Source organism: Streptomyces sp. NPDC002309 (assembly GCF_053593375.1).
In genome coordinates this window covers 1-45,128 of sequence record NZ_JBSFCI010000049.1, presented here as the reverse complement: position 1 = coordinate 45,128, position 45,128 = coordinate 1, and the positions used below count along the sequence as shown (strand labels likewise).

Below are 45,128 nucleotides of genomic sequence, written 5' to 3'. Positions count from 1 at the left end.
GTAGTCGTCGGTGCAGCAGAAGGAGTCGTCCTCTCCGACTACGACGAACACGTTTACGCCGCAGTACGGGCAGTCGACCTCGTACTCCCCGCTCCACAGGCCGTCAAGGCAGCGGTCCCAGATCTCAACGCCCTCGAAGGAGAGCAGGGCTTGCAGCAGGTTCACGTATTCCTCGGACTCGACCGTCTGACTCAAGCGCCGATCAGTGAGGTCGTGCAGAACCGCAATCGGAGCCGAGAAGACCGTCAGAGGGCTGTCGGCCTCGGACGGCCCAGGCGAACATGCAGCGATTGCTCCCGCTGCCAGCAGCACCCAGCCCACAGTCTCCGGGCTGCCCGCCGTCGCGATCTCAGCCAAGCGCGGAATCGCTGCGAAGCCGGCGGTGAAGGCGGTGTCCAGCTGCGGACACAGGTGGTCCATTAGCTCGGACCACACACCGTTCGGATCGGCCTCGAACCGGTCCAAGAGACCGGGCACGTGTTCCGCGGAACCACACGCGTCAGTGAGTGTCGACCAATCCGTCATGCAGTCATCCAACCAGGCAGCTCCGGGCGGACCATACCGGGCCGAGCGACTCCAAGATCCTTCACGGATCGCGGCCAGAGCCTTGAATCTCCCCACTCTGTGCTCGGGGTGGGGTCAGACCTGCTCGGCTTGATTCCCCACCCACAGGGCGCTGACCTGCGGACGGACGCCACAAGGGAGGGGCCGCCCGATAGCCAGCCAGGTCTAGGGGCGGGACGGACTGTCCAGGGTGGGCGAAGCCCATCGCGAAAGGACGCCGACGGCGCCCTTGACCGGCCGGCACGGCCCGCACACTCAACGAGCGGGCGGCCCCGGCCCCCGTTGCCCACAGCAACCGAGCGGGGAACGAAGAGCAGGCGTGGGGGATCAAGGCACAGGGCTACCCGGACGGCTACGGCAACGTCCGCGCCTACGCCAGCCGGAACCTACGCGGCAAGCCCCAGCCGATCAGCCCCCGGCCGCCAACCGCCCGCGCCGTCACCCGCTGGATCCTCACCCACCCCGACGCCCTGGCCGAGAACGACCGACTTCAGCTCAAGGCCGTATTGGCCGGCTGCCCCGAACTGGACGCACTAGCCGAGCATATGCGCTCCTTCGCCCACATGCTCACTCAGCTGCAAGGACACCAACTGCCCGCATGGATCGAAGCGGCAACCGCCACCGACCTGCCCAGCCTCCAGCGATTCGCCCGGCACCTGGAACGCGACCTCGACGCCGTCACTGCCGGACTCTCGCAGCCGTGGAACTCCGGAGTCGTCGAAGGCCATGTCAACCGGATCAAGATGCTCAAGCGCCAGATGTTCGGCCGAGCCGGCTTCGAACTCCTCCGCAAGCGCGTCCTGCTCTACTCCTGAGCCTGCCGGTTACCCTTCGGCGTCTGGCGAAGGCGGTTCGTCTTCGGCGGCGAGGGTGACTTGGGCGGTCCATGACCAGGGCTCCTGGGGCGGATCCCAGCTCACCTCGACGTCGGTGTCGTGGAAGTCGCGCGCGAGTTCCGTCACCATCACCGCTGCCGCAGCCCGCGCGTCTTGCGGGTTGGTGTTGATCGGCACGTCCAGCCGTCCGCAGAGCATTCCGCTTTCGGTGAGGACGCTAGTGCGCCAGCCCTCCGGCGTCGCCAACAGAACGATCCCCTTCGGAACGCCCCAGGCGGGCCGCTTCTTCTTCTCCTTCTTGCGTCTCACCATGCTGCTATCCAACATCGTCGAGTTCATGGTGATGAGTCTGGGTGGAGGATCAACCCTCGCGGCTCGGTTCGGTACCTGCCCTGCGCGGCAAGCTGAAGTCCTTCAGGACAGCTCGTCGATGAGTCCGAAGCCCTCCGGAAACTCCTCCAGGAATTCACGGCGGCCGGGGTGGGTCTCGGCAGCTGCCATCTCCCCGAGCAGGGCGATCAGCTCCTGCTGCTGATCACTCGACAGCGTGCTCACCACGTGCGCGACGCCCTCCATCACCTTGACCGCGTCGTCCTGATCCATCTGCTCGTCTTCGCTGCCGTCGATGAACCACAGGACATCGACCAAAGCCTCGGCCAAGGCACGAGTCAGGGACGGATACGAAGACGTCACAACGGTCTCCCGACAGATCAACAGCAGAGTCCGGCCATCCCACCACACACCACTGACATCACGATCCGTGAGCCTCCACAGAAAGTGGACCAGAGACCGTTCTCGTGGACAAAGCCAGGTCGGCACGTCAACGGGTCGCGAAGAACTTCAAGGCCGTGTCGACGTCCCGCTGCTGCTGTGGCCACTGGGCAGCCGGGCCGGCCGCCAGAACCGCGTACAGCTTGCCGTTGTCGGCGGTGAAGGCGTACTCCACCACTTGTCGGCGTTCCCCCTGCTTCTCGCTGTCGTAGGCGTAGACCAGCCGGGCCACGTCATCGCCCACCGCGCCGGACGCGCCCCCCGAGTCGGGGGCCCGGTCCAGGCTCACCTCCTCGTACCCAGGCTGCTGGCCCGCAAGATTCTCGGAGGACTTGCTGACCGCGTCGTAGGCCGACATCCCGGCCTCCGTGACGACGAAGACCTGGAGGAGCCTGCGGTCGCCGTCCGTTGCGTAGAAGATGCCGCTCGAGCGGTCACTGCGCTGCCAGCCCTCCGGTACGGCCATGGAGAAGCCGTTGGGGTCGTCCACGCTGCGATAGCCCTCGGGCGGGACGGACGCTTCCGCCGATGCGGAGGCCGAATCGCCGGGGCTCGAACCGCCCGTGGCCGGGTTCGAGGACGCCGAGCCGCTCGCGGTGGGCGAGGGGCTCGCCGTCGCACGGGCCGTTACCGGACCGTCGCCGCCGGTCAGCTTCACCACGGTGAAGGCCGCGCCGACGCCGACCACCGCGACGCCCGCCGCGACCTTCCACCACAGGGCACGCCGGTTGCCGAACAGCTGCGGGGCCTGCGGCGCGAGCACTGTGGCATCCTGCCACCCCGCGTCGGGTCTCCCCGCCTGCCCGGCGGAGTCCATCGGTGTCCCCGGGGGCGCCGCAGGCACCGGGGGCGGGCTCTCCGGGCGGGCGGGCACCGCGGGCTCGGGGGGCGGGGAAGGGCGCGTCGTGTCGTACTCCCAACGCTGGGAGCCCTCGTTCCAGTACCGCTGGCCCCGGCTCATCGTGGGCTCACTGGGTCAGCAGCCCAGCCACCGCACCCGCGGAAGCAAGGATGCTCAGCAGGGACTGGGAGTCATCCAGCAGCCGGCGTAGGCGCTCGCGCCGGGTCGGGTCGGCCTGGCCCGTGCTGGTGATCTCTTCCTCGGTGTCGGCGAGTTCGGCGTCCAACGCGGCGGTCTGCTCGGTGCCACGCACCCGGGTCAGGTCGGCGCGCAGCTCGCGCACGGCGGCCAGCAGCTTCTCGGTCTCATCGTCGGTCTGCAGCCCCGCACCGTGGTGGCTGACGGCGCTGGCGTGGCTACCGATGGCGAAAGTGCTGCCGGACACGTCGCCGATGGACACGTTCGGCTCACGCGGGTCGGTCATCGCTGCCTGTTCCCCTCTGCGGCTCGGTGCCGCTGCTGGCGGTGGCGTGGGTGCCGACGGCGAAGGTGGAGTCCTGCACCGAGTCGATGTTCACGCCGCCGTTGCTGATGTTGACGATCTTCTGGACGAACTCGCCGGTCTGATAACCAGCTTCCGCCAGGGCGGTGCGCACGCCCTGCGCGATCCGGTCCTGGATCGTGCGCAGGTAGCGGTCGACGTCCATCTTCTGGAACAGCGACCCCTCCGGCGCCGAGCCCAGCTCGCGCACCGACACAGCCGGGCCCTCTGGCAACGCGCCGGAGTTGCCCGCGGTCAGCAAGCGCCAGCCGAAGCCGCCCAGTCGGAACAGGTGCCCGACAGCGACACCAGCGGAGCGCACAATCCGGGGCGCGGCGTAAACGGCCTTGCCGAAACGGTTGTTGTGGGCGTAGCGGTGGGCGACCCGGTCGGCGTTCTTGAAGTCCTCCCGGACCGGGGCGAGGACGTGCGGGGCGATCTCCAGCATGAGCATCCGGCCCTGGGTGTGGACGCGGACGAAGACGCTGACGACGACTTCCTCCTCCCATCCGCCTACCCGCACGCGCAGGAAGTGCCGCCGCTTCTCCGCCCCCTCCTCGACCGCCTTGGCCCGGAACGCCTTGAACTCCTCGGCGTTGTAGGTGACGTCCTCCCGGTGCATCAGCCCCTCGATGGGCAGGAAGACACACTCGTCAATCTCCAGCTGGCGCAGCCGGTCGCGCACCATGTGCCGGGCGGTGTCGGGGGACTCGCGCAGCTGTTCCAGCAGCAGCCACACCGTGTCCAGAACGGCTCGGTTGCTCAGCGGGCGCTGCTTGCGCATCCCGTCGGGCCGCAGTTCCACGGCGAGCACCCAGGGGTCGTACGCGCTGCCCGCGCCGCAGAACGGATGCGCCTCGTGGTACATGATCAGCGCCTGGTGCTGTTCGGTGCGGATGCGCTGGAGCATCCGCCGGAACCGCGTGCCCTCCGCGCCGAAGGCCGGGTCGGCTGCGGCGTCCGGGAAGCGCGTGGGGTGCAGCTCCTGCGTCAGTGAGCGGGTGACCTGCGCGCGCTGAATAACGATGCAGAACCCGATGAACACGAGCACGGCCAGCGCCAGCCACGCCTGCAGGGCACCGAGACCGAGGCCTCTCGCGGACTGGCTGAGGACGTCGGTCCAGGAGGCGGATTCGGACGGGCCGTAGTCGTCTCCGCTCGATGAGGAGCCGGAGCCGGAGCCGGAGCCGCCGCCGAGGGCCAGGAACACCGTGAGGAACAGGGCAAAGGCTACGCTGAGCAGCCCATTCCAGCGCAGCAGCCAGGCCAGGAAGCGCCGATACAGCGGCGGGTTCTCACTCCTGCCCCGCACCCACGACGCGATGGCAAGGCTTACCCCGCCGTGAAGGACAGATAACAGCAGGTTTCTACTGAGCGTGATACCGACCACCCATAGCAGAAGGATGCCCATGTCCCAGCTCAGCTCCAGGCGGCGGGCGCGCAGTGCGTGGGCAAGGACGCGGCCGGCGTCGAAGCCGACTGAAGGGGCCACTATGCGCTGCTCGTTGAGATACAGCTCGTCGATGACCCGGTCGCGGAAGTCGGAATCCAGGTAGGTGCCCGCGCACAGCAGCCGAGTGGGCTCACTCGCAAACAAGGCGGCGGCCGCCGTCGGCCTCGAGGCAGGCACGGGCGGTTGTGACTGGTTCGGCACGTAGACGGTACTCACGCCCATCCCCCGATGGTCGAACACGCTGGCGCCACGGCCCGTCTGCCCGGCGCTCTGTTTGATGAGCAAGCAGCATAGGACAACATGCAGACGACCGGAATCCGATCGTCAACCGTCAGATGAAGCGTTCCCTTGATCGTGGACACCTGGAGACTGGGATCTTGAGGTTCCAGAGGAAGTAGCACCAGGTGGGAAGCAAGTACACGAAGCGGTACACCGAGGAGTTCAAGCGGGACGCGATCGCGCTCGTCGATTCCTCGGGCAAGACGGTCACCGCCGTCGCCCGGGAGCTGGGTGTCAGCTCGGAGTCCCTGCGCGGCTGGTACCGCCGGGCCAAGGCGGACTGGGGCGAGAGCGAGTCCGGTGAGCTGACCAGCGCCGAGCGCGAGGAGCTCAAGCGGCTGCGCAAGGAGGTTCGCGAACAGCAGCAGACGATCGAGATCCTGAAAAAGGCGACTGCCTTCTTCGTGAAGGAGAACGACCGGTGAGCGAGCTGTACCGGTTGATCCATGCGGAGAAGGCGACCTATTCGATCGTCCTGCTGTGCCGGGTGCTGAAGGTCGCCCGCTCCTCCTATTACGCCTGGCGCGAGGGCGAGGCCGCCCGCCGTGCTCGTCAGGCCGCCGACGATGCGCTCGCGCACGAGATCACCGTGGTGCACATCGCCTCCCGCCACACCTACGGTGTCCCGCGCATCCACGCCGAACTGCGCCGCCTGGGCCGGCGGGTGAACCGCAAGCGCGTTGCCCGCGTGATGCGTGAGCGCGACATCCGCGGCGTCAGCCGGCGCAAGAGGCGTTCGCTGACCCGGCCGGATGTGAAGGCGAAGCCGGCCCCGGACCTGATCGGCCGTGACTTCCATGCCGAGCGTCCCGGGACCAAGCTGGTGGGCGACATCACTTACCTGCCCACCGCCGAGGGCTGGCTGGACCTGGCCACCCGCGAGGTTGTCGGCTACGCGATGGCCGACCACCACCGCGCCGAGCTCGTCGTCGACGCTCTCGACATGGCCCACGGCAGGGGCGGACTGGAGCCCGGGTGCGTGATCCACAGCGATCGCGGCAGCGAATATACGTCGACCCAGTTCCAGGACCGAATAGGGAAGTTGGGGCTGCGGCAGAGCTGCGGACGCACCGGATCATGCTTCGACAACGCCGCAGCGGAGAGCTTCTGGGCCCTGCTCAAAGAAGAGATCGGCTCCCGCACCTGGCCCGACCGGGCCGCCGCCCGCGCGGAGGTCTTCAACTTCATCGAGACCTTCTACAACCGCCGCCGCCTGCGCAAGCACAAGACCTTCGGCTATCTCACACCGGCCGAGACCAGGCAGCGGCATCAGCACGCCCTCGCGGCATAACGATCACGTGTCCGAGATCACGGGGAAACTTCCAAGGCCGGGTAGTTAGTGTTTTCGCAGGTCACGCAAGGGAGTTGAGAAAGTCCTGACATGCAGCAACGGAGCTCGTTGGTACAGGCAGTCGTCCAAGACAGCTTGTTCCCGAAGGAGCTCCGTTGCCCGAGCATTGTGTCCTGCCACCGCCGCTGGCGACCATCACCCGCACGGTCATAGTGGCCGCGGGTCGGTTCGCGCCGGGCCATCTGGGAGAGCTGACGCCGATCATGCCGTTCGAGCTGGTCGATGCGGTCTTGTCGGAGACGCGGACCGTGCAGCGCCGGCTGCGGGATCTTCCCTCCCGAGTCGGCGTCTACTTCCTGCTGGCGATGTGTCTCTTCCCCGAGGTCGGCTATCGGCTCGTGTGGGCCAAGCTGACGGCCGGCCTGCCGGGGATGCCTGTTGTCCGCCCGAGCACGAAGGCGCTCCGTGACCTGCGCCGAAGGCTCGGCAGCACACCGGTGCGGGCGTTGTTCGAGGTGCTGGCCGGGCCGTTGGCCCGCCCGACCACGTCGGGGGTGCGGTTCGGCCCGTACCGGACGGTGTCGTTCGACGGCTGCAGCTCGATCAAGGTGCCGGACAGCGAACGCAACCGGGGCTGGTTGGGGCGGTGCCCGCACGGCGGGTATCCCCAGGTCGAGCTGATGACACTGGTCGAGACCGGCACTCGGGCCGTCATCGCAGCGGTCTTCGGCCCCACCCGGGAAGGCGAAACCTCCTACGCCACCAGGCTGTTACACCACCTGAGCCCCGAGATGCTGGTGCTGTGGGACCGGGGATTCGACAGCAACGACTTCCTCACCGCCGCGCACGCCACCGGCGCACATGTCCTGGGCCGCATTCGCCAGCGCCGCCGCCCACCAGTCCTTCAAACTCTCGCCGACTCCTCCTACCTCTCGGTCATCGGCGGCGTCCCGGTGCGCATCATCGAAGCCCAGGTGACCATCACCTGCACCGACGGCAGCACCTTCGAGGGCTCCTACCGCCTGGCCACCACGCTCCTGGACGCCCGCCGCTACCCCGCCGACCGCCTCGTGCACCTCTATCACGAGCGCTGGGAACACGAGAGCGCCTACTACGCCCTGCGCCACACCATCCTGCACGGACGCGTCCTGCGCTCGCACGACCCGGCGGGCGTCGAGCAGGAGATGTGGGCCCTGCTCACCCTCTACCAGCTCCTGCGCCGCACCATGGTCCAGGCGGCAGAGTCCCAGCCGGGCACCGATCCCGACCGTTGCGGTTTCACCATTGCCCTCCAAACAGCCCGTGACCTACTCGTAGGTGCGGAAGGCATCTTCGAGCAGGGCATCGGAGAGATCGGCCGACGGCTCCTGTCGGCGCTGTCGCCCGCACGGCGGGCCCGCGTCAGCACCCGCAAGGTGAAGTCCCCCATCTCCCGCTACGCGGAACGGAAACTGGACGGCCGCCCCGACGCCAGCAAAGCCGTTACTTCAACGGCGATCACGCTTCTGCCGCCGCCGGTGCCGGAGGCCGCACTGCCCACGACCACAGTCCCCCAGTACGCCGGCCCCGGCAGGACCAGCACCCGCATGACACGTGTGCTGGCCATCCTGCAGGCAGAACCCGAACGGCTATGGCGCTCAAGGGAGATCGCCGAACTCCTCGGCGACGTCACTCTCGTTGCCACCTACCGACAACTCGCCCGCTGGACCGAGAAGGGAATGATCAAGAGGGTCCGCACGGGGCGCTACACGGCCATCACACAGGAAACGGCACCTCTTGCGTGACCTGCGAAAACGCTAACTACCCGGCCTTGGGGAAACTTCACCCGCCTCATGGCGGACACATCACCGTGCGGCCGACCCAACCGGCTGGCTGATGCAGCACCGCCGGCTCGCGCGGGACTACGAAGCCCTGCCCCAGCGATCCCGCACGATGATCCACTGGGCCGTGGCTAACAAAATGTCCCGCAAACTGACGGGAGAATCCGCACCAACCTGGCGAATCGAACCGGACATCCCGCTCGCATCAGCACGAACGGTGATCAGATGCTCTCTAACTGGCCCTAACAAAGCCTCTGGACGTGCCGGTGGGTGATCAGGCAGACGGCGAGTCCGAGGAAGGCTTCATGGATGTCGTCGCGTCGTTCCCACCGGATGCGCAGGCGGCGGAAGCCGTGCAGCCAGGCGAACGTGCGCTCGACGACCCAGCGGAAGGTGCCCAGGCCGGTGCCGTGGGGCTGGCCGCCCGTTCGGCGATCACCGGGCCGGATGCCGCGCTGCCGCAGGAGCCGGCTCCGAGCAGAGCAATGAGTTTCCGAACGGCACACTCCGCCGAGCCGCTCGACATCGTGCTGCCCGAGAACGACTGGGCCCAGCGCGGGTTCGTCGTGCTGTCTTCCGATGCCGCCCACGGTGTGGGAACGCCGCTGGCCGCGGGGCGGCCGATCCCGGTCGGCGCGCGCATCCTCGAGGTGATGCAGTCCTACTGACGCGTCCCACCGCGTTGTTCTGGCGGATCGGCGCACGGGGCCGGCCCGGTTGGAGTCTGGGCCGGCCCCGTGTGGTGGGGTGGGTGTGCGTTACGGCGCGGGGACCTCGTCGAGGATGCCCACCGCGTCGGTGCCCGGGGTGACGACGAGCTTGCGGGTGAGGGTGTAGGAGCCGCCCGCCGGCACGTCGACGTTGAACCGGCTCATCGCCCAGTTACCCGCGGCGTAGACGTCGAAGGCGCTGGCCGGCGTGCCGTAGACGAGACCGAAGACCTGCGGGTCGGTCCCGGTCATGCCGATGTACGGCTTGGTCGGGGTGTACGCCGTGGTCGCACCCGGTGCCACGATGCCGGTGCCCGGGATGACACTGGCCTGGCCTGCCGCGTCGTGGTCCATCGCGTCACCGGTCCACACGCTGAGCGGGGCCGTGCCGGAGTTGCTCAGCTCCGTCGATACCGTGGCGAAGTTGTCGCCCGGCTTCAGCGTGTACGTCGTCGTCGCTCTCAGACCCGTGAAGCCGTTGACCGGCCCGGACACCTGGACGACGGCCTTTTCGCCGGTCGCCTGGACGATCTTGACGTCGGTCGCCCCCACCGTCCGGACGTCCCACGCGTTACCGCCGGTCGGCTGGGTCGCCGAGACGTAGGGCAGGTTGATCCAGTCGAACTGGTCGGCCTTGCCGCGGACGGCGATGTCGACCGGCTTGCCGCGGGTGGCACCGGAGAGCTGCGAGTCGTTGAAGGCGTCGGCGATCGCCATCGAGAGCTTGTCGTTCTCGAGCATGACGTCGCCGTGGCCTGCCTCGACCAGACCCGAGCCGATCTGCTTGCCGTAGCTCGCCTCGACCTTGACCGGGCTCAGCGCGACGTCGGCGATGCCGCTGCCCGCTGCCGGCACGGTGACCTTGTCGGCGGCCGTCTGGTAGCCCAGCTTGGACACCCGGACGTCGTACTGACCGGCCGGGGCCTTGACGCGGTACTTGCCCTGGGCGTCGGTGCTCGTGGTCGCGACCACCTTGCCGTCCTGCTCGAGGGCGACCCTGGCACCGGAGACGGCGGAGCCGTCCGCGGTGATCGTGCCGGTCGCGCGAGCGGCGTCCGGGACGGTCTCGTCGTGCAGGTCGATCTCGTCGGCCCACTTCGCGATGTCGCGGGTGGGGTCGCCGCCGGCGGTCGCGTAGTCGGTCAGGTGGTAGAAGCTGAACTGCTTGGTGGCACCGGGCTCCATCGTGGCGTCGTAGTAGAGCCCCTCGATGTAGCCGTACGCACCGACCGCGGCCGGCCTGTCCTGTGCCCAGGCGAGACCATGGGCGGCTTGGCCGTTGGTGGTGGCCGTGTCAGCACCGACGTAGACGTGGTTCCCGGTCCAGCCCGAGGTCTTCAGACCCGGGTTGGTGCCGCTGAACCCGGGGATCCGGCCGTTGTCGACCGCGCTGTCGGGGTCGATCATGTAGTTGAAGTAGCCCTGGTAGCCCGTGGTGCCGGTGTTGGTCAGCTTGACCGTCATCTTCACGACCGGAGCGCCAGGCAGGGTCTCGTAGCGGACCTGTGCCTTGATGGCCTCGTTCGCCCGGTAGTGACCCTTTCCGACCACGGCGGCGCCGTCGACCGCGAGGTCGGGCAGGTCGAGCTGGTCGTTCGGCCGGTCCCACGAGTCGGGCGGCGTGAGGCTCGGGCGCAGCAGCATCTCGCCCCAGTCGAGGGTCTCGGCGCCGTTGGCGTCGTTGAGCATGACGTCCGACAACTCGCCCTGACCGAGACCGCCGACGCCGTTGTTGCCGCCGGTGTACGGCGTCACGGACGCCCGGATCTTGTCGTTGGCCAGGTAGTAGTACTCCTTGCCCGTGACGACGTCGGTGCGCGTGCTGCCGGTGCCGTAGTCCGGCGCGTACGTCGACTTGCCGGCGACCGGGTGGGTCACCTTGATCAGCTTCAGGTCGGCCGTCTCCTTGCCGGTGGTGCCGACCGTGACGCCGGCCTCCGAGCGATTGTCGGCGATCAGGCCGCGCTTGGCCGCCGTGACGGTCCAGGTCGAAGCCGGCAGGCCCATCCGATACTTACCCTGGGCGTCGGTACTGGTCACCGCGGTGTCCTGACCGGAGGCGAGGGCGGTGACCCTGGCGCCGGCGATCGGATCGCCCGTCTCCGGGTCGGTGACCGTACCGGTCACGGTCGCCCAGCGCTGCGCGGACTCGCCGCCCGGCACGTAGGCGTAGAGGTTGCCGTCCCAGGCGCCCGCAACGACGGTGTTGCCGCTGACGGCCGGGCCCGCGCCCACCCAGGTGCCGGTCTCGTGGTTCCACAGGATCTGGCCGGTGTCGGTGGCCAGGGCGTAGAACCTGCCGTTGTTGGCACCGACGAAGAGCGTGCCACCGGCCACGACCGGGCTGGACATCACGCCCCCGTGGTAGATGTCGCCGGGCAGCACGCGCTCCCAGAGGACGTTGCCGGTCCGGGCGTCGAGGGCGACGACGGCGCCGCTCGGGAAGCCCATGTAGACGACGCCGTTCTTGACGGCTGCGGCGCTCGGGGTCGAGCCGCTCGAGACGAGCGAGGCGCGCGGGCTCCGGTAGGTCCACAGCGTCTCGCCGGTCTTGGCGTCACGGGCGGCGATGCCGTTGTTGGAGCCGATGAAGACCTTGCCCTCGGCCGCCGTCGGCACGCCGTCCTGCCAACCGCCGAGGGACTCGGTTCCGGTCCACTTGCGGGCGCCGGTGGCCAGGTCGTAGGCGAGCACGCGGTCGGCGGTCTGGTTGCCGACGTACACGGTGCCGTCCATGACGGCGGGCGTGCCGTCGCTCATCGTCGAGCCGGACATCGGGGAGGCCCAGATCTGCTCGCCGGTGCGGGTGTCGAGCGCCTTGAGGACGCCCTGGCTGCCGATGCCGAAGCGGGTCTGGTAGGGCCAGAGCACGGTGTGACCGGAGACGGCAGGCGAGTAGTAGCCGTAGGTGCGCTGGTTGTTCGGGGCCGGCGCCTCCTCGGGCTCGGCCTTCCAGCGCAGCTCGCCGGTCTTCGCGTCCACGGCGTACAGCTCCGAGCCGAGGGTCGGCGCGAAGATCAGGCCGTCACCGTAGGCGAGGCTGCCGTGGATCGACTGCGGCACCTCGAAGTTCCACAGTTCCTTGCCGTTCTTGAGCCGGACGGCGTGGATCCGGTTGTTGCCGTCGCCGTTCTCGTCGCGGGTGCCCGCGTAGACGACGCCGTCGTGGATGACCGGCGACCCGGTGAGGAAGGTGCCGTCGGTGCGGAAGCTCCAGGCCAGGCGGCGGCCGGGCTCCTGCGCCGGCGCGACACCGGAGTGGCCCTCGTCGCCGTGGTGCTGGTCCCAGTCACCGCCGGCGTCCGGCTCGAGCGCCGGCTCCTTGGTGAGGGTGAAGTCCGCCGACTTGGTCCAGGTCTTGCCCGTCGCGTCGACCACCTGCACCTCGACGGTGTGCTTGCCGGCCTTCTGCAGCTTGTTGTGCAGGTCGTCCTGCCAGGTGAACTCGCCGCTGCGGTGCAGCGGCGTCCACTTCTTGTCGCCGTCGATCCGGTAGGTCGCCGAGACGACCTCGTCGCCGGTGTCGTAGGCGTTGATCTGGATGCCCGGGAACTTCGCGGCCGGCACCTTGGAACCGGGCGCGGGGCTGACGATGGTGAGGTGCTCGTTCTCGCCGTACATCCGGAACGGGTTCTCGAAGCCCGGACCCGCCATGTGGATGTAGCGGAAGCCGCGGGGCGCGTTGTCGATCGTGTATGAGCTCGACACGGTCTGGATGTGCTTGGCGGTCGAGGCGAACGCCGACTTGTTCTCGACGTGGTTGGAGTGCTCGTGGCCGACCAGGATCAGCTGCGCCTTGTACTGCTCGAGCACCTCACCGAAGGCGTCGTACGTCGACGGCGCGCCGAACGGGACGTTCATCGGCTGGTGGGTGAGGACGACGACCTCGATGTCGTTGGTCGGGTCGTCGTCGAGCGGAACGCTCGCGGCGAGGTCGTCCTTGAGCCAGTTCAGCTCCTCGTCGAACGGCGCCGAGCCGTTGTTCTCGAGCACCACGAAGTGCCGGTTGCCGTAGTTGAACGAGTACCACTCCGGACCGACGTTCTTGCGATAGTTGTCGATCTTGTCGGCGTACGCCGATCCGCTCGCGTACTCGTGGTTGCCGACGGCCGGCCACACGCCGACGGCCGACTGCTGGGTGCCGCGACGGTACGCGTCGAACTGCCCCTGGCTGGCGTCGTTGGTGAGGTCGCCGCTGACCGCTATGAACCGCAGGTCGGTGCCGGTGGAGTTGATCTCGCGTATCTGGTCGGGCAGCTGTGCGTTGACGTGCGGGTCGGCGATGTTGGCCCAGGAGAAGGTGTCGCCGTCGGAGAGTTCGTCGCGGACGAGCGCGAAGTCCGCGGTCGGGGTGGCGTCGTCGGCGAGCTGGCCGAGGTTGGCCCAGAACCTCGGCTCCTTGTACTCGTCCAGGCCGAACCGGTAGCCCCGCGGCTGACTGGCCCACACGATGTCCGTCTTACGACGGTCGGTGGAGATCGTCAGCGAGTAGGAGCCGTCGGCGGCGGTCGTGGTGGTGACCGTGCCGTCGGAGACGCGCACACCGGCCAGGCCGGCTTCGTCGGAGCTGCGCCGGCCGTCGCCGTCGGCGTCGACGTACGCGACGCCGCTGACGGTGGCCTCCGGCGGGTCGATGGCGGTCGCCGCGTACTGCGTAAGCGGGCCCGCCACCACACTGGAGGCGAGCCCCAGCATGGTGGTGTACAGGACAGCGCGCATGTGCGCGCGTGTCCAGGTGAACACGGACATCGGGATCCTTGAGAGTGCGGAGAGGTGGGTGTCAGGTCAGGAGCGGGGAACGTTCGACGAACCAGACCAGACCGGCACCTGCGACGACGACGGTCGCCGCGACGGTGCCGAGCGTGAGGGCGCGAGCGGCGACCGGCGTGGTCGCGGCCCTGCGCAGGAACAGCAGCGCCGGGAAGGCGAGCGCGATGATCGTCAACTGGGCGAGTTCGATGCCGAGGTTGAAGGCGACCAGGTTGGCCAGCATCGAAACCGACAGCGGCCCGTCGATGCTGAGCGAGCCCGCGAAGCCCAGCCCGTGCAACAGCCCGAAGCCGAAGACCACGGACAGCCGGTGGTTCGTCCTCGTCGAGAGCAGGTTGTCGAGCGCGACGAACGCGATCGACAGCGCGATGAGCGGCTCGACGATCCACCCGGGCACGCTGACCCAGCCGATCGCGGCCGGCACCAGGGTCACCGAGTGCGCGACCGTGAAGGCCGTGACGACCCCGACGACGTCGCGCAGCCGCTTCGCACCCAGCAGCAGCGCCAGCAGGAACAGCACATGGTCGAGGCCGAAGTACAGGTGCTCTGCCCCGAGCTTGACGAACCGCGGGATCTCACCGAGCAGATCGGTGTGCCCCACCGTGACGCTGGTGCGTGCGGTGTCCAGCAGCGTCGAACCGCGGTTGCCGTCGACGTCGTAGACCACCTTCGTGGTGGTGCCGTCGATGACGCCGTCGGAGGGGCGGAAGATGTCACTGCGGACGGTGAGCGCTCCGGACGCCGGACAGTCGTAGGCGAGCGCGACCCGCGCCGCACCGGAGTCGGCGAGTTCGACGCGGGCACCGTCCGCAGCGGTGCACCCGATCGAGCCGCGGCTCAGCCGCAGCCGCTCGCCGACGTACGCCGCCATGTCGCTCGCGTGCGTGTCCAGCGAACTGCGCCGCACCTCGGTCGGCACCTCGGCGGCCGTGCCGTCCGCGCCGGCCGCGTCCGGGCTCAGGACACCGTCGAGGCTCAGCAGTCGGGCGAGGACGTCGTACTCCACGTCGACTACAGCCGCGACGCCGTCGCCCTGGCTGCGCAGGTCGACCAAGACCGAGGTCTCACGGACGTGTGCCTGCGCCGAAGGGGCGACGAAGAGAACGGCGACAAGGGCGGCGAGAAACGTCAGCAGACGCACAGTCGAGCACTTCCGTGGTGAGGGGAACGGCGGTCGGCCCCAACCCTGCAGTGCTCGCACCACACCCGGCAACCAGAGATCACCCAGTTCACCGACCCTTCCACTGCCGGTCATCCACCAGCCGAGAGCCGGGCTTCTGCGAGTCGGAAGCCGGGCTTTGGGGCAAGGCCGTGAGGTTACGGTGTTGTGCCTGATCGCAAGGTCGGCTGTGAATCTCGCGGGTAGGCGGACGCAGGAAGCGGAGCTCCGGTAGAACGGCTTGTCCTCCAAGACGAGTCGTTCACCACGGGAGCTCCGCAAGGCACAGCAGCGCATGCTGCTCTCACTACGGCAAGGGCGTCGTCATGACGGCTCACCACACATCCGGTCCAGCCGACTGGATCTACCGGCTCGCTCCCGGCCGGGGGGACGCGCCGCGTACACCCGCCAGTTCGGCGCAGAGCATCACCGAGGCGACCGACCGGCTCGGCCCCCAGCCCATCGCTGTCGGTGACGAGCTGGCCCGTGCCATCGTCCACGAGGTTCCCGAACTGGGAGGCGGACCGGCGCCCTACGAAACGCTCCGGATGGGGACCGAAGCCGCGACGCTGTACGCGCTGCTCCTGCTGGCCGACCCTGCGGCCGACCTGGTTGTCCCGGAGGAATCCCTGCTGGGGGACCGCGAGTTCGCTCGCAGGCGCCTCGGCCTGGACAAGGCGCTGCGCGGCATCCGCGTCTCCCACGCTGCGCTGGCGAACGCCCTAATGGCCGCGTGCCAGGAAATCGTTCCGCTGCCCGAACGCGCGGAGCAGTTCCGCCGCGTCTCCGAGCTGCTCTTCGGCTTTGTCGACGAGTTCTCCTCGCGGATGACCGCCGAGTACCTGGCCGAGCACGACCGCTGGCTCACCAGCGGCGCGGCAGCCCGCGAGGAGACCGTCCGCTTAATTCCCCACCTGGGCTGGGGCCGTGATGGGCCGCCCGACGGCTGAGTGTGCGGCTGGTCCGGTCTGTCAAGGGCGCCTTCGGCGGCGCTCCGCGCTGGCCTTGCGGCCACCCTGGACAGCCCTGACCAGCCTGAACGACGGTCTGGCTATCGGGCGGCCCGGAAACCTCTGGCGCCCTGGGGATCCCGACGCACGTTCATCGTCCCCATGGACACGGCGGTGGCGACGTCACCGTCCCCCTGGCCCGTTACGTGACGTTCTGGGTGGGGAATTGGCTGACCGTCGACAAGGGGTGGCGATTGCTCGCGGGTGGCGGATGGAAGGATGTGTATGCGGGCCTGACGGCCCGCATACAGGACGTTCTCAAGCGCGGTAACAGCCGGAGACGTCTTTGGGTCATTCTGTCAGGCGATGCTGTTGAACTTGGTGCCCTCGCCCGCGTACAGCGGGGTCTTCTGGCGGCTGAACGGGTCGGTCACGGTGCCCGTCGAGCGGTAGACGGAGGTGCCGCCCGAGCCGTAGGCGATCAGGTCGGGGCGGCCGTCGCCCGTGATGTCCCCGGCGCCCACCAGTTGCGAGAAGGCGTTCCAGCCCGTGCCGATCTTCACGCGTGTGACGAAGCCGCCCGCGCCGTTGCCCTGATGGAGCCACAGCACACCGGCGGTGTCGCGGGCGACGAGGTCCCCGGCCGCGGACCCGGCGATGTTGCCGAGCGCGGTGATCTGGCGGACGGTGTAGGTGTCCTGCTCGGTCGGCGGCTGGCCGGGGTAGGCCAGGTCGACGACCTGCCCGGCGGGTCCTGCCGGGGGCAGGACCCCGGTCGCGCTGATGAGGGTGTCGGCGGCGGTGGCCAGCAGGACGGTGAAGCTGATGCGGTCCATGTCCAGGCCGGGCCGGGTGCAGGCGGTGCCGGCGGCTGCGCGGATCAGGGCCGGGTAGGTGGTGAGCAGAGCGTAGACCTCCTAGTCGAGGCCGGACAGGCTGCGCGAGCGCAGGACGCGGCCGTCGAGCATGGTGGCCTTGATCGAGAAATACGTGGTCTCGGCCTGCCACCGCTCGTGATACAGAGCGATCAACTCGGTGGCGGGGTAACGCGTGGCCTCAAGGAGGCTGGCTCATCAACCGCCATTGCTCGTGGCGGACCGCGCCGTCGGCCAGGGTGAGGACGTCGGCCTCGATGACGCGGACGGTCAGCAGGGCGGGCAGGACGCCGTAGCCGATCCGGGCCAGGTAGAAGCCGTCGGCAAGACGCCCGGCGGGGGTGGGGATGCGGCGGGCGGAGAACCGCACCAGGAACTGCGCGCCGGTGGCGCGGACATCCCGGGCGAACTCGTTCCCGTCGAAGCCGGCATCTGCCAGGAGCAGCATCGTACGGTTCAGCACACCCAACAGGACCCCCGCATAGGTGAGTTCGCCATCGCTCTCGGGTCCGAACGCGGCGGCCAGGATCGCGCGGGTGCCGCACTCGACCAGGACCACGAGCCGCAGCAGTGGGTAGCCGAACTCCAGCCGGTCACCGGCCCGTTTCGGGTAGCGCCAGGTATTCGCCTGCTCATCGGGCACGTGCAGCAAGGTCCCGTCGACAGCCACGGTCGCAGGCCGCGCCAGAAGGCGCAGGTCTGGCCGCGGTTCGCGACAGGCCCGGCGAGGACCTCGAACAGGCGCCGCAGCGGGGCTGCCCCTATCCGCCGCCGGGCCCGGGACAGTGAAGAAACCGTCGGCCGCACCAGGGCCAATCCTTCCAGCCCGGCCACCAGCTTTCCCCACACCCCCCGGTAGGAGCAGTACTCGAACAGGGCCAGTGCGAGGACGAAGTAGACGACCACCCGCGACGGCAGCAGTCGCAGCCGTCGCTCCCGCGTCCTGGTCTCCTCCAGCACCGCGTCCATCAGCGTGAAGTCCACGACCTGCGTCAGCTCGCCCAGGTGCCCGGGCGCGTACACACCCCCAGCCACCTCGATCGTTCGCGTGATGACAGACTTCTCCCGCAATGGGACTCCCGGTGATCGCCTTGCCTCAGCAACAAGTTGATCTATCAGCACGTCCCGTTGCGTCATTCACCAGGACTCGTCGCCGATGTCACAGATCTCCCGCATGCTCGGTCATCATGATCAAACGGTCATGAGACCGGATAAGCAACCACGTGTCCGGCGGATGTGTGCCGCCCAGCACGTGGCCTACGGAGGGTGTGACGCAGTGTCGGAGAACTCACAGCACGGGCACGACGGCCACGGCCACGGGACCGGCGGCGAGGACGGCCCCAGCTGGACCAGGGCGGCGAAGATGCTCCAGGACGCCTCCCCGATCAGCGTCCCCGAGGGCGCCTCGGCGATGACCATCCACGTCGAGTGGGAGCCCGGCGACCCCGGCACCCCGCCGCACCGCCACTTCGGCCCGGCGTTCGGCTATGTCATCAGGGGCGCGGTCCGCTTCGAACTCGAGGGCGAGCCCGAGCGCATTGTCGAGGCCGGCGGCACGTTCTGGGAGCCGGGCGGCGACGCCATCCACTACCAGGACGGCAACGCCCTCACCGACGCCAAGACCGAGTTCGTGGTCACCATGATGTGCGCGCCGGGCAAGCCCATGCTCGAGCTCGTCGACGAGGAGGAGCTCAAGCAGCGCGCCCACCTGCGCGCCCCGCGGCCCACCGCCTGACCCGCACATCCACGCCGGTCCCGAACGGAGCAGGTCGCTCCGGAGCGAGAGGGCGCGATCAGGCATGAGTGCCTCCGATGCCGTGTACTGCATGCTGACCGCGGTGTTCACGGCCGGCGCCGTCCACGGGCTGTGGCACGGCGTGATGTCCCGCAACATCGGATGGCGCGGACGCGGCGACCACCTGCTGCACACAGCCATGGCCTTGGCCATGGCGGTGATGCCGTGGAGCTGGGGCAGGTTGCTGCACCACACCGCACAGGTGGCGTTCTTCGCGGTCGCCGCCCTGTGGTTCCCGCTCACTGCCGCCTGCCGGCACCAGGAGTCCCGGCTCGCCGCCACCGTCAGAAGACTGCCCTACACCGCCGGCATGGCCGCGATGGCGTGGACGGCCCACACCGCGGCGGGCCCCTCCCACGAGGACCTCGCCGAGGCGTTTCCCGCCGCGCACCACACCACCGGTCTCGGCCACACCGCGGGCCCGTCGGCAGCCGCCGAGGCGATCACCGCCGTGCTGGCGCTGTACCTCCTGGCGTGCGCCCTGTGGTCGCTGATCCGCGTCATGCCCGCCCTGCGTACCACCCCGCACCCCGCGGCGGGCCCGCACGCCGGGCAGGAACCCTACGGGCATTTCTGGGACGGGTCGATGGCCCTGGGCACGGTCATCATGCTGCTCATGCCGCACTGACCTTCCGCCCCGCACTCCAGGGGCATTGATGCGGGATCAGACCGACGCACCCGCAGATGCCACGGCCGTGTTCCCCGCCGACCAGAGTTGGCGGAGTGCCCAGCGTGTTGTCCCGGATTCCTGCGCCTTTCGGCCACACCGGCATTCGCTTCTTGGGTCATCCTCTGCGAGCGAGGTGGGTGACCCCTGGTCTTTGATCATCTGGCAGGCCACCAAATTGATCTATCAGAGGTCCCGCTCTTCTCGTCAGGGGCTTGACGAACTACCGACCTGCCAAACGCGCTCAGGTCAGGGTCTGGGTTGCGTACAGGGTGCCGAGGGCGGCGGCGAGGGTGCCGAGGAGCAAGCGTAGAGCGCGTTCGGGGAGGCGGGGTTGGAGGCGGGCGCCGAGGTAGCCGCCGATGAGTCCGCCGGTGCCGCAGGCAAGTCCGAGCGACCAGTCGGGGGCGACGTCTCCGGAGCTGACGAGCGACAGCAGTGCGTACGCGGCGGCGCCGACGAGGGAGGTGGCGAAGGTGGCGGCGAGTGCGGCCGGAGCGACGCGGGCGACGGGCAGGCCGCGTCCGACGAGGATCGGGCCGAGGAGGGAGCCGCCGCCGATGCCGTAGATGCCGCCGACGACGCCGACCGCCACGGCGAGGCCGGTCAGTGCGCGCGGGGGCAACTCGCCTGCGGGCGGCGGCCGGTGGCGGGAGGGGGTGAGGGTGCGCAGGCACAGCCATATGCCGAGCGGGAGCAGCAGGGCTGCGATCAGGAGGCGGAAGACGCCGGGGCCGGGGAGCGCGAAAACGCGGAGGGCGGCTCCGAGGACGACGCCGGGCAGTGTGCCCAGCACCAGGCGCCGGGCGAGGCCGCCGCGCAGAGCGCCGTCGTGGCGGTAGCGCCACAGGGCGCCGGGTCCGGCGACGACGTTGAACAGCAGGTTCGTGGGAGTGACGGCCGGGTTGGGCACGCCGAAGACGCTCAGCTGGACGGGGAGGAGGAACACCGCGCCGGACACGCCGACCGGGGCGGTCACGGTCGCGATCAGCAGCCCGGCGACCAATCCTCCTGGCACCGTCCATTCCACTGGCGCCCCCAGCCCGTTGTTCGCCCGGCCAGTATCAACGGCTCGAAGGACAGTGCGGTGACCTGCAACGAGATGTTCACGATCGGCCGGGCGGGGGTGCGGTGTCCCCGTCCGGCCGTCGCGGTCACCGGATGGGCAGGCCCGGTGGAAGCCGCGGTCACGGGGCCGGCACCGTGTAGGGCTGCGCCGGTGGCCGGCCGGTCCCAGGGGGTGTGCCGATGACGCGGTACATGCCGATCGAGTCGTGGGTGGCGGTGTCGGCGAAGCCGAACTTCTCGTAGAGGAAGCGGGCCGGGCCGTCGGCGGTCAGGGAGACGTAGGCGGTGGCGGGCGCCCGGCGTTCCAGTTCCTCGGTGAGCGCGGCCATGATGCGCTTGCCGAGGCCGCGGCCTTGGTGGGCAGGGTGGACGCACATGTCGACGATCTGGAAGGCGGTGCCGCCGTCTCCGATGATCCGTCCCATGCCGATGGGCTCTGCCTCGTGGTGGAGGACCACCCCGTGCCAGGTGTTGGGCAGGGCAAGCGCGACCGCTTCGGGGTCCTTGTCGGAGAGGCCGGCGTCGGTGCGCAGGCGGCGGAAGACCTCGACGGAGGGCACACCGACGCTCAGCTCGTACGGGTGGTTCACGCTGTCCACTTCCGATCGTGCGTCGTTGCGGTGGCGGTCTGCCGTGGATGGTCGGCTGGTGGGTCAGTGGCCGGTTTCGGCGTGGTCGCCGTGGTCGCTGAGCTGTGCTTCGAACCAGTCGTGCAGGGCGTCGACCAGGGCGGGCTCGTCGGTGGTGTACGTCAGGGTGGCTCCGTCGGACCGCTCCTGGTAGCCCACATCGATGCGCTCATAGCCCTCTTGTAGCGCGGCCAGTCCCGTCATGCTGTCGCCGTGGATCTGGGCGGGGTCGCCGAAGTCGCCCCGGGCGAACGCCTTGGCCTCCTGCTTCAGGTGGGTGCGGATGAGGGCGATCTGCTTGTCGTCGTCGGGCTGGTCGGCGACGACGTCCTGGACGCCGCCCGTGTTGTTCGGGGTGAAGTGGTGGGTGGTCTCTTCGAGGTCGAAGGGCATCACGGTCCGGCCGCGTTCGGCGACCGTTTCCTGTCGCTCGGTCCGCTCCTTGCCGCCGTCCTGCTGGGAGCGGACCACAGCACCGGCACGAGGAACCCGGCGGCCGCGACAGCCAGAGAGAGCACAGCCAGCAGCCGGGCTCCGAGAACGCCGATCACACGGCCGGCGGCTGCGGCGGCGGCCATGGTCAGCAGCGCCACCGGCAGGAACAGCACACCGGTCATCAGCGCCCCGTGGCCCTGAAGGTTCTGCAGGTAGAAGGAGCCGAGGAAGAAGGCCCCCACCATCAGCGCGGTCGTGACGGCGATGACGAAGGTGCCCGCCACCACCGGCCGCCGGCCGAGTAGCCGCAGGTCCATCAGCGGCGCCGCCGCCCGGCGCTGCCAGAAGGCGAAGACCGCGTAGCCGGCTGCCGAAGCAGCGGCCAGGGCCACGGTGACCAGGTCGAGCCAGCCATGGTCACCGGCTCGGATCAGCGCATAGATGAGTGCGCCGGTCGCGGCGGCGACCAGGACGGCGCCGGGTATGTCGAGAGAGCCGGTGCCCGCGCGGGGCAGACTCGGCAGGATCCGGGCGAGTGCGACCAGGACGGCCAGGCCGAGCGGGACGTTGACGAAGAACACCCAGGCCCAGCCGGGTCCCGCCGTGATCAGCCCGCCCAACAGCACGCCGAGGGCGGCGCCCCCGCCGCCAAGCGCCGACCAGATGCCCAGCGCCCGGTTGCGCTCGTCGCCGTCGAAACAGCCGCACCACCACCGACAGCGCGGCCGGCGACAGCATGGCGGCACCCGCCCCCTGCGCGATGCGTGCCGCGAGCAGCAGCGGGGCGCCGGTGGCGAGCCCGGCGGCCAGGGACGCGGCGGTGAACACGGCAAGCCCTGCCAGGACGACCCGCTTCGGCCCGAGCAGGTCCGCGGCCCGGCCGCCCAGCAGCATCAGGCTCCCGAACATGAGGGCGTATCCGCTGACCACCCAGGTCAGCGCCGCGCGGCCCAGGTCCAGTTCGGCCCCCATGTCCGGCAGGGCGATCGCGACCACCGTGATGTCGAGGATCAGCATCAACTGGGCCAGCCCCAGCAGTCCCAGGGCCGTCCAGCGCAGCGGATGCGGTGCATCCGGGGCCTGGGTGGTGGTCGTTTCCGTGTCGCTCATGGCGTTTACCCCTCCTCAGTAAGTCGTACAGGGCTGTTCACGTTATACGCCCCGGGGGTATAAGCCAAACAGTGCTGTACAAGTTAGCGGGGTAGAGTGAGTGCATGGCGAGTAGGAACTCCACGGCCACCAAACGCGCCGACGCCCAGCGCAGCATCGAGGCGATCGTGCAGGCCGCCACCGAATGCCTCGGGCAGAACCCCGAGGCGAGCCTCAGCGAGATCGCACGGGCCGCCGGCGTGGGCCGGGTGACGCTGTATGGCCACTTCGCTTCCCGGGCAGAGGTCGTCGACGCCGCGATGAGCCGCGCGCTCGACCGCGGCAACGAGGTCCTGGACACGGTCGACATGACGGGTGACCCGCGGCTCGCCCTGGCCCGGTACATCGAGGCCGGTTGGCAACTGGTGGACCAGGCACGGGCGCTGCTCGTCGCGGCGCAACGGGAGCTGTCCGCCGGACGCATCCTCGAACTGCATGCCGGTCCCGCCGCCCGGGTCGAGGCGCTGGTCGCCCGCGGCCGCGCCGAGGGTGCCTTCCGCACCGACCTGCCGACCGCCTGGATGGTCAACGTGCTGCACGCGGTCATGCACAGCGCCGCAGAGGAGATCCGCGCCGGCCGCCTCACCTCCGAGCACGCCGCGGGCCACATCACCGCCACGGTGCTCGCCGCCTTCACCCCGCCGGGCACACCGGTGCCCGAGACCGGCGCCGAGGCCCACCCGTAACCCGCACGGAAGAAGCCGTGATCTGCGAGGAGCCGCCGTCCGTGAGGGCGGTCAGGGGGTGAGGGCCTGCAGATGCCCGCGCCACAACAGTTCCAAAGTGATCACCGCGTACGAGTGGCGCAGCATGTGCGGCATCGCCCGCTGCCGGACCCCCAGGGCGTCGCAACGGGCGTTGGCGTCGGCGAAGACCTGCTTCCAGCCCGACATGCTCATCGGCAGGCCCCACTGGTTCAGCCACACCATCGCCGGCTCCCACCCGCCGTCCCGGGTGGCCACCAGCAGACGCCGCCGCTCGACACCGTCCAGCCGGGCCACCGGAACCCACCGGCCCGCCATCCGTACCGCCGGCCGGGAGGGGTCCTCCACCAGCAGCGACCGCCGGGTCGGGGAATAGAAGCCGCGCGAGCGGCCGTAGTCGAGCATCTCGCGCCGGTCCCACTCCATGTAGTCGCGCACGTCCCGCAGCGTCGACACCGGCCAGTACACCGCCCGCCCCCAGGAGCCCTTGGCGATCGCGTGCGGCAGCACCGTGCGGGCGTTGACGATCTTCGACCCCCGCGGAGGCATCTCCGGCAGCTCGAACACCGTCAGCGCCGACTGCTCACACAGCCGCAACCCCGTGCGGACCATCGAGTCGGCGTACGCCACGTTCCGCGCACCCCAACGACCACTGGCGCCGCTGTCTTCGCTGGCACGACGACGGCACCCGGGAACGCATCAGCCGCGCCGCCCTGCCCGAAGCGGACACCGGCTGGCAGCAGCACCTGGCCGCCTACCTCCACTCCCCTGGCACCCACGAGACCCGGCCGGCCGGTCCCGGTCGCGGCGGACAAGTCTGAGAGGGCGGTTCGTGACTCTTTGAGCAGTTATGCCGCCGTGTCCGCCCGCATCGAGGACGGAGTATTGTTCGAGACCGTCGTGGTCGAGAACTCCCCGGATTGGCAGACGGCATGGTGAGGGTCGAAGAGCTGGAGGCCGCGCTGCCTTCGATGACACGGTGACGTGTGTCAGGCGGACGCAGCATGGACCGGGCCGCCCTCGAGGCGGGCCTCGGGACGGCGCTGCCCTCGGACTTCCGCTCTCTGGCGGAGGCGTACCCGGTGCTTGTCATCGATGATTTCCTCATGGTGTCCCTTCCGACGCCCGGCGCCGAGGCGCCATGGGCGTCCGAGTCCAGGGACGACGAGATCCTTCAGGATCTGCACGAGATGGGCGACACCGAGGACTACGTTCCCTACCCGCAGCCGGGAGGCCTGATCTCCTGGGCGTCGTCCAATTCGGGGGACACCTTCTACTGGAGGACGAGCCCTGCGGACCCGGACGCATGGCCGGTGGTCGTCCGCACGGACAACGCCGACTGGATCGAGTTCCCAGTCGGTGCCGTCGAGTTCCTGGCCGGCGTGTACGGGCGCACCATCGACGTGCCGGGCATGCCCAGGAACTTCCCCAGCGACGACCCGAAGGTGCTGGGCCTGAGCGACCGCATCGACTGATCGGCAACTCAGAGGCTCTATGTGAAGTTGGTACCCGTGTTGCCCTTTCGCTTGAGGCGAGCGGCCTGGCCGCGGGTTCGCTGGGCGGCTATGGCGGCGGCTGGGTGAACAAGCCCTGCTCGGTCTCGACCAGGATTCCCCGTTCGACCAGCCGCTTGAGCTTCAGGCGGACGTTGTTGATGTTGTTGGGCGCGATCTCCACGTCCATCGCCTCGCACACCGCTCGCGCCCGCAGCGGGGCGTCGGCTGTGGCGAACACTGCCATGATCTGGTGGTAAGCCGGATGATCCGGCAGCTTCGCGGTCGGCGGCGCGGGCGGCCGCGGATCGGGTAGCTCGAGCAGCGTCTTGCGGGTGATCCGGATCTCCTCGGTGACCCTGCCGAGCCCGTCCAGCAGCGCGGTCAGCTCGGCGATCTTCTCCCGGGTCGTCTCGGCCTGCGCGGCGATCTCCCGCTCCCGCTCCTCCAGGCGCGCCAGCACCGACCCCAAGGTCAGCTCTCCGCCGGTCATACGCCGCGCCAGGTGGGGGCGGAGGTCCCGGTCAGCATCCTCGACATGCGGTCGCTTATGGCCCAGTACACCCTCGACTCGGCCGAGGTGAGCCGATGCTCGTAGTCACGTACCAGCCTGCGGTGCAGCATCAAGATCCCGTTCGCCTGCTCCACCACCCATCTCTTGGGCTGCGGGACGAACCCGGTGTCGCCGGGATTGCGCTTCACGACTTCGACCTCGATGCCCAGCTTCGCCCCGTGGTCCTTGACGGTGTTCTTGAACCCCTGGTCCACCAAGGCCTTCTTCACGGTGCCCGGCTCGGTGCTGGCCACCACCCTGTCGAGCAGCGCGATGCCGGCGGCGTTGTCGTGGACGGAGGAGGCCAGTACCACCACCGCGATCAACAGGCCCAGCACGTCGACGGCCAGTCCGCGCTCGCGGCCGGGCACCTTCTTGTTCGCGTCCCGTCCGGTGGTTTCGGCCGGGACTCCGGCGGCGGCGTGCAGGCTCTGGGTGTCGAGCACCACCAGGCTGGGGTCGGCTAATCGGCCCTTCTTCTCCCGGACCTGCCAGCGTAGAAGGTCGTGGATGGTCTGGTCGGTGCCATCGTCGCGCCACTTGTAGAAGTAGTACTTCACGGCGCCGGCGGGAGGCAGGTCGTGGGGAAGGTAGTCCCACTGGCATCCGGTGCGGGACTGGTACAGCAGGGCGTTGACGATCTCCCGCATGGCGTAGTTGCCCTGGTGGCCGCTGACGGAGCGGTGTCGGGCCTTCCAGGCGCTGATTACGGGCTCGATGAGGGCCCAGCGCTCGTCGGATAAGTCGCTTTTGCAGGACTGGCGGCCGCTCACGGGAGACACTCCAGCACGGCCGAGTTCGCTGGTCAGCGTGGATGCTGCGGTCCCACACGTTCCAGCGACGACAGATGCGACATCAGGTCACATACCGCCCTCTCAGGATGCGTTCGAACCAGTCTGCAGTCAGTTCCGCGCATCGACCGGGTGAACCAGCCACGTGGACTGTCCCCACTACAGACCCCTGGAGGGGAATGTACATCTGGTCGTGGAGTTCGGTGCCGAGCACGCCCTGCCCGTCGAAGAACGCACCGAAGACATGGGAAATGACATTGGTTCCCGGCGTCACCGCATAGAGCAGGGCCAGCAGATGTGCGAATCCTGTGTCCTCGGGGCGGAGGATGAGGGTGTCGTCAGGGTCGCACGGCCAGGTGACGGCTCGCTCGCGTAGTACGGACACGAACCTGCGCCATGCGCCATCCAGCGTCTCGAATGCGTCCTCGTCAGCTTCCCCGACTGAGAACCAGGGCACGTACACGCGGCCGTCCATGGCCTGCACCGTAGCTGACAGGTGACTGATCAAGCCGACGCCACCCAAACCACGATGGAGATCACGATCTACAGCTGGAGTACTAGTACTCCAGCAGGATTTCGCTGCCTGACCTGGTCTTTCACCGGGTGGCGGGAGTGTAGCGGGCCTTTGATCGTGCGGGGGCGGTCTCACGGGGACCGTCCCTCGATCGTGCGACAACGCCGCAGGTAGTGACAGCGGCGGGCGACTGCTTGGCGTTGGCGGCGCCAGTTCGACCAGCTCAGCGCGTGGTGTCGTCCGCGGTGTCCGCTCAGGTGCGGGGGCCGGTCACGACAAGCTGCCAGGAGTCGCCGAACCTCCGCCACTGTGAGCCCGATGAGCCCGGGTGCCTCACCTGTTCCGCCCCCTTTTCCCAGGGGCGGTGTGCTGTGGCGGCCAGGAAGGCGTGAGCGAGCATGGCCAGCGTGATGTGCCGATACCAGCCCACGTAGCGGCGGACCTCGTACTGGTCCAGGCCGCACTCGTTCTTCGCGGCCTGGAAGCATTCCTCGATCGCCCAGCGTGCCCCGGCGACCCGCACCAGCTCCTGGACGGTGACCTGCAGGGGTGCGTAGGCGAGGTAGTAGGCGATCTCGTCGGGCTTGCTGATGCTGCGCCGCGCCAGTGCCCATCGCATCCGGTGGGGGACCTCACCCTGATAGTCGAATTCGGCGACGGCTGGCAGCCGCACCGCTGCCCAGTGATAGAGGCGGGGCCCCTTCGCGCCGTCGCCGCATGAGATCTTCTCCCATGCCTCGGCGGGTGCCTGAGCGAACAGGCCCTCGATCCGTGAACAGCCCACGCTGAACTGAGACTTGGGCACGGCCACCACGTAGCCGACACCCGACTGTTCCAGCAGTCGGCGGAATCGGTTGTCCTGGCCGTAGGCGGAATCCGCGGTGACCCAGGCAACGGGCAGAGGCGAGGCCAGGGCCCGCAGCACCATGCGCCGGGCCAGTTCGCCCTTGGTGGCGAACCCCCGCTCGTCGGGGACCCTTGCGGTGCGGCAGCGTTCCCGGTCCTCGGTCCAGGACTTCGGGAGGTAGAGCTCTCGGTCGACCAGAGCCCTGCCGCGGGTGGTGGCGTAGGCGGCGAAGACGCCGATCTGGCAGTTCTCGGTCCGGCCGGCGGTTCCGGAGTACTGGCGCTGGACCCCAGCGGATGTGGTGCCCTTCTTGATGAACCCGGTGTCGTCGATGATCAGGACACCGTCGCCCTTGCCGAGTTTGCAGGCAACGTATTCCTGCAGGTCGTCGCGGATGTCATCGGGCTCCCACTTCGATCCGGCGAGGAGGTGCTGCAGGCCGTCAGGGGTGGAGTGGCCGGCCCGTTCGGCCAGCTGCCAGCTGTTCTTGCGGGCTACCGGGGCAAGCAGCCCGCGCACGTAGTCCCGCATCCGGCGGCGGAGCTCAACTCGGCCGAAGCGGTGCCCGATAGTCAGGAAGAGGTCATCCAGTTCGAGGTCCCACTGCGCGGCGGCAGACTCGGTGATCACCCTCGGAGACTGCCCCGCCGCTGTCACTACCTGCGGCGTTGTCGCACGATCGAGGGGCGGTCCCCGTGAGACCGCCCCCGCACGACCGAAGTCCCGCTACACTCCCGCCACCCGGCGAAAGACCAGGTCAGGCAGCGAAATCCTGCTGGAGTACTAGACGTACCTGACCGCGCACCGGCTCCTTGCACCCGAGTACCGGGCGGCGTCATCAGTGAGTGCAGGTACCCGGCTTGGCCGCCAGCGATGAGTTTCTGACGACGCAGGCACCGGGTGCGTTCAGCGGTTGGTGGAGGCGAGCTGCTGCGGCGTGTACCGCGCGCCGCTGACCGTGTCAGGCCGGACCACCGCATTCAGGAACGACAGCTCATCCGCGGTCAGTATGATCTCGGCGGCAGCAGCATTCTCCGCGAGGAAGCTACGTCGTCTGGTTCCCGGGATGGGAACCGCGCTTTGCGCGGCCACCCAAGCCAGTGCGATCTGGGCAGGCGTTGCTCCCCGCTTGTCGGCGATGCTGCGCACGTGCTCGACCAGCTCGAGGTTGGCCGTGATGTTCTCCTGTGAGAATCGGGGAAGTCCTCGGCGCGAGTCATCGACGTCCATGTCGTCCACGTTCCGGATGGAGCCCGAGAGGAAGCCGCGTCCTATTGGCGAGTAGGCCACCAGGCCAATGCCCAGTTCGTCCAAGGTTTCCTTGATCCCGTTGTCCAGCAGATCACGGCTGAAAAGGGACAACTCCGACTGCACTACGGTCAGCGGATGCACCTTGTGGGCACGCCGGATCGTTGCCGCGGAAACTTCCGACAGGCCGATGTAGCGGACCTTCCCCGCTGTCACGAGCTCGGCCATGCCCCCGATCGTCTCCTCGATGGGAGTGTTCGGATCCACCCGGTGCATGTAGTAGAGGTCGATGACGTCGGTGTTCAGGTGCCGCAGCGACCGTTCGACGGCGCGGCGAATGTGTTCCGGCCTGCCGTCCAGCGGGCCCGGCTGTCCGTCGTCAGTGAAGTCGAGGCCGAATTTGGTCGCCAGCTGAATTTCGTCCCGGCGATGGCCGAGTGCGCGGGCGAGGAGCCGTTCGTTCTCAAAAGGTCCGTAGGACTCCGCCGTGTCGAAAAGGCTGACTCCCAGGTCCACCGCCTCGTTGAGGGTGGCGATGGATTCCCGTTCGTCGTGACTCGCGCCGTAAGCGCCGCTCATGCCCATGGCGCCGAAGCCCTGTGCCGAAACACTCAACCCCTGGCTGCCCAGTTCAACGGTCTTCATCGCTGTCGTACCCCACCGCGTGATTGCACCAAGCTCTACACGTCGCTCGGCCGGAGGATCGGACTGGGCCCCTGGGGCTCGCTCGCCTCATCGGTCGAAGCAAGTGCCAAAGGGCCCCCGGACGTCCACCTGGCCTCGCCTGTCACCAGGCATTTTACCGGCACGGTCATTGGGACTGACCGGGCGGGATGAGGACACCCCAGCCATGACCGTCAGGGGCACTGGCACCGATCGGCCGCATCGCCCACTGCGCGTGGCCGCGCGACCGCTTCCCGTTGTCAATGAGAGGTGTGCATCGTGAAAACTGCACGTCAGGTGGGCTGGTGTGCGTAGGCGGCGGGAGAGGGGCGGTGAGTTTGTCTTGTCGGCAGGCGGTGATCTCTGGGGTCCGCCCGGGCCGGGCGGCGGAGATCCATAGCAGTCGGCCGCGGTCGTCGGTGAGCGCGATCACGAGCAGGCCGTGGCATTTGTTCCTGCCTGCGTAGTTCTTGCGGTTCTCGGCCCCGGTGCGCCGCCGGGTACGTATCACCGAGCCGTCCAGCAGCACGACTCCGCCACCGTCTCGGGCGATCTTCCTCAGGGTGCGGTCCAGGCGCGGGGCGCTGGCGGCGAGCCGGCCCGACAACTTTCCGCACCCAGAGGGAGACAGTGGCGCGGTGTATCCCGTTGCCGCCGGCCAGGTCGCCGGGCCGCTGGTCACAGCGCAGTACCGCCAGAACGATGCCGGCGATCTTCCCCGCGGGCAGGGCTCGCCATCTCGAACCGATCCACTTGCAGTGGCCGCGTAGCAGGTCGGCGATGCCGGAACGAAGGCTTCGCCCGGGATGACTTCCGCGTCGACTATGACCGCCAGCAGGTCACCTGCCCCCAGGGGCACGTCAGCCAGGGCTGGCATGGCCCCTACCCGACCTCCTCGCACACCGCGGCCCCGCTGATCGTCGCCCGGTTCACCAAGGGTGAGTGCCACCACTGCCCGGCCCGCACCAGTGCACCAGTGCACCAGCTCCCGGGAAAGCACCCGCACCGTGGGCTTTCCCCACGCGAACTCCGCGACCTGCAACTACGTGTTCGGACGGAGCAGCAGACCCCCGGGTGGAAGGCCTGCTAAACGGTCCGCTCTTGGAGTGGAGGAGACGGTGGACGAGTTCGCCCATGACCATGGCATGCGTCGTTGCCGCTACCGAGGACAGAGCAAGGCCCACGTCCAGCACGTCCTGACCGCCATCGCCATCGCCATCGAGTGCCTCAGCGGATTTCCATCGACCGAAGGAGCGCCCCCGGGCCGACAGCCGACGGCCTTCCAGAGCTATCTCGACCAGCACAAGATCCCTCGGCTCACCTTCTGGCGAACCCTGAGCTCCACGACTCCAAGATCCCCGTCAGAGTCAAGCTAGTGGGCGAGCGCCCAGTCGAGGGCGAGATCGGCGATCTCCTGCCAGCCGTCCTCGGCGGGCATCAGGTGGGAGCGGCCAGGGAACACCGTGACCTCGGTGATTGTGCCGTCGGCCTTGTAGTGCTTGGCGTTGGACTGCTGCACCTTGGGCGGCATCAGGTGGTCGTGCTCGCCGGAGCAGAAGAGCAAGGGCGCCCGGTCGGCGTTGTGGTAGTCGACGTAGGTGTCGGTGTGTCCGGGGTGGATGTTGGCCAGGGCGCTGCCCCACACGATGCTGCCCGGTGCAGGGATGTGGTAGCGCTCGTAAGTCGCGCGGGCCTGGTCCTCGGGGAAGGTGTTGGTGAAGGCGTAGCGCCAGTGGTCGTAGTCGAAACCGACGGCGCGGTGCCGGTTGGCCGGGTTCTTCAGCACCGGGAAGGTGGACCGGACCTGGGACAGCGGTACGACGGGCACGCCCTCGGTGGGTGCGGAGTTGATCGCCACTCCGGCTGCGCCGAAGCCTCGGTCGAGCAGGATCTGGGTGAACACACCGCCGGCCGAGTGCCCCATGATGACCGGCGGCCGGTCCAGCTCGGTGATGATCTTCTCCAGGGCGGAGATGATGGCGGGGACGGTCACGGTCTCGATGGGGGTCGGGTCGGCGTTGAGCGCCTCGACCTCCCCCTCGAAGCCGGGGTAGGGCGGGGCGATGACACGGAAGCCCTTGTTCTCGTAGCGGGTGATCCAGTTTTTTCCCAGGCCCGCGGCGTCACCCAGAAGCCGTGGACGAGGACGATGGTGTCGGGTTGCATCGGTGCGCTCCTTAGAGGTGATCTTGATTGGCCTGATCATCACCGGCTGCCAGGCGTGGGCGCCGGAGACTGGTCTGCCGGCTGCTCGGGAGGGCCGTTTCCCGGCGGTGTGGCAGCGGGACCACATGACATGGATCAAGGCGTCGTTCTTGCGGATGATGCGGCGACGAACGGGTGGGGCGGCAGACCGTGCCGCCGCGCCCGTGGCGTGTGCCGGTCAACGGACCGTCCGCGCGGCCTGCTCGATGATGCGGGTGACAGCGTCCGGGTGAGACACGGTCACAGCGTGGGAGGAATGGACCTTCTCGATGTGTGCACGGGCGCGCTCGGCCATGTAGACCTGAAGCTTCAGGGGGATGATGCGGTCATTGGTGCCCACCAGGGCCCAGGAGGGGATGCTCTTCCAGGCCGGCTCACCGGACGGCTCGTTCAGCGCGGTGCCGGTGCCAGGGCGCTGGGTGACCGCCATCAGGCCGGCGGTCCGCGCGGGGACATCCGCACCGAACGCCTGGTGGAACTTGGTCTGGTCGATGTAGAGGTCTACGTCCTTGGAGCCGTCGGGACCGGTGATCGGGACGGGACGCAGAACCTGGCCGATGACGCTGCCCGGGAACTTGCTCGCCAGGTCGTTGGCGCTCTCGCCCTTGTCGGGCAGGAAGGCGTCGGCGTACACCAGCGCCTTGACGTTGTCGGCACCGTGGGCGGCATTGGTGATCACCGCTCCGCCGTAGGAGTGCCCGACGAGAACGACCGGTCCCTGGATGGTGGCCAGCAGGCTCTTGACGGAGGCGGCGTCGCTGCTCAACCCCCGCAACGGGTTGGCCGCGGCGACGACCGGGTAGCCGTCTTCCTTCAGTTCCTTGATCACGCCGTTCCAGCTGGAGGAGTCGGCGAACGCGCCGTGGACCAGCACGACGGTCGGCTTGGCGGCCTTCGGGGAAGCCGACTTGGCGGCGTTCGCCGGACCGACCGTCGTGGTGATGACGCCGGCGGCGACAGCCGCCGTGGCCAGGAGAATGAGCGGGGTACGGGCGCGCTGATAAGGCGACTGACGGTTCATGAAATGCCCTTTCGGAACGGGGATTCGAGCCATGCCCGGGTTCTGAGGCATGGCCGCGGCGCGGCAGGTGCTGCCGCGGGTCATGGGGAGGCGGACGGCGGGACCGACAAGGGGCGGCCACCCGTCCGGCGGTCGGCCGGAGAGGGCCTTGGCCGAGGGGCGGCCCGCCCGAGGTGCTTGTCGTGTCCCGCAGGGTCCGCACGTGTGAACGCGAGAGCCTCAGCGAGGTCTTCGCGGAGTCCAACGAGCCGCAGGGTCCGCGCGCGCGAACGCGAGAGTGATGAGCGGTCGTGGATGGGAAGGCTTCATGCGCTGCGGCCGGGCAGCGCGGTGTTCTCAGCCGCCGTGCAGGACGGTGCGCAGGGTGCGGACGGCCTGCTCCATCGCGGCGGTCGTCGCCCGCGTGGGGCGGAGGGGGTTGAGCATCATGAAGTCGTGCAGGGTGCCGTTGTAGCGGATGCTCGTGGTGGGAACACCGGCCTGGGTCAGCTTGCGGGCGTAGGCCTCGCCCTCGTCCCGCAGCACGTCGTTCTCGTCGACGATGACGAGCGCCGGCGGCAGACCCCCAAGCTCCTCCAGACTCGCCCGCAGCGGTGAGGCGGTGATCTCTGCCCGCTCGGCGGGGTCGGTGGTGTAGCAGTCCCAGAACCAGGCCATGGCCTTCGCGGTGAGGAAGGGACCGTTCGCGAACTCCCGGTAGCTCTCGGTGTCCTGGGCCGCGTCGGTGACGGGGTAGTACAGCGACTGGTGCACGAAGGTCACGTCGCCGCGCTGCTTGGCCATGATTGTCAGTGCCGCAGCCATGTTGCCGCCGACGGAGTCACCGGCCACCGCCAGACGCGAAGCGTCCAGACCTTCCTCGGAGCCCTTCGCAGTGATCCATCGAGCCGTCGCGTAGGCCTGCTCGATGGCGACCGGGTACCTGACCTCCGGGGAGCGGTCGTACTCGACGAAGACGACGGCGGCGTTCGCGCCGACCGCGAGCTCGCGCACCAGGCGGTCGTGGGTACCGGCGTTGCCGAGGACCCAGCCACCGCCGTGCACATAGAGGACGACCGGCAGCGTGCCCTCGCCACCGACGGGCTTGACGATGCGTACCCGCACATCGCCCACCTCCGCGGGCACGGTGATCCACTTCTCGTCCACGTCCGGCTTCGCCACCGGCGCTGCCTGCAGGTCGTCCAGAACCTTGCGGGCACCCTCCGGACCGAGCTCATACAGGAACGGCGGATTGGCCGTCGCATCCGCGATCTCCTGCGCCGCAGCCTCAAGAACAGGTCGCTTTTCCATCACTGCACACTCCTAGCTTCGGCAGGCTCTTTCCTGCTCACACTCATAGGACCCAGCCCCGGATGTAGTTGTGACATACACCGAAAAGCAAGGAAGGCGGTGGCAAAATATCTACTGCAGCATCAGGTCGTGGGCCCCGACCGGCACTCCACCGCGCCGCCGGTGACAGGCTCGTGCTGCCGCCGGACGGCGACATGTTCAGCGCCCGCATCGGCTACCTGATCACCACCGGACCCAGCGCAGAAGTCGCCAAGACCGCCCCACCCAGGCGTACTGGCACCTGTCCGTCCAGATCACCTCCGTCTAGCCTCAATACCGGTAATTTAGGGGCAATCCAGTCGTTCTGGTTGGCGTGGCAAGAGCGGGTCAGCTGAAGTCATCTGATGAGCGGTTGTCGGACCGGGTTGCGGTCGGGGTACTGACGCAGGCGTTTCCTCAGTTGCTTGTGGACGAGGTGTTGGCGCAGACGGGTCGGGTGCAGCAGCGGAACCGGCTGTTGCCGGCCCGGCTGGTGGTCTACTTCGTGTTGGCGATGTGCCTGTTCGCCGGGCAGAGCTATGAAGAGGTCGCAGCGACATCCACCACACCCGTAGCGGGCTGCCGGTACGCTTCTCCGGGCGTCGCCACCGGTGGAGGACGGCTCGGTTCGCATTCCGCGTTAGGGTTGAGCCATGTCGGATGGCTCTGTCGTCATGTCGCATCCCGTGGTCGACGCCGTGCTGGCCCGCTACCGCCCGCAGATCGGCGCGGACCTGGTCACCTACCGCAACCATGTCTATCGTGGCCTCAACTACCAGCGGCGACTGCTCGGGCGCGACGAGGTTTCGAACGACCAGGCCCTCGCCTGGGTGGTACACGACCTGGGCATCTGGACCGCACACACCTTTGACTACCTGGCGCCCTCAGCGGAACTGGCGCGACGGCACGCCGGTGAAGCCGAGGTGGCAGACCTGTCGAAGGTCATCGAGATGGTGGAACTGCACCACAAGCTGCGGCCCGTGCGCGATCCGCTGGTCGAGACGTTTCGCAAGGCCGACCGGATCGACGCCGCACGGGGGCATCTCCGCAGCGGCCTCGGACGCCGGGAGGTCGACGAGATCACCGCGGCCCTGCCGTATCACGGGTTCCACCGCTTCCTGTTGCGGGAGGAGACCAGGCACCTCAGGCGGCACCCGCTCCGTCCGCTGCCGATGGTCCGCTGGTAGGTCTTCGCACACGTACGCAGAAGGGAGTGGGCCGCTGCCGGTGCTCGGCGGCCGCGCGCGCTCGGACGTCCTCGACCTGGTCCCGGACCTGGCGACGTTCTTTGCCCCGGATCAGCAGCTCTCGCGAGGGCAACCCAGCCCGCCGCCCGCACACCCCACGCCTCCCGGCCGCCCATGAACTGGAGCCACTCGACTCCGTGGCAGCACAGCCAGGTCAACGTGAAGACCACGCCGACGGCGTAGGCCAGCTCAGCGGGGATGAGGCGGGAGAGGAGTCCGCCGACGCTCGCCGTGGTGGCGATGACTGCGAGCCCGGTGATGCCGAGCGTGACCGCGGGTGACGCCGCGAAGGATCGGGACTGTAAAACAATCGGTGTAACTCCTGATCAAGGAAAATGCATCGATGACCAGCGACAACGTGACCGAGGCCGAGTCCGTCAAGGCCACTGAGCCGCAGTCGGCGAAGGGGATGGACGACCAGCTCATCGACGAGTTGGTCGATCGCGCCCAGGCCGAGGGCCTGCAGCTGACCGGCGAGGGCGGGCTGCTGCAACAGCTGACCAAGCGGCTCCTGGAATCCGCCCTCGAGGGCGAGATCACCGACCACCTCGGCTATGAAAAGCATGACCCGGCCGGCAAGAACGGCGGCAACAGCCGCAACGGCACCCGGGCCAAGACCGTACTGACGGACGTCGGCCCGGTCGAGATAGCCGTGCCCCGCGACCGGGAAGGCAGCTTCGAGCCGAAGATTGTCAAGAAGCGGCAGAAGCGCCTGTCCGGCGTGGACGAGATGGTGATCTCGCTCTCCGCGAAGGGTCTGACGACCGGTGAGGTCCAGGCCCATCTGGCCGAGGTCTATGGCGCCGAAGTCTCCCGCCAGACCATCTCCACGATCACGGACAAGGTCATGGACGGCATGGCCGAGTGGCAGAACCGAGCCGCTGGACGCCGTCTATCCGGTGATCTTCATCGACGCGATCCACGTGAAGATCCGGACGGCGCCGTGGCGAACCGGCCGATCTACGTAGCCCTGGCCGTCACGGTCGAGGGCCGGCGGGACATCCTGGGCCTGTGGGCCGGCGACGGCGGAGAGGGCGCCAAGCACTGGATGCACATCCTCACCGAGATCAAGAACCGCGGCGTGAACGACGTCCTCATGCTCGTCTGCGATGGCCTCAAGGGCCTGCCCGATGCGGTGGAGACCGTCTGGCCCCGCACCACTGTCCAGACCTGCGTGGTCCATCTGCTGCGGAACTCCTTCCGCTACGCCGCCGGCCAGGACTGGGACAAGATCGCCAGGATCCGGCGAGCCGTCAAAGCACGCGGCCACTTCCCGAACGAGACCGCGGCCTTGAAGTGCGTCTACATGGCCATCATGTCGCTGGACCCCACCGGCAAGGGCCAGGCCCGCTGGACCATGCGCTGGAAAACCGCCCTGAACGCCTTCGACATCACCTTCGACGGCCGCCTCTCAGCAGCCCGTCAGTAGTCCCCAAACACCCTGGTTACACCGCTCGTTTGACAGACCCCCGCGCAGCGTCGTGGTCGTGGCGTGTTCGGCCCCGGATGCGGTGGTGGCCGGCAGGAGACACGCTGGTCGGGGGTGCTGCGTGAACGAGTGGCACGCTGCACGGGCTTGTTACCGAGAGGGGCGAACGTCGTCGCCACTGCGCAGCAAGTTGTCTGAGCCCCGAACGGCTGATTGTCAAGGAGAGAACCGTGACTGTTCGGTCCAGAGTGTTCGGTTTTGGCATGCCATGGGAATCTCAGTACGGGTACAGCCAGGCCGTACAGGCCGGCGACACGCTCTACGTCTCCGGGCAGGTGTCGCACGACAGCACCGGAAAATTCGTCGGGGCGGGCGACTTCGAGCTTCAGGTGAAGACGACTTTCGAAAACCTCGACCAGGTACTGGAGCACTTCGGCGCCAGCCGTGACCAGATCGTTGAGACCTCTGTCCTCGTGAAGGACCTGCGGGAGCACTTCGACATCCTCGCGCGGCTCCACGCCGCGTACTGCGGCGACCACCGGCCCACGAGCACCGTCGTGGGCGTGGTCGACCTCGCGCTTCCTGACCAGCTCGTCGAGATCGGCGCGGTCGTCCGCCTTGACGTGACGCACTAACGGAGCGCCACCGGCCGGCACCCATCGTGGGCTGCCGGCGAACACCGGTACAAGCTGGAGCCCGGGACGAACCCCGTCACCGCGGCGACGCCTGCGGGCGGTGCGGGCCAGAAAGATGCTGTCCGGACTCGGTGCCGGACAGAGTCGCAAAGCTGCCGACGACCTGAATACGGGCAGGTCCGCGGCCCTCACGCGCCCTTCCCGTCCGGCACCGTCGGCTGGTCGCTGACCGTACTGACCGGCATCATTGTTGTCATCTCGTCATGCCGGGCCGTGGTGGCACCGCCCTCACCGTGCTGCTCTACGGCTGGGGATGGTCAGCCTCACGCGTGGTTCGCGCCTGCCGTGGCGATCGTGTCGCTTGGCGCTACGCTGTTAATCCGGGGCGCCGCGGCACGAAAGCCGTGACCTTGGAGTTCTTCGCCACAGCGGCGGTGGTACGGAATCGTGCTGGACTGCGCGGTCTGAGGGTGTCCGCGGCGGCCGTCGGCCTCTGCGTTGGTCCCAAGTTCGCGCGTGGCAGCCCAAACCTGCTCGTGTCGGCCACAAGGGGTTCGGAAATGTCACTGTTCGTGCCAAAATTCGACTCGTCCGTGATCGTCCGTGCGGCGGAGGCCGAGACGATCGAAGACGACCCCGACGCGGTCTTCAGTCTGCTGGCCGACAGCAGCGCGTGCGGCGGAGCGCTGTCAACCTTGCAGGTCACCCTCGCGGCGGGCACCGACGGAGCCCCGCCACATCTGCACCGGCACTCCGCAGAGATGTTCTACCTGCTGGACGGCGCCGCCGAGATCCTCTCCGGCGACGACGTCGTCACCGCGGAACGCGGCGACCTCGTCGTCATCCCGCCGGACAAGCCGCACGCCTTCGCCGCCACCCCCGGCACCGGCGCCGACATCCTCATCGTGATCACCCCGGGCGTCGAGCGCTTCGAGTACTTCCGCCACATCCAGCGCATCCGCCTGGGCGAGGTCGATCGGGAAAGCCTGCTGGAGGTTCAAGACCTCTACGACAACCACTTCCTGAGCAGTGAGGCGTGGGCCGGACGCCGCTGACGAGCGCCTCCCGGGTCGGTCCCGGTCCGGGGGAAACCGTTTCGCAGACACACGGCCTGGCCCCCTGGTACTCCAGCGGAATTCTCCATTACTGCAGGTCAACGTCCTGAGTGTGGGGAGGCGATGCCTACTGTGTCACCAACCCTGTACGGCCAGGCGCTTCGTTTCGACCGCGCCCTCCACCTTTTGACGTCACCGGCTCCAGTCCGTTGGCCGCCGCGAGTCGCTGGCAGTGCATCGCCTCCCAACGCGTCCCGCTCGGTCCTACCGGCGAAGCTGCCCATGATCTTGAGGTCGACGTGGTCGGGGTTGCCAAGCTCCGTGGCGTTGGCTCGTCGGGACAGAGGAGGGGGCGGGGTTGGCAGGACGCAGCAAAGAGGGCTTCATTTCGTGCCTGGCATGGCCAGGATGTCGAGAAGAGCGAGGAAGGCGGTCGCTGCGGGGGTGCGACTGGCGGGGCTCCAGGTGACGTATTCGACGCGGGCCGGTGCGTCAGTGATTTCAATGGTGGTTACGCCGGTGAGCTGAGGAGCGTAGGCGGAGGGGAACATGGCGATGGCGAGGCCCTGTCCGACGAGCCGGGCGATGTAGTCGGCGGAGGTCACTTCGAAGGCGACGTCGCGGCTGAGACCGGCGGCTGAGAAGGCTTGGTCGGATTGGGCACGTCCGGCTGTACCTGCCGGCAGGTCCGCGAAAACCTCGGAGGAGAGCCTGCGGAGGTCGACTGCCGGTTCGGCGGCGAGCGGGTGATCCGGGGCGACCACGGCGACGAGTCGATCGCGCGCGAGCTCACGGGCCGCGACACCCTCGGGATGCGCCGTGGTCGGCAGCCCGAGGAAAGCCACGTCGAGGGCTCCCTGCCTGACCTGTTCGACGAGGTCGTCGCTCGCGCCCACCCGCAGGGTGATGCGCACATGCGGATACCGCTGGCTGAAGTCACGCAGTGCACCTGGGATGTCGACCGCGGCGACCGTGGGGATCAGGCCCACCGCGAGCCGGCCGCGCACCTCGCCGACCGCTGCCGCGACCTCGGCGGCGGCACGTTCGGCGGCGTCCAGACACTGGCGGGCGGCCGGGAGAAACGCCTGGCCGGCCGGCGTCAGCCGCACCCGGCGGCTGGTGCGCTCGAAGAGTCTCGCACCGAGCTCCTTTTCCAGACGGGCGATCTGGTGGCTGAGGGCGGACTGGACGACCAGGCACCGTTCCGCAGCCCGGGTGAAACTGTTCGTCTCGGCGACCGCGATGACGTAGCGCATCTGCTGAAGCTCCATTGATCCATCTTAGATCGAGATTGATTCGGTGACGAACATGTATTGGACTCATCGATTGCCGTGGGGCGAGACTCCGAAGCATGACCAGTCCAGCCATAACGAAGGTTGCCGCCGGAGCGAGCAGCGGTGTTCCCCGTGGGAACCTGCCGCGCACGTTCCTGACGGCGCTCGCTCCCGTGGTGTGGGGCACGACGTATGTCGTCACCACCGAGCTCCTCCCGCAGGGGCACCCGCTGTTCGCGGGACTCCTGCGTGCGCTGCCCGCCGGCCTGATCGCCCTGGCCCTCACCCGGACACTGCCGCGCGGCGCCTGGTGGGGAAAGGCGGTGGTACTCGGCGTGCTGAACATCGGGCTGTGCTTCCCGCTGCTGTTCATCGCGGCCGAACGCCTGCCGGGAGGCGTCGCCGCCACCCTGGGAGCGGCGCAGCCGCTCATTGTCGCGGTCCTGGCCGTGGCGGTCCTCCGCGAGGCCCTGTCCGTGTGGCGCCTCGTCTGGGGGGCGGCGGGTGTCGTGGGCGTCGGCCTGGTGGTGATCGGGCCGGACGCGGCACTCGACATGGTCGGGGTCGTGGCGGGCCTGGCGAGCGCGGCCTCGATGGCGCTCGGGGTGACGCTCACCAAGCGCTGGGGACGGCCCGCCGAGGCCAGCCCCACCGCTGTCGTCGGCTGGCAGCTCACCGCCGGAGGTCTCTTCCTGGTGCCCGTCACCTTCCTTGTCGAGGGGCCGCCTCCCGCGATCGACCTGCCCGCCGCCCTCGGCTACCTCTGGTTCGGCCTGGTGGGTGGTCTGATCACCTATGTCCTGTGGTTCCGCGGCATCACCACCTTGCCCGTCACCTCTGTCGCGGTTCTCGTCCTGCTTTCGCCGCTGGTCGCCGCGGCGCTCGGCGCCGTCCTGCTCGGCCAGACGCTCGGCCCGGTCCAACTCGTGGGGTTCGGGCTCTCGCTCGCCGCGATCGTCGCGCAGCAGCTGCCCGCACCCGCCCGGCCCGAGCGTGGTCAGCGAGCGCGCAGGCCGGACGACCTGACGCCCTCGCGACTCCGGGATCCCGGACCTACCACTGGAGCCCGGTCACCGCGCCGGTCCTCGGCCCGGAGGGTCAGGTCCTTCTGATCATTGCGCAGGTCAAAGGTGTCACCACTTTGGTCCATGCCCGTGCTGCTCTACGCAACGGCGAGACGCTGAGCGATGAGGAGGCCATGGCGGCCTCGCTACTGGCTGGGTCCCAGGAACTCAACGAGCTGAACGAGGAGCTGCGGCGGGCACATGCGCGGGAAAGGGAGATCGCCGTGACCTTGCAGCGTGCCATGCTGCCCGACACCACACGGGAACGCAGCAACGTCGCGGTGCGCTACCAGCCTGCCGTCAGCGCGCTGCACGTCTGCGGGGACTGGTACGACTTCTGCGAGCTCGGCCCTGGCTGGCTCGCGGTCGCGGTCGGGGACGTCGTCGGCCACGGCCTGACCGCCGCCGGCATCATGGGCCAGCTCCGCAGCGCACTGAGCACCGCCATACACGCCACATGCCAACCCGCCCGCGCCCTCAAAGCACTCGCCCACTACGCGGCCACCGTGGAGAGCGCGCTGGCGACCACCGCCGTGCAGACCCTGATCGACGAAACCACCCACACCATCACCTACAGCCGCGCCGGCCACCCTCCGCCTCTCCTCCTCGACGCCGACACACGCACAGTCCACGTCCTGGATCAGGTGGCCGACCCGCCGCTGGGGGTATGGGAGCCCGAAGCGGTCAGGACCCAGGTCACCCTGGCCTACCAGCCCGGCGCCACCATGGTCCTCTACACCGACGGGCTCATCGAACGTCGCGACCAGGACATCGACACGGGACTTGCCCGCCTCATCCACAACCTCACCCGTCACGGCCACCTCAGCCCCGAATCCCTGGCAGACGCCCTCCTTGCCGATCTCCAAACACATCGGGACGGCCCAGACGACGACATCGCTCTTCTCGTCGTCCGCCTCTGAGCCCGCGCCCTGAAACCCTGCAACCCCGTCCCGCCGACTTTCCTGCCGGGTCCACTGTCGAGCAGGTTCCGGCGATTGACCCCGTCAGCCGGGCCGCTCAGTGCTGGCGAAGCGCGGACACCGGAGCACGGCCGCCTGCAGCACTTGGCCCATGGGTTCTGGCAGCTGCTCACCCAAAGCCCACCGGATCAACGTCTCGGCAACCGTGTGCAGCCTGATATGGGTGTGCTGGGAGACCTCGCGCAGCACCTCCAACCCCCGCCGAGTGCGCGATCCCGTGGATCGCGACGACGACCCCCGATGGCCTGGTCGGCCATCGCGTAAGAGCCGACCGCGTGCCGCAGCTCTGCGTTCTCCTGCTCCGGGCAAGCCATCGTGTCGTCCCGGCTGCCCTCGGACAGAGACTGCTACCCACGGGGTGTCGACATGCCCGTCCCCTCCGAGTGACGTTTCCAGTACGCCCGCTCAATACCAGAGCCGCAAGATACCCATACGGCGTGAAGGAATCGCTCATCATCTGGGCCACGATCACACCCTTATGACCAGGCGAATCACCCGCAGAAGCGGGCAGTCGGCGTCCCGCGAGGCCCAGCGGGACTGATCGTTGTCAAGGTCAGCGCCATCACCTTGGCCCTGCTCCCGGCCGAAATCGCGGCCCTGAGCACCACTCTCCCAGCGCCGACGAACCCTGTAAGCGGCTTCACGCATCACGCGCCGATGCCCCCGCAATCAGCGCCATTCGAATCCTGAGCTAGGCAAACATGCAGATCAGGGTGTAAAACGGTACTCAATTGTCTTGGAGGCTGTAGCTACGACTGCGAGGGTGGTTGGGTAGGCGTGGGTTCCCGACCTGGGGCGGGATGGGTTACCCAGCGTCGGTGGTTTGTGGCTCGGTCCGGATCCGCCTGTTGGACGCCACGGCGCAGACGGCGAAGGTCACCCCGAGCAGGCCGAAGATGATTGCCAAGTTGCCCTTCGCTTGGATGTCCGCCTGCCGCGCTGCAACCTCCCTCCCCCAGAACGCCGCATCCTTCTGCATGGTCGACTGGTACTCAAAGAAGCAGCTCTCGAAGAGCTGATCGGGTGGGGTATCCGCCTTGGTGTCGCAATCGGCATCCTCGAAGAGAACTATCTTGCTGCCGTATTTATCCAACGGCTCATCGGACACCTGAGAGGTCGCGTTCAGTGCGACCGCTGACAAGATCACCGCCGTGGTCATGCTCAGCATCGCCAAGACGATACAAAAGACGGCTCCGGCGCTGCGCTCTTGGGATGACATGACAAAGAGATTAACGGCATGCGTGAACCGCCGTCAGCCTGGCTGCACTTGCTGACCAGTTAGCCGGATGCGTCCGACTTTCCTCCTCCCGTGCCGGAGAAGGGCCGCGCCGCGCCAGGGACCCCACGGCTGATGCCGAAGACCGCTCGCGCCTGTTTCGTCCCAGAACGCCCGTAGCTGCTCCGTACTTTCTGCGAGGCAGAACGCGCGCCTCGACGCACGCCATTTCGAGCGGTACGAAGGTGGCACGCTTTGCACGAAGGGTCCTCGCAGATGCCGTGACCGTAGCGGCAGGTGGCCTCTAGTAGGGCTTGGTCAGGTCTGTATTGGTGCTGGTATGTCGCGGTGGCAGGTCGGACAGCCAGAACTGCACCGGCTCGGGCTCACCGGCAGGCCATTCGGCCAACAGCCAGCACTCCGGCAGCTCCGGGCCGTCAGTGGCCTGCCGAACCCCGCGTCCGGCAGGCCGGACCCGCAAGGCCACGAAGCGGGAGTACATCCGCTTGCGGCCGGAGCGGCCGGTGCCAGGCCGGGAGCCTTCACGCCACTGCACCGGCCGAGCTGCCTTCCGCCCCTCCGCGATGACCAACTCCTTCACCGACCGCGGCTTGTCGGGATACTTGGCCACCGGCGGGCGTCCGGTCCCGGAGTACGGCTCGGCCACCGGCACCGCGCCGGCGGGCTGAGCCGACAGCGTGGTGGAGATCCCCACCACGTAATTCAGGCCGCAGGCCCGCAGTCCGTGGCGGAACGCGGCAGCGTCGCCGTATCCGGCATCCGCGACGGCCAGCGGCACCTCGATCCCCCAAGCGCGGCACTCATCGATCATGTCCAGGGCCACTGCCACTTTTCCACATGCCCGACGTCGTCCAGGATCCCGCAGGCCACGCGCCGGGCGACCTTGCCTGCATCGGCCTTAGCAGACGCGGGATCCCATGTCTGGGGCAGGGACAGTCGCCAGTTGACCGCCGAAGAAGCGTGATCGGACGCGAGGTGGAGCGAGACACCGACCTGGCAATTGGTGACCTTGCCGGCGGTGCCGGTGTACTGCCGCGACACACACGCCGAGGCGGTCCCGTCCTTCAGGAACCCAGTGTCGTCGAAGACCAGGGCCTCCGGCGTGATCACCTCCTCCATCCGCCAGGCCAGTTTCGCCCGGACGTGGGCCGGGTCCCACGGGCTGGTGGTGATGAAATGCGCCAATGCCTGCCGGTTCCCGTCTTCACCGAGCCGTGCGGCCATCGGCTCGACCGACTTACGCTGCCCGTCGGTAAGCAGCCCTCGCAGATAGACCTGCCCCCAGCGACGCTGGTCATTGCGCGCGAACGGCTCGAACACCTCCGCCACGAACGCCTCCAACTCACCACACACCACGGCGATCTCGTCCGGAGTCACACACTCCCAACGCCACACCGGGCCCGGAGGACACGCACCACCACAGCCGACCTGACCAAGCCCTACTAGGCGGCCTGACATCTTCGTATGGCAACACGAAGACGACAGCCGCCGCTGGGTGGCCCGTGATCTACGGGACTATCTCGATCGCTGTCTCGCGGACGAGGGCGGAGACGACTGGTATCGGTAGCCAGGCACCCAGGGCCAGCTTCTCGGCCATAGGGCCATGCGAGGGACCGCCTACAGCATCCTTCACATGCCTATCCGTACACCACCGTGGACGTAACCCACGGCGATGGGGGGCGTCCCCGGTTGGGGTCCGCGCCCGGAAGCGCCCCCACGACCCGGCCCCAAGCTGATGAGGGGAAGGCTGGTCAATGCCCCCAGACATCCGCTGGGGCATCCTCACTCCCCGCCGCGCTGCTTCCGCTGCGCCTCCCGCTTCTTCGCTTCCTCGATCCGCGCGAACAAGTCCGACCACGCGCGCTTCGCCGCAGCCTTCTTGTGGCCCCCGTCCGGCTGCACGACCCTGGCCGGCTTGCCCCGCTTGTCCTTCGGGCCGCGATGGTCGCCGCTGGTGAGCTGGGCGCGTTTGGAGGTTCCGTCGCGGCGTTGCCGGTTTCCGCTGGTCATGGTGGTGACAGTACGCGCCAGTTGGCGGCTGAGGTAGGAGTCGGGCCCTGGGCACGTCAACGGTACTGAGGGGGCGGAGTTGATACGGGCCTTCACTCAAGGCCGGGTAGTTAGCGTTTTCGCAGTTCACGCAAGCCAGTTGAAGAGCTTCGGACGCGGAGCAACGGAGCTCGTTGGTACAGGCAGTCGACCAAGACAGCTTGTCCCGAAGGAGCTCCGTTGCCCCGTCATTGTGTCCTGCCGTCTC

General features: G+C 68.4%; 44 protein-coding genes and 6 pseudogenes. 20 read left to right on the top strand and 30 right to left on the bottom strand.

All coding sequences use genetic code 11. The annotated features are described in order from the left end of the window. Positions 1–525, bottom strand: a 525-nt coding sequence (locus ACWCPM_RS30400; RefSeq protein ID WP_450979462.1) for a hypothetical protein, incomplete at its 3' end; no start/stop codon positions are given. Positions 526–890: 365 nt separating this feature from the next. On the opposite strand from ACWCPM_RS30400, the gene ACWCPM_RS30395 reads away from it, so the two are divergent. Continuing rightward, positions 891–1,379: an ISL3 family transposase gene (locus ACWCPM_RS30395; protein WP_450979464.1), complete on the top strand. Its 489-nt coding sequence runs from the start codon at positions 891–893 to the stop codon at positions 1,377–1,379. A gap of 9 nt (positions 1,380–1,388) precedes the next feature. On the opposite strand, the gene ACWCPM_RS30390 is transcribed toward ACWCPM_RS30395, so the two are convergent. From ACWCPM_RS30390 to ACWCPM_RS30370, 5 genes are all read right to left on the bottom strand, one after another. Further along, positions 1,389–1,739 carry a hypothetical protein gene (locus ACWCPM_RS30390; protein WP_450979461.1) on the bottom strand — a complete coding sequence of 117 codons (351 nt, stop codon included), beginning with the start codon at positions 1,737–1,739 and terminating at the stop codon, positions 1,389–1,391. A 75-nt stretch (positions 1,740–1,814) separates the two neighbouring features. Continuing rightward, positions 1,815–2,060 carry a hypothetical protein gene (locus tag ACWCPM_RS30385; RefSeq protein ID WP_450979460.1) on the bottom strand — a complete coding sequence of 82 codons (246 nt, stop codon included), beginning with the start codon at positions 2,058–2,060 and terminating at the stop codon, positions 1,815–1,817. 160 nt (positions 2,061–2,220) lie between these two features. Continuing rightward, positions 2,221–2,934, bottom strand: a complete 714-nt coding sequence (locus tag ACWCPM_RS30380; protein WP_450979459.1) for a hypothetical protein — start codon at positions 2,932–2,934, stop codon at positions 2,221–2,223. 205 nt (positions 2,935–3,139) lie between these two features. Beyond that, complete coding sequence (locus ACWCPM_RS30375; protein ID WP_450979458.1) at positions 3,140–3,496, bottom strand: hypothetical protein; 357 nt, start codon at positions 3,494–3,496, stop codon at positions 3,140–3,142. Continuing rightward, positions 3,480–5,222 carry a hypothetical protein gene (locus ACWCPM_RS30370; RefSeq protein WP_450979463.1) on the bottom strand — a complete coding sequence of 581 codons (1,743 nt, stop codon included), beginning with the start codon at positions 5,220–5,222 and terminating at the stop codon, positions 3,480–3,482. The genes ACWCPM_RS30375 and ACWCPM_RS30370 overlap by 17 nt, the downstream gene beginning before the upstream one ends. 188 nt (positions 5,223–5,410) lie before the next feature. Between ACWCPM_RS30370 and ACWCPM_RS30365 the strand changes: the two genes are divergently transcribed. The 4 genes and pseudogenes from ACWCPM_RS30365 to ACWCPM_RS30350 all read left to right on the top strand — a co-directional run. After that, a complete protein-coding gene (locus ACWCPM_RS30365; protein WP_266550402.1) occupies positions 5,411–5,710 on the top strand; it encodes a transposase in 300 nt (99 codons plus the stop codon). Further along, positions 5,707–6,576: an IS3 family transposase gene (locus ACWCPM_RS30360; protein ID WP_450979457.1), complete on the top strand. Its 870-nt coding sequence runs from the start codon at positions 5,707–5,709 to the stop codon at positions 6,574–6,576. The genes ACWCPM_RS30365 and ACWCPM_RS30360 overlap by 4 nt, the downstream gene beginning before the upstream one ends. 155 nt (positions 6,577–6,731) lie before the next feature. Then, on the top strand, positions 6,732–8,360 hold the full coding sequence (locus ACWCPM_RS30355) for an IS4 family transposase (RefSeq protein ID WP_450979456.1): 1,629 nt from the start codon (positions 6,732–6,734) through the stop codon (positions 8,358–8,360). 82 nt (positions 8,361–8,442) lie between these two features. After that, a pseudogene (locus ACWCPM_RS30350) lies at positions 8,443–8,670 on the top strand (hypothetical protein); the annotation flags it as partial. Here ACWCPM_RS30350 and ACWCPM_RS30345 read toward each other — a convergent pair. Further along, a pseudogene (locus tag ACWCPM_RS30345) lies at positions 8,639–8,860 on the bottom strand (transposase); the annotation flags it as partial. The pseudogenes ACWCPM_RS30350 and ACWCPM_RS30345 sit on opposite strands and share 32 nt — an antisense overlap. A 63-nt stretch (positions 8,861–8,923) precedes the next feature. Here ACWCPM_RS30345 and ACWCPM_RS30340 point away from each other — a divergent pair. Beyond that, entirely contained in the window at positions 8,924–9,064 is a 141-nt protein-coding gene (locus ACWCPM_RS30340; protein ID WP_450979455.1) for a hypothetical protein, read from the top strand. Between the two features lie 90 nt (positions 9,065–9,154). On the opposite strand, the gene ACWCPM_RS30335 is transcribed toward ACWCPM_RS30340, so the two are convergent. Next, on the bottom strand, positions 9,155–13,855 hold the full coding sequence (locus ACWCPM_RS30335; RefSeq protein ID WP_450979454.1) for an outer membrane protein assembly factor BamB family protein: 4,701 nt from the start codon (positions 13,853–13,855) through the stop codon (positions 9,155–9,157). Positions 13,856–13,886: 31 nt separating this feature from the next. Then, on the bottom strand, positions 13,887–15,017 hold the full coding sequence (locus ACWCPM_RS30330) for a HupE/UreJ family protein (RefSeq protein WP_450979453.1): 1,131 nt from the start codon (positions 15,015–15,017) through the stop codon (positions 13,887–13,889). 344 nt (positions 15,018–15,361) lie between these two features. Here ACWCPM_RS30330 and ACWCPM_RS30325 point away from each other — a divergent pair, with 344 nt between their 5' ends. Next, a complete protein-coding gene (locus ACWCPM_RS30325; protein ID WP_450979452.1) occupies positions 15,362–15,985 on the top strand; it encodes a hypothetical protein in 624 nt (207 codons plus the stop codon). Positions 15,986–16,344: 359 nt separating this feature from the next. On the opposite strand, the gene ACWCPM_RS30320 is transcribed toward ACWCPM_RS30325, so the two are convergent. The 3 genes and pseudogenes from ACWCPM_RS30320 to ACWCPM_RS30310 form a co-directional block, all read right to left on the bottom strand. After that, positions 16,345–16,821 carry an FG-GAP repeat domain-containing protein gene (locus ACWCPM_RS30320; protein ID WP_450979451.1) on the bottom strand — a complete coding sequence of 159 codons (477 nt, stop codon included), beginning with the start codon at positions 16,819–16,821 and terminating at the stop codon, positions 16,345–16,347. 220 nt (positions 16,822–17,041) lie between these two features. Beyond that, positions 17,042–17,530 carry a transposase gene (locus ACWCPM_RS30315; protein ID WP_450979450.1) on the bottom strand — a complete coding sequence of 163 codons (489 nt, stop codon included), beginning with the start codon at positions 17,528–17,530 and terminating at the stop codon, positions 17,042–17,044. 74 nt (positions 17,531–17,604) lie between these two features. After that, positions 17,605–17,997: pseudogene (locus tag ACWCPM_RS30310) on the bottom strand (transposase domain-containing protein); the annotation flags it as partial. Positions 17,998–18,136: 139 nt separating this feature from the next. On the opposite strand from ACWCPM_RS30310, the gene ACWCPM_RS30305 reads away from it, so the two are divergent. Next, a complete protein-coding gene (locus ACWCPM_RS30305; RefSeq protein ID WP_450979449.1) occupies positions 18,137–18,595 on the top strand; it encodes a cupin domain-containing protein in 459 nt (152 codons plus the stop codon). 64 nt (positions 18,596–18,659) lie between these two features. Further along, positions 18,660–19,283 (top strand): DUF5134 domain-containing protein, encoded by a 624-nt coding sequence (locus tag ACWCPM_RS30300; protein WP_450979448.1) that lies wholly within the window; start codon positions 18,660–18,662, stop codon positions 19,281–19,283. A 283-nt stretch (positions 19,284–19,566) separates the two neighbouring features. Here ACWCPM_RS30300 and ACWCPM_RS30295 read toward each other — a convergent pair whose 3' ends face one another. From ACWCPM_RS30295 to ACWCPM_RS30275, 5 genes and pseudogenes are all read right to left on the bottom strand, one after another. After that, complete coding sequence (locus tag ACWCPM_RS30295; RefSeq protein ID WP_450979447.1) at positions 19,567–20,352, bottom strand: sulfite exporter TauE/SafE family protein; 786 nt, start codon at positions 20,350–20,352, stop codon at positions 19,567–19,569. A gap of 157 nt (positions 20,353–20,509) precedes the next feature. Beyond that, positions 20,510–20,989 carry a GNAT family N-acetyltransferase gene (locus ACWCPM_RS30290; protein WP_450979446.1) on the bottom strand — a complete coding sequence of 160 codons (480 nt, stop codon included), beginning with the start codon at positions 20,987–20,989 and terminating at the stop codon, positions 20,510–20,512. Positions 20,990–21,043: 54 nt separating this feature from the next. After that, on the bottom strand, positions 21,044–21,412 hold the full coding sequence (locus tag ACWCPM_RS30285; RefSeq protein ID WP_450979445.1) for an aspartate carbamoyltransferase: 369 nt from the start codon (positions 21,410–21,412) through the stop codon (positions 21,044–21,046). Then, on the bottom strand, positions 21,412–22,200 hold the full coding sequence (locus ACWCPM_RS30280; protein WP_450979444.1) for an MFS transporter: 789 nt from the start codon (positions 22,198–22,200) through the stop codon (positions 21,412–21,414). The genes ACWCPM_RS30285 and ACWCPM_RS30280 overlap by 1 nt, the downstream gene beginning before the upstream one ends. 16 nt (positions 22,201–22,216) lie before the next feature. Continuing rightward, a pseudogene (locus ACWCPM_RS30275) lies at positions 22,217–22,426 on the bottom strand (MFS transporter); the annotation flags it as partial. Between the two features lie 242 nt (positions 22,427–22,668). Between ACWCPM_RS30275 and ACWCPM_RS30270 the strand changes: the two are divergent. Continuing rightward, positions 22,669–23,289 (top strand): TetR/AcrR family transcriptional regulator, encoded by a 621-nt coding sequence (locus ACWCPM_RS30270; RefSeq protein ID WP_450979443.1) that lies wholly within the window; start codon positions 22,669–22,671, stop codon positions 23,287–23,289. A gap of 51 nt (positions 23,290–23,340) precedes the next feature. Here the strand turns inward: ACWCPM_RS30270 and ACWCPM_RS30265 are convergent, their stop codons facing one another. Next, positions 23,341–23,937: a hypothetical protein gene (locus ACWCPM_RS30265; protein WP_450979442.1), complete on the bottom strand. Its 597-nt coding sequence runs from the start codon at positions 23,935–23,937 to the stop codon at positions 23,341–23,343. A gap of 374 nt (positions 23,938–24,311) precedes the next feature. Here ACWCPM_RS30265 and ACWCPM_RS30260 point away from each other — a divergent pair, with 374 nt between their 5' ends. Then, positions 24,312–24,782 carry an SMI1/KNR4 family protein gene (locus ACWCPM_RS30260; RefSeq protein ID WP_450979441.1) on the top strand — a complete coding sequence of 157 codons (471 nt, stop codon included), beginning with the start codon at positions 24,312–24,314 and terminating at the stop codon, positions 24,780–24,782. 88 nt (positions 24,783–24,870) lie between these two features. Here the strand turns inward: ACWCPM_RS30260 and ACWCPM_RS30255 are convergent, their stop codons facing one another. From ACWCPM_RS30255 to ACWCPM_RS30235, 5 genes are all read right to left on the bottom strand, one after another. Further along, positions 24,871–25,293, bottom strand: coding sequence for a hypothetical protein (locus ACWCPM_RS30255; protein WP_450979440.1), 423 nt, complete (start codon positions 25,291–25,293; stop codon positions 24,871–24,873). Then, on the bottom strand, positions 25,290–26,126 hold the full coding sequence (locus ACWCPM_RS30250) for an IS5 family transposase (protein WP_450979439.1): 837 nt from the start codon (positions 26,124–26,126) through the stop codon (positions 25,290–25,292). Before ACWCPM_RS30250 ends, ACWCPM_RS30255 begins: the two co-directional genes overlap by 4 nt. A gap of 82 nt (positions 26,127–26,208) precedes the next feature. Continuing rightward, entirely contained in the window at positions 26,209–26,619 is a 411-nt protein-coding gene (locus ACWCPM_RS30245; protein ID WP_450979438.1) for a hypothetical protein, read from the bottom strand. A gap of 292 nt (positions 26,620–26,911) precedes the next feature. Then, positions 26,912–28,135 carry an IS701 family transposase gene (locus ACWCPM_RS30240; protein ID WP_450979437.1) on the bottom strand — a complete coding sequence of 408 codons (1,224 nt, stop codon included), beginning with the start codon at positions 28,133–28,135 and terminating at the stop codon, positions 26,912–26,914. A gap of 276 nt (positions 28,136–28,411) precedes the next feature. Next, positions 28,412–29,398, bottom strand: a complete 987-nt coding sequence (locus tag ACWCPM_RS30235) for an aldo/keto reductase (RefSeq protein WP_450979436.1) — start codon at positions 29,396–29,398, stop codon at positions 28,412–28,414. A gap of 956 nt (positions 29,399–30,354) precedes the next feature. Between ACWCPM_RS30235 and ACWCPM_RS30230 the strand changes: the two genes are divergently transcribed. Beyond that, entirely contained in the window at positions 30,355–30,792 is a 438-nt protein-coding gene (locus ACWCPM_RS30230) for a transposase (protein ID WP_450979435.1), read from the top strand. Here the strand turns inward: ACWCPM_RS30230 and ACWCPM_RS30225 are convergent. Further along, complete coding sequence (locus ACWCPM_RS30225) at positions 30,789–31,622, bottom strand: alpha/beta hydrolase (RefSeq protein WP_450979434.1); 834 nt, start codon at positions 31,620–31,622, stop codon at positions 30,789–30,791. The genes ACWCPM_RS30230 and ACWCPM_RS30225 overlap by 4 nt on opposite strands. On the opposite strand from ACWCPM_RS30225, the gene ACWCPM_RS30220 reads away from it, so the two are divergent. Then, entirely contained in the window at positions 31,510–31,854 is a 345-nt protein-coding gene (locus tag ACWCPM_RS30220; protein ID WP_450979433.1) for a DUF4291 family protein, read from the top strand. The genes ACWCPM_RS30225 and ACWCPM_RS30220 overlap by 113 nt on opposite strands. On the opposite strand, the gene ACWCPM_RS30215 is transcribed toward ACWCPM_RS30220, so the two are convergent. Then, on the bottom strand, positions 31,800–32,642 hold the full coding sequence (locus ACWCPM_RS30215) for an alpha/beta fold hydrolase (protein WP_450979432.1): 843 nt from the start codon (positions 32,640–32,642) through the stop codon (positions 31,800–31,802). The two genes, ACWCPM_RS30220 and ACWCPM_RS30215, sit on opposite strands and share 55 nt — an antisense overlap. 336 nt (positions 32,643–32,978) lie before the next feature. Further along, positions 32,979–33,932: an alpha/beta hydrolase gene (locus tag ACWCPM_RS30210; RefSeq protein WP_450979431.1), complete on the bottom strand. Its 954-nt coding sequence runs from the start codon at positions 33,930–33,932 to the stop codon at positions 32,979–32,981. Between the two features lie 352 nt (positions 33,933–34,284). Here ACWCPM_RS30210 and ACWCPM_RS30205 point away from each other — a divergent pair. The 5 genes and pseudogenes from ACWCPM_RS30205 to ACWCPM_RS30185 all read left to right on the top strand — a co-directional run. Next, positions 34,285–34,449: pseudogene (locus tag ACWCPM_RS30205) on the top strand (transposase domain-containing protein); the annotation flags it as partial. Between the two features lie 154 nt (positions 34,450–34,603). Beyond that, positions 34,604–35,137, top strand: coding sequence for a hypothetical protein (locus ACWCPM_RS30200; RefSeq protein WP_450979465.1), 534 nt, complete (start codon positions 34,604–34,606; stop codon positions 35,135–35,137). A gap of 403 nt (positions 35,138–35,540) precedes the next feature. Further along, a complete protein-coding gene (locus ACWCPM_RS30195; protein ID WP_450979430.1) occupies positions 35,541–36,626 on the top strand; it encodes an IS256 family transposase in 1,086 nt (361 codons plus the stop codon). A gap of 263 nt (positions 36,627–36,889) precedes the next feature. Beyond that, positions 36,890–37,261 carry a RidA family protein gene (locus tag ACWCPM_RS30190; RefSeq protein ID WP_450979429.1) on the top strand — a complete coding sequence of 124 codons (372 nt, stop codon included), beginning with the start codon at positions 36,890–36,892 and terminating at the stop codon, positions 37,259–37,261. A 560-nt stretch (positions 37,262–37,821) separates the two neighbouring features. After that, complete coding sequence (locus ACWCPM_RS30185; RefSeq protein WP_450979428.1) at positions 37,822–38,316, top strand: cupin domain-containing protein; 495 nt, start codon at positions 37,822–37,824, stop codon at positions 38,314–38,316. Between the two features lie 383 nt (positions 38,317–38,699). Here the strand turns inward: ACWCPM_RS30185 and ACWCPM_RS30180 are convergent, their stop codons facing one another. Then, the gene (locus ACWCPM_RS30180) at positions 38,700–39,587 is read right to left on the bottom strand and encodes a LysR family transcriptional regulator (protein WP_450979427.1); all 888 of its coding nucleotides are present in this window, start codon (positions 39,585–39,587) and stop codon (positions 38,700–38,702) included. 80 nt (positions 39,588–39,667) lie between these two features. On the opposite strand from ACWCPM_RS30180, the gene ACWCPM_RS30175 reads away from it, so the two are divergent. Both ACWCPM_RS30175 and ACWCPM_RS30170 read left to right on the top strand, forming a co-directional pair. After that, entirely contained in the window at positions 39,668–40,702 is a 1,035-nt protein-coding gene (locus ACWCPM_RS30175) for an EamA family transporter (protein ID WP_450979426.1), read from the top strand. Positions 40,703–40,788: 86 nt separating this feature from the next. Beyond that, positions 40,789–41,574 (top strand): PP2C family protein-serine/threonine phosphatase, encoded by a 786-nt coding sequence (locus ACWCPM_RS30170; RefSeq protein WP_450979425.1) that lies wholly within the window; start codon positions 40,789–40,791, stop codon positions 41,572–41,574. Positions 41,575–42,439: 865 nt separating this feature from the next. Here the strand turns inward: ACWCPM_RS30170 and ACWCPM_RS30165 are convergent. The 3 genes and pseudogenes from ACWCPM_RS30165 to ACWCPM_RS30155 all read right to left on the bottom strand — a co-directional run bounded on the left by ACWCPM_RS30165 (position 42,440) and on the right by ACWCPM_RS30155 (position 44,881). After that, complete coding sequence (locus ACWCPM_RS30165) at positions 42,440–42,802, bottom strand: hypothetical protein (protein ID WP_450979424.1); 363 nt, start codon at positions 42,800–42,802, stop codon at positions 42,440–42,442. A gap of 352 nt (positions 42,803–43,154) precedes the next feature. Next, a pseudogene (locus tag ACWCPM_RS30160) lies at positions 43,155–44,329 on the bottom strand (IS701 family transposase). A 324-nt stretch (positions 44,330–44,653) separates the two neighbouring features. Beyond that, positions 44,654–44,881: a hypothetical protein gene (locus ACWCPM_RS30155; protein ID WP_450979423.1), complete on the bottom strand. Its 228-nt coding sequence runs from the start codon at positions 44,879–44,881 to the stop codon at positions 44,654–44,656. Between the last annotated feature and the right edge of the window lie 247 nt (positions 44,882–45,128).

Excerpts from the sequence above, each read along its gene's own strand:
- ACWCPM_RS30325 (WP_450979452.1), top strand. The coding sequence starts at position 15,362 with ATGACGGCTCACCACACATCCGGTCCAGCCGACTGGATCTACCGGCTC.
- ACWCPM_RS30270 (WP_450979443.1), top strand. The coding sequence starts at position 22,669 with ATGGCGAGTAGGAACTCCACGGCCACCAAACGCGCCGACGCCCAGCGC.
- ACWCPM_RS30170 (WP_450979425.1), top strand. The coding sequence starts at position 40,789 with ATGGCGGCCTCGCTACTGGCTGGGTCCCAGGAACTCAACGAGCTGAAC.
- ACWCPM_RS30300 (WP_450979448.1), top strand. The coding sequence starts at position 18,660 with ATGAGTGCCTCCGATGCCGTGTACTGCATGCTGACCGCGGTGTTCACG.
- ACWCPM_RS30225 (WP_450979434.1), bottom strand. The coding sequence starts at position 31,622 with ATGATCAGGCCAATCAAGATCACCTCTAAGGAGCGCACCGATGCAACC.
- ACWCPM_RS30285 (WP_450979445.1), bottom strand. The coding sequence starts at position 21,412 with ATGCCCTTCGACCTCGAAGAGACCACCCACCACTTCACCCCGAACAAC.
- ACWCPM_RS30390 (WP_450979461.1), bottom strand. The coding sequence starts at position 1,739 with ATGAACTCGACGATGTTGGATAGCAGCATGGTGAGACGCAAGAAGGAG.
- ACWCPM_RS30165 (WP_450979424.1), bottom strand. The coding sequence starts at position 42,802 with ATGCTGAGCATGACCACGGCGGTGATCTTGTCAGCGGTCGCACTGAAC.
- ACWCPM_RS30185 (WP_450979428.1), top strand. The coding sequence starts at position 37,822 with ATGTCACTGTTCGTGCCAAAATTCGACTCGTCCGTGATCGTCCGTGCG.
- ACWCPM_RS30335 (WP_450979454.1), bottom strand. The coding sequence starts at position 13,855 with ATGTCCGTGTTCACCTGGACACGCGCGCACATGCGCGCTGTCCTGTAC.
- ACWCPM_RS30200 (WP_450979465.1), top strand. The coding sequence starts at position 34,604 with ATGTCGGATGGCTCTGTCGTCATGTCGCATCCCGTGGTCGACGCCGTG.
- ACWCPM_RS30375 (WP_450979458.1), bottom strand. The coding sequence starts at position 3,496 with ATGACCGACCCGCGTGAGCCGAACGTGTCCATCGGCGACGTGTCCGGC.
- ACWCPM_RS30190 (WP_450979429.1), top strand. The coding sequence starts at position 36,890 with ATGCCATGGGAATCTCAGTACGGGTACAGCCAGGCCGTACAGGCCGGC.
- ACWCPM_RS30235 (WP_450979436.1), bottom strand. The coding sequence starts at position 29,398 with ATGAAGACCGTTGAACTGGGCAGCCAGGGGTTGAGTGTTTCGGCACAG.
- ACWCPM_RS30195 (WP_450979430.1), top strand. The coding sequence starts at position 35,541 with ATGACCAGCGACAACGTGACCGAGGCCGAGTCCGTCAAGGCCACTGAG.
- ACWCPM_RS30175 (WP_450979426.1), top strand. The coding sequence starts at position 39,668 with ATGACCAGTCCAGCCATAACGAAGGTTGCCGCCGGAGCGAGCAGCGGT.
- ACWCPM_RS30155 (WP_450979423.1), bottom strand. The coding sequence starts at position 44,881 with ATGACCAGCGGAAACCGGCAACGCCGCGACGGAACCTCCAAACGCGCC.
- ACWCPM_RS30245 (WP_450979438.1), bottom strand. The coding sequence starts at position 26,619 with ATGGACGGCCGCGTGTACGTGCCCTGGTTCTCAGTCGGGGAAGCTGAC.
- ACWCPM_RS30215 (WP_450979432.1), bottom strand. The coding sequence starts at position 32,642 with ATGAACCGTCAGTCGCCTTATCAGCGCGCCCGTACCCCGCTCATTCTC.
- ACWCPM_RS30210 (WP_450979431.1), bottom strand. The coding sequence starts at position 33,932 with ATGGAAAAGCGACCTGTTCTTGAGGCTGCGGCGCAGGAGATCGCGGAT.
- ACWCPM_RS30320 (WP_450979451.1), bottom strand. The coding sequence starts at position 16,821 with ATGGACCGCATCAGCTTCACCGTCCTGCTGGCCACCGCCGCCGACACC.
- ACWCPM_RS30180 (WP_450979427.1), bottom strand. The coding sequence starts at position 39,587 with ATGGAGCTTCAGCAGATGCGCTACGTCATCGCGGTCGCCGAGACGAAC.
- ACWCPM_RS30260 (WP_450979441.1), top strand. The coding sequence starts at position 24,312 with ATGGACCGGGCCGCCCTCGAGGCGGGCCTCGGGACGGCGCTGCCCTCG.
- ACWCPM_RS30255 (WP_450979440.1), bottom strand. The coding sequence starts at position 25,293 with ATGACCGGCGGAGAGCTGACCTTGGGGTCGGTGCTGGCGCGCCTGGAG.